We start from the raw sequence: 57,671 nt of genomic DNA on the forward strand, positions 1-57,671 counted from the left end.
TTCGTGCACATGACGGCCCTGCACGACGCCGGCGAACTGCTCCGGCAGATGACCGGCTGATCCGCGGGACCGGCGTAGGCGCCCCGGAGAACGGTCCGGGGATTCCGCGCTCGGTCAGGGGCGAGCAGCCACGCACAGCGTGAGCGACATCCCACTCGGACCACCTGTCGCACAGCGAACCCAACGGCCCACTCGGGCCGCATGCTTCGAGAGGAAAACCGTGACCGTCACACTGATCACCGGAGCCAACAAAGGCATCGGCTTCGAGGCAGCCAAACAGCTTCAGGAATTGGGCCACGTCGTCTACATCGGCGCGCGCGACGTCGAGCGGGGCGAGAAGGCCGCGGCAGCGCTCGGCGCGCGATTCGTGCGCGTCATAGCGAGGAAGACTGCGCCTTGAGTCCGACGACTTTTAACCGGCCTGACACGGCGGCGAATCGAACACGCGGTCCCTGCCTCCGCACCGCAGGTCTCGATACGTGGAGTCCGTCGTCCACGTCCACCGACGGCACCCTCACGTCCGCGACCGATGGAACAACAGCTCCTCGGCGGTCAGGTTCGCGCGGCAGGTCTTGGCGACGGTGCGGGCCGTGGAGCCGTCGACCTCGGACCTGTCGATCGTGGCGGTCCCCAGGCTGACCAAACCCGTGTTGTCGGACGGCACCGAACTCCGGAAGCGTATCCGTCGAGAGTGTCGAGCGGCCGACGCCGGGTTTCAGAAATCAGCTGAGAAACGTCGGCCTCGCACTGATCACCGCTGGCGGGGCCGGTGCCAGTGACCATCCGGGCAGCGGATCGGTCTCGATCCGTTCCACGGTTCAGCCGCGTGCTGTCGGCTCGGTGGGGAGGCCGGCCAGGATGTCCTCCAACTGTCCGGAACATCGGCGAGGGGCCGGCTCGGGGAGGGGCCGATCCCAGGGTCAGGGGCGCTGTGTCGAAACGGCCTCCGGATCGGCCGGTAGAGGAACACCACCATCGCCAGGCCCCACCCGGCCCGGCCGGCACACGCGTTGTCGTGACGGAACGACAGGAGGATCCTGCGTGATTGCCGCCTCAAGGGCATGTCCCTGCCGGGCGATACCCGGCGTCACGACCCGGCCCTCGCCCGGCAGACCGCACCCTGACGCGGCTGTCTTCAGCCGTTCGCGTCCAGTGTCGCGAGTTCTTCGGCGGTGAGCGCCAGGTCGGGTGAGCGGAGAGAGTCACGGATACTCTCGGGGCGCGAGGCGCCGGGAATCGGGACGACCGCAGGGGACAGGGCGAGTTCCCACGCCAGGCAGACCTGCTGCGGGCTGGCGTCGTGCTGCTTCGCGATCTCGGCGAACGCCGCGTGGCGTTCGGCCAGCTCTCCCGCGTGGCGCATACCTCCGAGAGGGCTCCAGGGGAGGAACGCGATGCCCAGTTGGGCACAGAGTTCGAGCTCGGGTCGGCTGGACCGGAAGGCGGGGGAGAACTGGTTCTGCACAGACGCGAGACGGCCGCCGAGGACATCGTTGGCCTGCCGGATCTGCGTGGGGTCGGCGTTGGAGATACCGGCCATGCGGATGACGCCCTCGTCGATCAGTTCGCCCAATGCCCCGATCGAGTCCTCGTAGGGCACGTCAGGGTCCGGGCGGTGGAACTGGTAGAGACCGATGGTGTCGATGCCGAGCCGGGCGGCTGAAGCTTTCGCCGCCTGCTTGAGATGCTCGGGGCGGCCGTTGAGGATCCAGGTGCCGTCACCGGTGCGCAGGTGTCCTCCTTTGGTGGCGACGAGTACGTCGGAGGTGTCACCGCCCCATGAGGTGAGAGCTCGCCTGACGAGTGCCTCGTTGTGGCCGGTCTCGTCACGCCCGACGAGTTCAGCGCCAAGGTGATACGCGTCGGCGGTGTCGATGAGCGTCACTCCGGCGTCGAGAGCCGCGTGGATCGTGGCCATCGAGCGCTCTTCGTCCGGGCGACCTTCTACTGACATCAGCATGGCGCCGAGCCCGATGGCGCTGACATGAACATCTCCGATGGTGCGCTGTCGCATGAATGACATCCCTTCTCGTTGTCCGGTCGCTCTACGTGGCGCCGAGCGCCCCTGTGCGGCCATGGACGGGCAGATGTGCCGAAGCCCCGGTCCGCGGAAGTGAGGGGTGACGCGTTCGCCGAGGTTGGCCTGTGAGGCGCCCGCTCCCGAGGCGTGGGACCCAGCTCCGACGGGGCGGCACCGCCCCGGATACGGCGGCTGGTGCGGTGGGCGATGCGCGGGAGCCCTCCGTGACCGGCCGGACTGCGTTCACTGGACCTGATCCCGTACAGGCGCCAACGTTCGGAATCGATCGGTACTGAATGCGAGCGTACCACCCCGCGGACCGACCGGCGTGGATGCGATCCGTGGGAGCTGGACCCGTCATCACCCGCCGGGACCTGCCCGAACCACGTGAAGAATGCGGTGAGTTCCCGACCGATGCCGTCGGGGCGTTCCTCGGCGACACAGTGGTCCGCACGCCGGTTCAATGCGCGCCGATCACCTCCGGCGCGTCGTACGCGGCGGCGACCGTGACCAGGAGGACGGGCGGACCGGGCAGGTGTGGCTTCCGCCCTGGTTCGTCACTCTCCCCGTGGCGATGAAAGGCCTTCATGTGCACGACGGGCCTGTGGCGCACTCCCGCCGCAGCGGCGGCCGGGTGTGGGGGCGGGGCGGCGAGTGAGGTCTTCCGGTGTGTTGCCGACACAGTGGATGCGCGCGCGGGGAATCGCGTCCATGGCGCCGCCGCCCTGCTCGGCACCATCGTGACCTGCCGCCCCCTGCCCACGCGCAACGAGCACTAAGGGGCTCTGTGCGCGGTGGAGTACATGTTCCTGAACGGAGAGGGCATCGACGCACCCTTCGGCGAACTCATCAAGATCTGCACCGATCTGAACGCCGCCTCCGCGGACGTGTTCGACGTGGCCGACGCGGTGAGAGCCTGGCGCATCTGAAGCGGCGGAACCGACCCGCAGAAGGCGCGTCGCCACGCACGCGCGAACCACTATGACCCGGGGGATGCGGTCAGGTCGCGGATTCCGGTGTGGTGTGAGAGACCGGCCTGGCCCGTGAGGTCGGCGGCCGTTGGGACTGAGCCCCTCAACCCTCAGGTCCTGATGCTTCCCTGACGTTGCCCGCGGCCGGGCTCGAGGCGCGGAACGTGCGTCGGTACGTGGACGGGGCGACCCCCGCCTCCGCCGCCAGGTGCCGGCGCAGCGAGGTGGCGGTGGCGAAGCCGACCTCGTGGGCGACCCGTTCCACGGGCAGGTCGCTGGACTCCAGCAGGTGGCGTGCCCGTCGCAGCCGCTGCTGGGTCAGCCAGCGGCCGGGGCTCAGCCCGGTCTCCTCCCGGAAGTGCCGGGCGAAGGTACGGGGGCTCATCGCGGCGTGCGCGGCCAGCTCGGGCAGTGACAGGGGCAGTTGCAGCCGTTGCAGCGCCCAGTCGCGGGTCGGTCCGGTGCCGGTCCGGGTCGCAGGCGGAAGTGGCCGTTCGATGTACTGCGCCTGCCCGCCGTCCCGGTACGGCGGCACCACACAGCGGCGGGCGACGTGGTTGGCCAGCGCGCTGCCGTGGTCCTGGCGCACCAGGTGCAGGCAGACGTCGACGCCGCTGGCCGCCCCGGCAGAGGTCAGCACGTCCCCGTGGTCGACGAAGAGCACGGAGGCGTCGACCTCGACCTGGGGAAACAGCTCCTGGAAGTAGTCGGTGAGTGCCCAGTGGGTGGTGGCCCGGCGCCCGTTCAGGAGACCGGCGGCGGCCAGCAGGAAGGCGCCGGTGCAGATGGACACCAGGCGAGTGCCGGGGCGGACGCGCGCGAGGGCGGCGAGGGCCCGCGGGTCCGGGGCGGCGGCCGAGGCCGGGGAGATCGCGTATGGAGGGATGACCACGGTGTCCGCCCCGGCCAGCGCCTCCGGGCCGTGCCCGGGGGTGACGGTCAGGTCCGAGTCGGTACGCACGGGCTGCCCGTCCACGCTCGCGGTCAGCACCTCGTAGCGGCCGTCGGCGGACCCCAGGACCCGGTGGGGGATGCCGAGTTCGAAGGGGTAGACGCCGTCGAGGGCAAGGACGACGACCTTGTGGGCGTCGGGCCGCAGATCCGGGCGCAGCCGGCTGTCCAGCTCGGCGGCGCGGTCGGCGAGGTCACGGGCCCGGGACGGCGCGGCGGACGCGGGACGAGTGGCAGGGTCGAGGGGCATGGCAGGAATGTATCGGAAGATGACTTTCTTGCCATCGTTCCGGGCCGGACTGTACGGCCAGGATCGAGGCATGACTTCGACGGACACCTCTGAGAACCTCAACTCCCCGGCCCCGGCGGCAGCCACGGTCTCCCCGCCCGCCGCCCCAGAGGGCGCGCCCGTGATGCTCGCCCTGCACCAGACGGCGCTCGGCGGCCCCGAGGTCCTGCGACTGACCGAGCTTCCGCGGCCCTCGCCCGGCCCCGGCGAGATCCTGGTCGCCGTGCACGCGGCCGGACTCAACCCCACGGACTTCAAGCACCGCGCCCTGAGCATCTTCCTGCCGCCCCCGCCAATGACCCTCGGCTGGGACGTCTCCGGCACCGTGGCGGAGACCGGCTTCGGCGTCACGCTCTTCCGGCCCGGCGACGAGGTGTTCGGCATGCTGCCCTACCCGTACGGGGCCGGCTCCCACGCCGAGTACGTCACCGGCCCCACCCGCGCCTTCGCCGCCAAGCCCACCGGGATCGACCACATCCAGGCCGCGGCCCTGCCGCTGGCCGCGCTCACCGCCTGGCAGGCCCTCGTCGAGACCGCGGACCTCCGGGCCGGACAGCGGGTGCTGATCCACGCCGCGGCCGGCGGAGTCGGTCATCTCGCCGTACAGATCGCCAAGGAGCGCGGTGCGCACGTCACCGGGACGGCGAGCGCCCCCAAGCATGACTTCCTGCGCGAACTCGGCGCGGATGCCTGCGTCGACCACCGCACCGAGGACTTCACCGACACCGAGGAGCGATACGACGTCGTCCTTGACGCACTCGGCGGGGAGACCGCCACCCGCTCCGTGAGTGTGCTCCGCCCCGGCGGCGTCCTCGTCTCCCTGGTGCCGGGCGCCGATGACACCCGGGCCGCGGCGGAGAAGGCACAGGTCCGCGCCGTCGGCCTGATCGTCGAGCACGACCACGCCGGAATGCGCGCCGTCGCCGAACTCGTCGACCGGGGCAGGCTCCGCGCCCACGTCTCCGGCACCTTCCCCCTCGCCGAAGGCGCCCGGGCCCATGCCCTGGGGGAGACGGGCCGCACCACGGGCAAGCTCGTCATCACCGTGCGCTGAGGCGGGCCGGCCGCGGCACAGGCCGGTGGACGTCCGTGTGCGTGCTCCCGTCGGGGAGACCGCCGAGAACGCGGCGGCGGACAGCAGGGCCGGGCGGCATGCCCGAAGGCTGTTCGAGGCTGTGCATGCCCTGACCCGCATCGGCCGGAGCCACAGCTCGGTGGCTTCACCTCACCGCGCTGCTGTTCCGGGAGCGCCGATGATTCCACTGACGCGCGTGAGGTCGAGTTTGGTGGCATCCTCACTGCCCGGGACGGTGGTGTAGATAACGATCTTGATGTCGGTGTCCGCGTCGGTGAGGACGTCGCAGTCGACCGTGACGCTGCCGACGGCCGGATGCCTGATGGTCTTGCGGTCCTCCGAGTGGGTACCGACGGCGCCCTCCCGCCACAGCTGGGCGAAGCGCGGGTTCCCGTCGATGGTGCGACGCAAGAGGCGTGCCAGCCCCGGGTCGCCCGGATAGCGGGCGGAGGCCCGGCGCAGGTCCGCGATGATGGCGCGGTCCGATGCTTCGGGATCCTGCTCCGTGACCGGCCAGGTGACGAGGCGTCCGCTGTCTGTATTGACGGGGAAGCGGGCGCGCACGAGGCTCCGGTCGTCCGCGGGAACCGCGGCGGGATCACCCAGGAGTGAAGCCCAGCTGCGGTTCCACCACAGCAGTCGCCAGTCGGCGGCGAAGACCGCCACCGGTGTCTCTCCCACCCTCTGGATGACGCGCTGTATGCCGGGCGGGATGTGCTCGGTGATCGTGCCGTCGTTCGGCGGTCCCAAACCGGCAAGACGGTAGAGATGGTCGCGTTCGTCGCGGTTCAGGTGGAGCGCACGGGCGAGGGCCCCCGCGACCTGGGCCGACGGGGTCGTGGAACGGCCTTGTTCCAGACGCACGACGTAGTCGACGGACAGGTCGGCCAACTCGGCCAGTTCCTCCCGGCGCAGACCGGGGGCTCTGCGGGATCGCCTGGCGGGAAGCCCGACGGCCGCCGGGGTCAGCCGCTCGCGCCAGGAGCGGATCGTGGCTCCCAGACTGGTCACATCTGCGCTCATGAACTCATTGTGCGCGACAGCCGCCCGGCGAGGGTGGTACCCGTTTTCCTACGGTAGACCTCTCCCTGGATGCTCTGTCTCCGCGTGCGGATGCTGGGGCCCATGAACGTCACCTTCATCACCGGCGCCGACAAGAGACACGGATCCGAGACCGCCCCGCGCCTCATCGCCCGGACACACCGTGTTACTTGGCGCCCGCGGCCGTGAACGCGGTCGGGCCCCCGCCGGGGAACCAGACCCGCTCCGTACAGATCGACGTCACCGACTACGTGTCCGTCACCGCGGTGCCGTCGAGATCGCGGCACACGAAGCCGCGTCGGCACACAAACAGACGCTCACGGCGGGAACCGACGCGGTCGTGGTACTCGCGACGAGAGCCCGGCGGCCGGAAAGAGCCCTTTCGTCGGCCGCTTCGCCCCCGTCAACTCGTAAGGACACTCCATGACACTGATCAACAGCAGCGACGTCACTGTCCCGGTCACCGTGCAGATCCGCACCCCAACCCCCCCTCAGGAGGTGTTCGACGTCATCGTGCCCATCGATCTCTCCCTCGTCTTCACGGGGTGGGGGCCCTTCCCGGGCGTACGCGGGGCGAAGAATCAGACCGGGGCCTGGGACGCGGCGGGTCAATCGCGCAACCCGGACCTCAGTGACGGCTCCACCGCCGCCGAACGCCTGACGGAGTACACCGCCCCACACTCCTTCGCCTACGAACTCACCGACTTCACCGGCACGATGCGCCATCTGGTGAGCGGGGTACGCGGCGAGTGGACTTTCACTCCCGACGGAGAAGGAACCCTCATCCGCTGGACCTACGAGTTCAAGCCCTTGCCCGGACGCGGACTGCTTCTGCGCCGGGCCGTAGGACCTCTGTGGCGACGCTACATGCTCGACGGTGTGAACAAGTCCGCTCGCGAGGCCGAACGGCAGCGAGAGCAGGGACAGCGGCAGAGGTGACCTGTGGGACCGGACGGCCCGGCACGCTGCGCGTCGCGACGCGGGCCGCCTGCGACGAACACCAGCGGATACGCGCTGCGTGACCGGAACTTGTCGGTCCGTGTCCCTGACAGGCGCGGTGCGAAAAGGCCCGCGGCGTCCGGATTCTGACGTGGTTTCAGCGGTGTCGTGCAAGGTCAGATCGACCGTTTGTCGCAGGTGGTGCCGCATCCCGCACAGGGATGCGGCACCACCTCGTCGTTCCCGGCCCACCGGCCCGCTCGCCGACCGAAGCACGCCGGACGGTGCCACACCGCTCGGCCGCGAGCGCGGCGCCCAGTTCGATGTACCGGGTGCTGAGCACCGAGTCCTGGACACCTGCCCGTTGGTCGGGCCTCCGGCTCTCCGCTCGAATCCACCTTCAACTCGCGCGAACTGAACCAAGCACCGGCCAACCGACCAAGAACTGGGCAACGGTCACGGGCGATGCGTTCGATCAGGGTCTGCCGGCTGTTGCCGAGGAAGCGGCCGACGTCCGCCGCCGGGGGCGGGCTGTCCTCCGACATGGACAGGTACAGCAGCAGCGGGCCCTCCAGCGCGGCCGTGAGCTGGATCGAGAGGCCGTCCAGGCTGGACCTGGGCACCTCGGCCCGGCCGAGCGGCATGCGGATGTGGATCTGTGAGACCGGCGCATCGCCGCCCGGGACGGGCTGGTCGCGGTCGGGGGAGGCCCGGGCGATGGCGCCCGGAAGATGCCGGCCTGGGTTCCGAAGCGACGGAAGACGGCTCCTGCCCAGCCCGGCGCGCTCGGCAGGCCGTACATCGTCACCCTCCCCACGCCGTGCTCCGCGAGCATCTCGCGGGCCCTCTCCGGCAGGCGCTCGCGGTTGCGCACCGCGTCGGCACGCTCGCCGCCCGGCTTTCCCAGGGGCAACGAGAGACCGATCCACGTGCTCAATCCATCCCGGTGGAACATAAGCGGGGTGAAGTCCGTTTATGCTGGGGAGAGCCGTGACACCGGATGGCCCGCCACTGCTGCCTCCTGTCGTCGCGCCCGAACGTCATCACCCCATACCGCGAGGGAGCCACACCCATGAACCTGTTCCGTCTGGACGCCAGCATCTTTCCCGGCGTCTCCGCCAGTGCCGAGATCGCCGACCTCGCCGAGGCCGAGTGGGTCGCGGCGCACCCCGGCGCCACGGTGACCCGCCGCCACCTCGGCACCGAGCCGCTGCCCGCCGATGCCTGGGCCCTGGCCGTCACCGCCGGTTCCTTCTCCGAGACGGACCGCACCCCGGCCCAGCGCGAGGCCCTCTCCCTGGCCGCGGTAGTGGCCGACGAGGTGCAGAACGCCGACGCCGCGATCTTGGCCGTGCCGCTCTACAACTTCGGCGTCTCCCAGCACTTCAAGACCTGGGTGGACCTCGTCATGGCCGGCGCCGGTCCCACCGCCCCCTTGCTGAAGGGCAACCCCACCGTGCTGGTCACCACGCTCGGCGGCGGCTACGGCGTCGGCACGCCGCGTGAGGGCTGGGACCACTCCACCCCGTACCTGGAGCGCGTGGTCGGCGACATCTGGCAGGCCGACCTCACTCTCATCAAGCGGGAACTCACCCTCGCCGCCGTCACCCCCGGCATGGACGGCCTGCGGGGTCTCGCCGAGGAGCGGCACGCCGAGTCCCTGGTCGCCGCACGCGAGGCCGGCCGGGCACTCGCCGGAAACTGATCCCTTCCCCCGGCAGGGGTGCGGCATTCGTCCCGGGTGTCATCCCCACCAGCGCTCACACCGGCCCGGGGCGCTCGTGAGCCGTCGCCGCCGGGGCCGTTCGCGACCGAATCACGGATCAATCAACCGCCATGCCGCACCCGAAATCGTGCGCCATGACTGTCGAGAAAGCGAGTACTTCATGCCTACCCCCCGCACCTCGCAAGGCCCCGACCCCACCACCCCCGAGGAGTTGGGCTTCGACCCCGCCGAACTGCGTGCGCGCTACCGCGCCGAGCGGGATCGCCGCATCCGCCCCGACGGCACCGCCCAGTACCGGCGTACCGCTGGCAAGTTCGGCTACTTCGACAACGATCCCCACGCCGATCAGGAGTTCACCCGGGAGCCGCTGAACGACCGGGTCGAGGCGTTGATCATCGGCGGTGGGTTCGGCGGTCTGCTGGCCGGCGCCCGGCTGCGCCAGGCAGGCGTGAAGTCGATCCGCGTGATCGAGAAGGGCGCCGACTTCGGCGGCACCTGGTACTGGAACCGTTACCCCGGCCTCCACTGCGACATCGAGTCGTACGTCTACATGCCGCTCCTCGAAGAGGTCGGCTACGTACCGAAGTGGAAGTACGCGCCCGGAGACGAGATCTGGCAGCACGCACAGGCGATCGGACACCGCTTCGACCTTTACCACGACGCCTGCTTCCAGACGCGGGTGACCGAACTTCGCTGGGACGAAGCTGCGTCGGAGTGGATCGTCGCCACCGATCGGGGTGACCTCATCCGGGCGCGCTTCGTGGTGGTCGCCGGCGGAACGCTCACCCAGGCCAAGCTTCCCGGCATACCCGGTATCGAGACGTTCGAGGGCCCCGCGTTCCACACGAGCCGCTGGGACTACGCGTACACCGGCGGTGACATGCACGGCGGTCTGGACAAGCTCGCCGACAAGCGCGTGGCCCTCATCGGCACCGGAGCGAGTGCCATCCAGGTCGTGCCGCACCTCGGAGCCGACGCGCGGCACGTGTACGTGTTCCAGCGCACGCCGTCCACCGTCGACGTGCGCGGCAACCGGCCCACCGACCCGGAGTGGGCCAAGTCCCTGGTGGCCGGCTGGCAGCGGCGCCGTATGGAGAACTTCCTTGAGGTCATCTCCGGAGTTCAGACGGACGAAGACATGGTGGAGGACTCCTGGACCAGCAGCGCCCGGCTCCTGGAGAAGGTGATCCCGACGAACAGGGACGGGGACATTTCACCGGAAGACCGCGAACGTGCCTACGAGATAGCCGACTTCCAGAAGATGAACGAGCTGCGCGCACGCGTGGACGCGATCGTTCGGGACCCGGCGACGGCCGAGAAGCTCAAGCCGTGGTACCGCTACATGTGCAAGCGGCCCACAGTCAGTGACACATATCTCGAGGCCTTCAACCGGTCCAACGTCACCCTGGTGGACACCGCCGACACCCACGGCGTCGAGCGGATCACCAAGAATGCCGTCGTGGTCGGCGGAACGGAATACGAGGTCGACTGTCTCATCTTCGCGACCGGATTCGAGGTCGGTCTGTCGGCCGTCCTGACCGGAGAGCTCCCGGCGTACGGCAGGGGAGGCGTTTCCCTGAAGGAGTCGTGGAAGGACGGCGCGAAGTCGCTCCACGGGTTCTACAGCCACGGTTTCCCCAACCTCTTCCACCTCGGGCCCCTGCACAACGCTGTCGCCTCCAACTTCGTGCATCTCCTTGATGAGCAGGCCAGTCACGTCGCCCAGGTCGTGTCACAGGCACGCGAGCGCCGAGCCCGCTACGTGGAGCCGACGGCCGGGGCAGAGGCCGCCTGGGTGGCCACGATCAAGGAGAAGGCGGTGGACCTGTACTCGTTCCAGGCCGAGTGCACCCCCAGCTACTACAACAACGAGGGCGAACCGAGCAGGGAAAGCCTGACGTACGGCGAAGGGCCGGTCGCGTTCTTCGAACTCCTCCGGCGCTGGCGTGCCGACGGGGGAATGAAGGACGTCCTCGTGGAGGCCGAGTGAGAAACGGCCGTTCGCGAGGACGGTGAGACGTGAAGTCACCGGCGGGAAGGAGGCAGGCGCGCGAGCCGGAAGCGCGCCGAAGCGCGGACCGGCCGTGGTGGCTGTGACCTGCGTGTGAGGTGTCAGGGGTTCGTGCCGGTTGATCAGGGTGAGAACAACCGGAATTCCGAGGTCCGGCACAGCTGCTGGGTGGCCCGCACCCTCGTCCCCGTTCGGCGCCTCGAACGGGGACGAGGGCCCACGCGCCGGACAGACGAGGCGCACGGGGCGCCGACCGCACCGCGATCCCGCCGCAGACGGGGCTTGGGGTCGACCGCGTTCCGGAAGAACCAGCAGGCATGAGACGGATGCGTATTCTGATGAGCCTTCTGAGCATTGGAACGGTCGTCAGCCCTTCGTACGATCACGTACATGGAGAATCCGAACGAGAATGTACAGACCATGCGGCTGGGTGACGTGGAGGTCATCCGGATCGTCGAGTGGCACGAACCCTTCCTGCCCACCACCGACATGTTCCCCACCGCCACCGCCGACCTCTGGAAGGGGAACGAACACTGGTTGGCACCGGACCACTGGGAGCCGGAGCACGACCGGACGGTGATCGCACTGCAGTCGTGGGTACTGCGCAGCGCCGGGCGGACAGTCCTCATCGACACTGGGGCGGGCCGCGGGCGGGAGCGGCCCGGGATGGGGCCGTTCCACCAGAGCCGGAGCGACCTCCTCGGCCTCCTGGCCGGAGCCGGTGTACGCCCCCAGGACGTCGACGTTGTGGTCAACACCCACCTGCACGTCGATCATGTCGGCTGGAACACCGTCGACGAGGGCGGGGAATGGGTACCGAGCTTCCCCAACGCCGACTATCTCATTCCAGCCGCCGACGATTTCCATTACGGCCCCGAGAACGCGTACGGGAATGGTCTGCAGGTCGTTGACCGCCTGATCTACGAAGACAGCATCGCGCCCATACACCGGACCGGCCGGTCCGTGCTCTGGGACGGTCATCACCGTATCGACGAACACCTCACCCTGGAGTCCGCGCCCGGACACACGCCCGGCTCTTCCGTGGTGCGGCTCGCTTCGGGAAGCGACCGGGCCGCCTTCGTCGGAGATCTGCTGCACAGCCCGGTGCAGATCCTGGAGCCCTGCTGCAACAGCAGTGCCTGCCTGGCTCCGGAACAAGCGGTGGCCAGCCGCCGTCGGGTACTCGGACGCGCGGCCGACGAGCGGGAGTTGCTCATCCCCGCGCACTTCGGCGGTACGGGTGCTCTGGAAGTCCGGCGGACGGATGGCGGATTCGGCCTCGGACCATGGGCAGCGGCCGGCCCGAAGCCCGCTTAGGCCGCGCTTAGGCCGTGTTTTAGAAGTCCCGCCTGGCCCGCGACGCCCGGCACGCACGCTCTCCCCCGTAGCCCTTCGGGCACGGGAGGTGCCTCCTGCGTTGTCGGAGTCGCCCAAGTACGGCCGGTCCATCCACAACGCCGATCCTCCGCCTTGCGATTGCACGCACCGGACGCCGCGGGCCCCGCCCTTCGGGCGGACGGCGCTACTTCTAAAACACGGCATAGCCGACGGAAGGTCATCGCGCCGCGGTGGTGGGGGTGCATCTCATCGCTGCGGGCAGGGCCGGCCCGCAGCGATGGGTCGCCCGACGGTGCACCGGAACGCTGACACCGGTACCCCGACCCGGCGGTACCCCGACCTTCCTCGTTGCCAGAGGCCCAACCTGTCCGCCGACGAACCGGGGACCTCGTCGGCGGACAGGTCTGGCCCTCTGGCCCGACCCGTTCGAACTCACGGTTACCTCCGCGCGTAACCACCCGCTCCCCGGTCTGGAGACCGTCCCTCATGACACACACGTCGACCGGCCGGCCCACGGCCGGACCCGGTAAGGCCGTCGTCCCGGTGCTCGCCTTCACAGGGATCGTGGTCTCGGCGATGCAGACCCTGCTCGTCCCGGTGATCAAGGACCTGCCGCGACTGCTGGGCACCGGGCCGGGCGACGCGACCTGGGTCATCACCGCGACCCTGCTCTCCGGCGCCGTCGCCACCCCGATCATGGGCCGCCTGGGCGACCTCCACGGCAAGCGCCGGATGATGATCCTCAGCCTCGCGGTGATGGTCGTCGGTGCTCTGGTCAGCGCCCTCACCAGCGATCTGCTCACGATGATCGCGGGCCGGGCCCTCCAGGGCTTCGCAATGAGCGCGATACCCCTAGGCATCGGCCTGATGCGCGACATACTCCCCCGCGAGAAGCTCGGCTCGGCGATGGCCCTGATGAGCTCCTCCATGGGCGTCGGCAGCAGCCTCGCCATTCCCGCCGCGGCCCTGGTGGCCCAGTACACCGACTGGCACGCCCTCTTCTACGGCACCGCCGGCCTCGGCGCGCTGTGCACCGGCCTGGTTGTGCTCGTCGTCCCCGAGTCCCCGACCCGCGCGCAGGGCACCTTCGACGTCCTCGGCGCGATCGGGCTCTCCGCCGGTCTCGTCCTGTTCCTGCTGCCGGTCTCCAAGGGTGGCGACTGGGGCTGGACCTCCGGCACCATCCTCGGACTGTTCGCCGCGGCGGCGGTCGTCCTCACCCTGTGGGCCGGGATGGAGCTGCGTCTGGCGGCACCGCTGGTGGACCTGCGCACCATGGCCCGCCCCGCGGTGCTCCTCACCAACCTCGCCTCGATCATGGTCGGCGCCTCCTTCCTGGTCGTGACACTGGTCCTTCCGCAACTGCTCCAGTTGCCGAGGACCACCGGCTACGGCCTGGGCCAGTCGATGGTGGTCGCGGGCCTGCTCATGCTGCCGCTCGGCCTGACCATGATGGCGACAGCCCCCGTCCACGCCCGGCTGTCGGCGCGGTACGGCCCCAAGGCCACCCTGATCCTCGGCATGGTGATCATCGCGATCGGCTACGCCGCCGGCCTCGGCCTGATGAACGCCCCCTGGCAGAGCCTCGTCATCGCGGTGATCCTGGGCCCGGGCATCGGGCTGGCGTACTCCTCGCCGCCGGCCCTGATCGTCGACGCGGTTCCTGCCTCGCAGACGGGTGCGGCCACCGGCCTCAACACCCTCATGCGCTCGATCGGTGCCGCTATCTCCAGCGCCGTCATCGGTGTGGTCCTCGCCAACACCGCGAACAACATCGGGGGCGTCACCGTCCCGACCATGCACGGCTTCCGCACCGCCTTCCTCATCGCGACGATCGCCATGGGGATCGGCCTGCTCGTCGCTCTCTTCCTTCCACGCGCGCACCCCTCCAGCCGCGTCCAGCGGCGAACTCCGCGTCCGGAAGGCGCCCCGGGACCTGGCGACGCCTGTCCCCAGCGGGATCCGGAGGTGCGTGTACGGCCCTGACGCCGAGCGCCTGACGCGGTGGAGGGGGGCCGGTGCCGACAGGCAGCCTCACCATTTCGCTCACGGGGGAATCAACGTCCCGGCAGCCCTACCGTTCCCCATCGGCGGAGCCTGGGCGGCGTGGTCGAAGGGCCACACCTCGCAGCGGGCTTCGGAGGGTGAGGTCTTGTGCCCTGCCAGCCGCGGGTGGGGCCGAAACAACGTGTCAGCGTCAGGTTGACGCCTCTCCTCCCCCGGGCACCGTCACAACCTCGGTTGGACCGACTTCAGCGCCGGAGTGGGACCAATTGAAGGTGCCACAAACAGCCGCGAGGCGGGCGAACGGGCCGACCCGGGCTTCATGATCCCGCAGGAGGCCCTCGGCCAGGTCCTCCGGGACGAGGGTGCGCCCAGACGCCGCGATCACGCCCTCCGGCAGGGCGGTGATGCCGCGGCCGACACAAGCAGGGTGTGGCGCGGGTCTGCGTAGGGCGCTGAAGAGACTGTCGCGGATGCGGGCGCCCGCTCGTCGGCATGCTGGCTCCAGGGGCACGGTCGGTTCCATTGAACTGGCTTGCTCGGCCGGAAGGCAATGATTTCCGAACGGGCCTGCCTGTGCGGGAGTTGTCGTGTTCGCATGAGGGTGGTGGTGATAGTGACTAGGGTCACGGTGGAGGATCGGCTGCGGGGGAGGGCGTGTGAGGGCGCGGCTGTGGCACGCGGTACGGGTGGTGTTGGCAGTGCTGGGGAATTTGGCGGGCAACGCCGCGACGGGGACCTCGCGTTTGCCTGGTGTGCTGGACGCGAGCGCAACGCCTCCCACCGCAAGGTCCGGGCCCGCGTCGAGCACGTCTTCGCGCGGATGAAGGCATGGAGGATCCTTCGTGACTGTCATCTGAAAGGCGACGGTGTTCACACCGCCATGCTCGGCATCGCCCGGCTGCACAACCTCGCCCTCACGGGGTAACTCCCGCCTCATACGAGACCGGAAAGGCCCAAGGGAGGCGCCTCCCCACCTCCACGGCTCGGAGAGTGCTCAGTCGATACAAAATTCGTTTCCCTCGATGTTCAGCATTGGGATGCACGACTCGTTTTCCTCATCGGCATACAGCGGTTGCACGTGAGTGGCGCCGAGAGCGACCAGTCGTGCCAGAAGTGAGCCTCTCGCTGCTGGGACAGGAGTTCGCCACCCAGGGCACCGGGATGTGATCGAGTTCCGCTTCTAGTTGAGAGGTTGTCACTGCGAGTCCCCCAAGTGAATCAGTGAACGGGAGCGTTCACTGAAGCTGCCGTCTGAATCTTTGCCTGATGGAGAACTGCTGATGGTTACTTCACGCTCGGCGGCCACCGCTCGGCCGCGGACGGTGGTGCCCCGACGTCGCGGAGCGGTGCTGGAACGCGCGATCCTCGACGCCACGCTGGAGCAATTGAGCACGGTCGGCTGGAACGGCCTGACGATGGAAGGCGTCGCCGCAGGGGCGCAGACCGGCAAGGCCGCGGTCTACCGGCGCTGGCCTTCCAAGGAGGATCTCGTCGCCGACGCGCTGGCGGCGGGGCTGCCCCCGCTCGACGACGCGCCCGATCTCGGCGGAATCCGAGAAGATCTCTACGAGTTGACCCGGCTGGTCCGGAACGCGATGTACTCCCGGCCCGGTTGGGCGCTCCGTGCGGTGCTTCATGAATGCGACAACTCGGCCTCGGAGCGCTTCCAGGCGCTGATCATGAGCGGTGTGATCGAGCCGTCGGTCAATCTGTTCGGGGACGTCGTGCACCGGGGGATCAGCCGTGGTGACGTACGGCCCGACGCCACCGGCTCGCTCATCTTCGACGTCATCCCGGCCGTGCTGATGTACCGGTCGAAGGTGCGCGGCAGTGAATGGCCCGACGAGGAGATCGCGGACCTCATCGACCAGGTCATGCTGCCGATGCTTCGGTCGCGGTCGGGCTGAGGCCGGGCGTACGGCCTTGCGGCGAGGGCGTGTTGGGGCGTACGGCGCGGCGCGGCGACGGCCGGTCGTCGGTGGTCGTGTACGGCCGGGGGGTCCGGGGTGTCGCGCGGTCGAGCGGCGGCGTAACCTTGGCTGTGTCATGCCGTACGAACCACCCACCCACACCGTGGAGCGATCGCTCCGCGCCACCACCGGCGCCAAGATCATCGCTGGTGTCGACGAGGTCGGACGCGGTGCGTGGGCGGGGCCGGTGACGGTCTGCGCGGCCGTCACGGGTCTGCGCAGGGCCCCCGTCGGCCTCACCGACTCCAAGCTGATCACGCCCAAACGCCGTGCCGAGATGGCGCGGGAGCTTGAGTCGTGGGTGACCTCGCATGCCATAGGACACGCCTCGCCGGAGGAGATCGACGACCTCGGGATGACCGCGGCGCTTCGGCTCGCCGCCGAACGGGCCCTGGGCGCACTGCCCGTGCGGCCCGATGCCGTGATCCTCGACGGCAAGCACGACTACCTCGGCAAGCCCTGGCGGGTCCGGACGGTCATCAAGGGCGACGTCTCCTGTGTCTCGGTGGCCGCCGCGTCGGTGCTCGCAAAGGTGCGCAGGGACGCGATGATGGCCGAACTGGGCGCCACGTCCGAGGAATGCGACGGTTTCGCCTTCCACGCCAACGCCGGATATCCCTCTCCGGTGCACAAGGCGGCGCTGGCGGAACGGGGGCCGACCTCGCACCACCGGCTCACCTGGTCCTATCTCGACGCGCTGCCCCGGTGGCGCCATCTCAAGAAGGTCCGTATCTCCGCCGAGGCGGAGCTGCTGGAGAGCGAGGGCCAGCTCGGCTTCGACTTCTGACCGAACGACCCGACCGGGCGTTTCTGACGATCCCGCCCGAAAGAACTGATGTGACCGGCATGGCCGGTTCTGGCGGATACGGCCCGTGCACCGCCCCGGCCGTACTCGGCAAGCGAAACCAATAGCACAGATGTGCCCACCCGCCGGTGACTTACACGGCGGCGTTTGATAGACATCCACCCATGCCTCTCATCCCCGAGGAGCCTCAGATTCACGAGAGCGCCCAGGGTCCCCGCGCCACTCCGGCCACCGGCCGCACCGCGTCGACCCCTCGTCCCGTACCCGGTCCGCGTCCCCGTCCCGTTCCCGGGCCGAGGTCCGCGGCCACACCGCGTCCCGGACAACCGGGTCGCGGTCCCGCGAGGCCCGCGCCGCCGGAGCGCTCGCAGGTCCCCGCCGAACGGCCCGCCGCCGTCCCGCAGGAGACCCGTTCCGTCCCTCAGATCCAGCTGATCCCCGCCTCGGTGGACGGCGCGGTGGACGCCGCCGAGGAGGCGGTCGACCTGCTGCTGGACTCCGGTCGCGCGCCGGGCGACATCCTCGTGCTCACCACGGGCGAACAGCACCCGTGGGCCACGCATGAACTGTCCTTCGGCGAGAATTCCTACTGGGAGCAGCACGACACGGGCGAGGACGTGTTCTTCGCGGACGCCTCCGGCGCGGACCGCGCGAAGGCGCGCCCCGTAGTCGTCGTCGCGCTCAACGGGGGTGGTGACGACACCGTCGCGCGCGTGCTGCCGACGGCGCGGGAGCGGGCCCTCGCGCTGCTCGTCGTGTGCGGCGACCCGCAGCGGGTCAACTCCGTGCTCGGCGCGGGCGTCTGACCCGGTCCTTCACCGAATGGTGGGTCGGCAAGGGCTCGTCGGTCCTGGTCCCGGCCACTCAGGTCCCGGCTGCCCGCGTGGGTGGCCGGGCTGAAATCCACGGAGGCGCCGGTTCAGCGGGCGGCCGTGCGCCGCATCGCCTCCACCGCGCCGCCTCCGGAACGCAGCCGTGCGGGAGCGGATTCGGAAACCGTCTCGGCGAGACTCTCCGGCACGGACTCGGAGTTGGGCCGACGGCCGCCCCGGCCCTCACCCAGTACCTGCCAGCCGCCACGTGTCAAGGTGATGTACGCGCCGCAGCGCAGGCCGTGCAGGGTGCAGGCGTCCCGCAGCCCCCACATCCAGGCCCCGTCCTCCTCCGTCCAGCGCTCGTCGCCGTCCCGGCAGTAGAGGAGCACGGCGGTGCGCACCGGCGTGCGGCGGCGCAGATCGTGCGGGATGACCCGGCGCAGGTGTGCCAGCAGGGCGTTTCGGAACTCCCAGCCGTCGACCGGCGCCGCCCGCGGGGCGAACGAGGCGCTGGCGGCGAGACGTTCCTCGTGGTCCAGGACGGCGACGACGGCGGTCGCCGGGGTCGGTCGGTGCCTTGAGTGCAGACCGCTGACGACCTCGCGCGGGTTACGGAGCAGGGGTATGCCGGCCGCCGCCCATTCGGCGGGCTCAAGCATCCTGGCGAGGTGGGTGACGGAATCGGCTGTCGTGATCGATGAGGCTGCGGACGGAGCGAATCCGAAGGTCACGTTCCTCCCTTCGCATACGCGCCCACAGTGCGGGCAGGGTCGGGTGAGGCGCGCCGGGGCACAGTCCGTCCGGACCGCGAACGGTCCGACCGTGCGGGGGGCATCTCCAATTCTTGCGGGCACTTGGGCGGGCGGCAACGAGCAATTGGTGCCGCTGACCGGAATGTGAGGGAATGGTGCTCATATCCCTGACGTGATCCTGCCCATTCGAGGCCCCTCCGATACGTGGTCACGTCTGAACGGCCAGGACCAGCGGGAACACTCCCTCGGCTCCTGCCCTGCGCAGCAGCCGTGTGGCCACGGCCAATGTCCAGCCGGTGTCCGAGAGGTCGTCGACGAGCAGGACGGGACCCGCCGCCGAAGTCAGGGCCCGGGCCAACTCCGGTGACACGGTGAACGCTTCGTGAAGAGCACGTACCCGCTGGGCGCTGTTGGTGCGGGAGATATGGGCTCCCTCGGCGCCCGGCGCGTACTCGACCGTGCCCAGCAGCGGCAGCCGGCCCACCTCCGAGATCCGGCCGCCCAGTGATCCCACAAGCTGCGGCTTGCTCCGTGAGGCGACGGTCACGACACCCACCGGGCGCGGTGGCGCGTCGTCCAGCCCCGACGCCCAACCGCCGGGCCCCTTCGCCCAGTCGGCGAGGACGCTCACCACGGCGTTCACCACGTCGTCGGGCACGGGGCCGTCCGGTGACCCCGGCGCCAGCATCGGGCGCAACCTGTTGCCCCATCCGATGTCCGAGAGCCGGCCGAGCGCACGGCCCGGGAGGCTGCGCTCACCGGCGGGAACACGCCCCTTCAGGTCGATGCCCACGGCGGTCAGGCCGGTCGGCCACATCTTGCGCGGCTCCACGTCCACGCCGGGCCTGCCCAACTCGCCGCGGGCGGCGTCCAGGGCACCGCCGGAGACCTTGTCCGTGAACCGCGCCCCCGCGCAGTTGTCACACCGTCCGCACGGTGCGGCCTCCTCGTCGTCCAGCTGGAGGCGCAGGAACTCCATCCGGCAGGCCGTCGTCGTCGCGTAGTCCCGCATGGCCTGCTGTTCGCTCTGCCGCTGGCGGGCCACCCACGCGTACCGCTCCGCGTCGTACACCCAGGGCTGTCCGGTGCTGGTCCAGCCGCCCTTGACCCGGTGCACCGCGCCGTCCACATCGAGCACCTTGAGCATCGTCTCCAGCCGCGTGCGCCGCAGCTCGACCAGCGGTTCGAGGGCGGGCAGTGAGAGGGGCCGGTCCGCGTGCGCCAGGACGTCGAGCGTGCGCCGGACCAGCTCCTCGGGCGGGAAGGCGACCGACGCGAAGTACTGCCAGATGGCTTCGTCCTCCCTGCCGGGCAGCAGCAGCACCTCGGCGTGCTCGACTCCGCGCCCGGCGCGGCCCACCTGCTGGTAGTAGGCGATGGGGGAGGAGGGGGATCCGAGATGGACGACAAAGCCGAGGTCGGGCTTGTCGAACCCCATGCCCAGCGCGGACGTGGCGACCAGCGCCTTGACGCGGTTGGCCAGCAGATCCTCCTCGGCCTGCTGCCGGTCCGCGTTCTCCGTACGGCCGGTGTACGACGTGACGGTGTGACCGCACTGGCGCAGATAGGCCGTGACTTCCTCGGCCGCCGCAACGGTCAGGGTGTAGATGATCCCGGAGCCCGGAAGGTCGACCAGATGATCGGCGAGCCAGGCCAGCCGGTGCGCGGCGTCCGGGAGCCTGAGCACATTGAGACTCAGACTCTCCCTGTCCAGCGCGCCGCGCAGCACGAGCGCGTCCGTGCCGGCTCCCGTGCCCAACTGCTCGGCGACGTCGGCCGTCACCCGCGCGTTGGCCGTGGCGGTGGTGGCCAGCACGGGGACGCCGGACGGCAGTTCGGCGAGCATCGTACGCAGCCGGCGGTAGTCGGGGCGGAAGTCGTGGCCCCAGTCGGAGATGCAGTGGGCCTCGTCCACCACCAGCAGACCGGTGGCCGCCGACAGGGCGGGCAGGACCTGGTCGCGGAAGTCGGGATTGTTGAGCCGCTCGGGGCTGACCAGAAGGACGTCGATTTCGCCGGCCGCCACCTCGGCCTGAATCGTCTCCCACTCCTCGGAGTTGGACGAATTGATCGTGCGCGCGCTGATCCCGGCGCGGGCCGCCGCCTCCACCTGGTTGCGCATCAGTGCCAGCAGCGGGGAGACGATCACGGTCGGGCCGCTGCCCTGCCCACGGAGCAGGGACGTCGCGACGAAATACACGGCGGACTTGCCCCACCCCGTCCGCTGCACGACCAGCGCTCTGCGCTTGTCGGCGACGAGCGCCTCGATGGCCCGCCACTGGTCCTCGCGCAGGCGGGCAGCGCCGGTGGCGTCACCGACAAGGCGGGCGAGGACGGAGTCGGCCGAGGCCCGGAGAGCTGCGCGTTCTGCGTGGGTCATGTCCCCATGCAACCTGATGCCCCGGACAAAGCGCGAATGCCGGAGCCAACCTGTGGACAACCTGCGCCCACAGCCCCGCACGGCGGGTTCTCGCGCCTTCGAGGCGCTACGTGCCGTCGCCACCGAGGCGGGCGGGCCGAAACCGTCGCGCTGCTCCCGGATCTCGCCGCCGCCGACGGTTAGTTTGTGGGCAACGCTGTCTCACCGATCATCCGGGGCCGCCGCCCGGTGGAGCGGACACCCGTCGCCACCGCTCCATGAGGTCGCGTGGATCCGGAGGTTGTCATGCCTGTACGACGCGTCGGACTGGTCGTCCACCAGGGGCGCCACGCCGCCCTGGACGTCGCCCGCGCGGTGCACGCCTGGTGCGAGGCGCACCGCATCCGCTGCACCGAGATCGATGTCTGGGCGAAGGACCAGCACCGTCGCGGCAGCCGTGAGGAAGCCGAAGCCGCCGGCGATCCGGACCTCGTGGTGACGCTCGGCGGGGACGGCACCTTTCTCCGCGGGGCGCGGATCGCGGTCAACAGTGGTGCGCGGGTTCTTGGCGTGGACCTGGGCAAGGTCGGCTTCCTCACCGAGGTGCCCGCAGACGATGTGACGCGGGCGCTGGAGGCAGTCCACCGCGGAGATGCGGTCGTCGAGGAACGAATGACGCTGACCATGCGCGCCTCGCGGGCTCTGGAGATCCCGGAGGAGATGGAGGCCCTGCTCCGCTACGGCTGGGGCCCCGCCCTGCCCTCACCACGGATCAGACCCGCGACGACCGAAGGGGAGGGCTGGGGCCTGGCCCTGGACGTGATCGCCCTGAACGACATCGTCCTGGAGAAACTCGCCCGCGACCATCAAGTCGCCGTCGGCGTCTACCTGGCGGGAAGTCTGCTCGCCTCCTACGCGGCCGACGCCCTCGCCGTGGCCACCCCCACCGGGTCCACCGCCTACAGCTTCGCGGCCGGCGGGCCCGTCCTCTCCCCGCACATGGACGCGGTCGTCTTCACCCCGATCGCCCCGCACATGCCCTTCAACCGCAGCGTCGTGGCGGCGCCGGACGAACCCGTCGCCCTGCGCGTGCTTCCGCACTCGGGCCAGGCAGCGGTCAGTATCGACGGCCAGTTGAGCGGGGTCCTCGATCCTGGGGACTGGATCGGCGTCTTCCGCGCTCCGCACCGGGTGCGGCTCATCCGTCTGCACCCGACCGACTTCTATGGCCGGTTGCGTGACCGTTTCCGTCTCGCCGACGCACCCGCCACCGCGACCGACGGAGAAGCCGCGCCGTTCTTCCGCCCCGACACCCCCATTCCGCCCGACCTGGCGGAGATGCGTCTGCCACCCCCTTCGGCGGCCCGTTGAACCCCCGCCCCGGTACCCCGCGCCGAAATCCTCCGGAACCCGCGGCTGGTCCCGGTCGATTCAGCGCGCACTGGCCGGAAATGACCTGTGGATAACGTTATCCACAGGGGTCGCGGGATTTTTGATTCCACGGGACCGTCGAGGCATGAACAAGCACAGCGAACCGACCCGTTCCGCCGACGCTCAGCAGGTCACCCTGCGCAGCCCCGCCGAACTCGCCGATGCCCTGCCCTTTCTGATGGGCTTCCATCCTTCCGACTCGGTGGTGCTCGTCGCGCTGCACGGCGACGAGGGCCGCTTCGGCGGGCGGCTGAGGCTCGGCATCCCGCGCTCGCCACGTGAATGGGAGCCCGTCTCCGTGCAGTTGGCCGCGTGCCTGGTGGAGGGGAGCGAGCGGCGCGGATCCCGTCCGGAGGGGATCGTCGCCTTCCTCTGCCAGGATCCGGGGGACGGTGCCACGGGCCGCGGTGTACGTGACCGCCTGCAGCCGCTCGCGCAGCTGATCCGCACGGGGTTCGGCCGCCTCGACATTCCCGTGCACGAGGTGCTCTGCATTTCCGACGGCCGTTTCTGGTCCTACTGCTGCCCGGACACGCGCTGCTGCCCGCCCGAAGGCACTCCGCTGGCCCTGCCCGGTACCTCCGTGATGGCTGCGGCTTCCGCCTACGCGGGGATCCAAGTGCGTGGATCCCTGCGGGAGATGGAGGCACGGCTGGAGCCCTGGCATGGTTCCGCCGAGCGGGCGGCCAAGCAGGAACAGGCGCTGGACGAGGCGGCGGGGGCGCTGGTGCCGAGGATTCTGGGCGGGGGTAATCGCGAGCAGGTCGGTGTGTCGACGCTTCGCGCCGCCCGCGATCTGATGGACCGTCTGGCACAGGCGGCGCCCGCGCCGCCGCGCCGGGAGGAGGGCGGGTGGGGCATCGAAGGGGCCGACGGCGGCACCGACGCCGCAGACGACCGGCTCATCGCCGACGAAGAGGCGGCGGCGGTCATCATCGGCCTGCAGGACCGGGAGACCCGCGACCGGGCGGCACAGTGGATGGAAGGCCCCGACGCCGAGCCGGCGCTACGGCTCTGGCGGGCCCTGGCCCGTCGCTGCGTCGGTTCCTACGCCGAGCACGCGGTCGCCCCGCTCACCCTGGCCGGCTGGGTCGCCTGGTCCTCCGGAGACGAACCGACGGCCCGGGTCGCGCTGGGACTGGCCCTGCGTCTGGACCCCACGTACACCTTCGCCCAACTCCTCCACCAGGCATTCAACGAGGGGCTGGACCCGGAGACCCTTCGGCGCTGTATGCGCGGCGAGAGGGTCGCCGCCGGGAGGCAACAGCCGTGCCAGGTGCGGCAGTCCACGGCGAAGCAGACCAAGAAGTCGATGAGGAAGTCGATGAGGAAGAGGGTGGTGAGGAAAGCGACGATCAAGAAGGCGACGCCCAGGACGGTGCCGTCACCGAGGCTCCGTCCCGGTCCGCCCGCGACGCGGGGTCGGGCCACGGGCCGTAGTGGGCAACGGGGGACCAAGAGCGGCAAGTGAGAGGGGCGCGGCCCGTGCAGGCCGAGGGGGCGTGACAGCGTGCCTCACCCACCGGCGGGCCGTGCGGTGGTGGCTCCCGCGCCCTTCCGGCAGCCGAATGGCCGAGTGGGCGGCCACCAGGTTCGAGCACGGTGGGGACCGGGAAACGGGGTGGCGAAGATGTCGGCGGACCTGAGCGGAACGGCTGTTTATCGTCAGGCAGACGACTAAGATCACCGGCATGTCGCCCTACGACCCGTCGGCTTACCCCGCGTTCGCTGTCACCGTCGACCTGGTCGTGCTCACCGTGCGCCGCCACGCCCTGTGCGCGCTGGTCGTGCGGCGCGGTGAGGCTCCCTTCCAGGGGCGCTGGGCGCTGCCCGGCGGCTTCGTCAAGGGCGACGAGGATCTTGGTGCGGCGGCGGCGCGCGAGCTGGTCGAGGAGACGGGGCTGTGCGCGCACGACCCGGCGTCGCCCGCCACCGCGAACGGTGCCCATCTCGAACAGCTCGCGACGTACGGCGACCCCGCACGGGACCCGCGGATGAGGGTCGTCAGCGTGGCTCATCTCGCCCTCGCGCCCGATCTCCCCGCGCCCCGCGCGGGCGGTGACGCCCACAGCGCCCGCTGGGCCCCGGTGGACGCGCTGCTCGACTACGAGGGCGGCTTCGGCCGGGACGGTGAACAGCCCGCGCCGCTCGCGTTCGACCACGCGCGCATCCTCGGGGACGGGGTGGAGCGGGCCCGTTCCAAGATCGAGTACTCGTCCCTGGCCACGGCCTTCTGCCCGCCGGAGTTCACGGTCGGCGAGCTGCGCCGGGTGTACGAGGCGGTGTGGGGCGTCGCGCTCGACCCCCGCAACTTCCACCGCAAGGTCACCGGCACCCCTGGCTTCCTCGTGCCGTCCGGCGGCACCACGACACGGCAGGGCGGCCGGCCGGCCCAGTTGTTCCGGGCGGGCGGGGCCACGATCCTCAACCCGCCGATGCTGCGCCCCGAGGTATAGGCCCTGTCCGCCGCCCAGACACCCGTCATCACAGCCCTACGCCACAAGCCGGACATGTCGCGTTATCTTGCTGCGGTACTCATACTGCCGCCGAGCGGTCTCACCTCCCCGCGAGAGAAGCGATGCTCCAGGCCATCGGACTCACCAGCAACCCCCACCGCGATCTCCCGCCCGCCGTGGACGATCTGACCTTCGAGGCCCGGACCGGCGGCGTCACCGCGCTGCTCGGTGCCGAGGGTGCCGGCAAGAGCACCGCCCTGAGGCTGATGCTCGAACTCGAATCCGGCCGGGGAATCGCCTACTTCCGCGGCCGGCCGCTGCACCGCATCGCCCACCCCGCCCGCGAGGTGGGCGTCCTGCTCGGCGATGTGCCGGGGCACCCCGCGCGTACCGCCAGGGGACAGCTCCGCATGCTCTGCGCCGCCGCGGGCGTGCCCGCCGCGCGTGCCGACGCCCTGCTCGACCTGGTCGGCATCGGCGCCCTGCGCGACGAACCGCTCGGCACCCTCTCCCGCGGCATGGACCGCAGACTCGGCCTCGCCGCCGCCCTGTTGGGCGACCCGCACACCCTCGTGCTCGACGAACCCGCCGCCGGACTCTCGCCCCACGAGAACACCTGGCTCCACGGACTGCTCCGGGCACACGCGGCGCACGGCGGCACTGTTCTCTACACCACCAGTGATCCCAAAGAGGCGGCCCGCAACGCCGATCGCGTCGTCAGCGTCCATGAGGGCCGCCTCGTCGCGGACCAGGACGCCGCCGACTTCGCTCGTACCCGGCTGCGCCCGCGCGTCGTCATCCGCACCCCGCACGCGGCCCGCCTCGCCGACGCCGTGAACCGCGAGGCGCGCGCGGAGCGCCGCTCCGTCGAGGTCGTCACCGAGGCGGGCGGGCGGCTGACCGTCTTCGGCAGCAGCTGCGCCGAGTTGGGCGAGACGGCCTTCCGGCACGGCATCCTCGTCCACCAACTCGCCGACGAGACCGGAGACACCGGCCCGACGCCCCCCGTGGCCCCGTCACCGCCCTCCGCGGCACGACAGGCACCCGCGGCACCCGACGCCGACCTCCTGCCGCCTCCGCTGCCCGTGCGGCCCGTGCGCAGCCCCCTGCGCCCGTTCCGCTACGAGCTCCGCCGTTTCCTCGGTGTACGGACCCCCTGGCTGGTCGCCGTCTCCGTCCTGGTCGCCTCCGTCGCCCTGACCCTGCCGCTCGCCCGTACCGGCAACACCCCGCTGCCCGGCCTCCTCGCGGCCTGGCCCGGATTCCTCCCGCTGCCGCCCGCCGCTCTCGGTGCCGGTCTGCTGGGCGCTTGCGCTTTCGGCGACGAGTACCGCTACCCCGCGCTCGCCGCCGGCCGGGGCACCGTCCCGCGCCGAATCGGCCTGCTGCTGGCCAAACTCACCGTCACCGGCGCGGCGGCCCTGCTCCTCGCGGCCCTCACCGTCGCCGCCGACTCGCTGGCGATGAGACTGGTCTACGGCGGCGGAACGGACGCGGTGCCCCCGGACTGGCCCGCGCTCGTGGTCAGTTGGGCGGGACTGACCGTCGGCTGCGCCTGGGCGGGCCTGTTGGGCGCCGGTATCTTCCGGGTCACCGGCGCCGGGGTCGCCGCCGTACTCGCCGTACCGGTCGTCGTCGTCCCCCTCCTGCAGAAGGGGCTCGCTGTTCCGTCCGCGCGTTCGATCGTCGGACTGCCGGCCAGATTGCGCGAACTGGCCTGGCCGCAATGGCCGGAGGCCGCCGACCGCTGGCTGGTGGCGACGGGTCGGGTCCTCGCGCAGCCCGTCGGGGCGGCGCTGACGCTGTCGTTGTCCGCCCTGCTCTGCGCGTATCTGTTCACGAGCCTTCGCCGCAGGGCCCGTTGGTGATCGCCGGGCGACCGCTGCTGTCGCACATGCCCATAACTCCCTGATTGCGCCCGCTTCCTTACGATAAGTCGTCAATCGAAGGGCGGGCGCCGATCACCCTTTCGTGTGCTTTTCACCAAAGACCTCAAGGGGCCGACGAGGGGAGCCGACAAAGGATGCGTGAGTACCCTTGCGCACACCATGATGACCGCCGCCCGCTCCGTCGACTCCGGCCTCGCGGCCCCGGGCGGAATCGACCGCTACCCCTACACGGAAGCACCCGGCGCCGACCGCATTCCCGCACCCGCCTGGGACGGCGCGGACAACGAGTTGGGCCGGGTTGGCCGGCGCTCGGCGGGCAGCCGGGGCCGTGGACTGCACGGCCAACTCGTCCAGCAGCTCGGCCAGATGATCGTCTCCGGCGACCTGGGCGCCGACCGGCCGCTCGTACCGGAGGAGATCGGACAGCGTTTCGAGGTCTCCCGCACGGTGGTCCGCGAGTCGCTGCGCGTCCTTGAGGCCAAGGGCCTCGTCAGCGCCCGCCCCAATGTCGGCACCCGCGTCCGGCCGGTCAGCGACTGGAATCTGCTGGACGCCGACATCATCGAATGGCGGGCGTTCGGCCCGCAACGTGACGACCAGCGCCGCGAGCTGACCGAGCTGCGCTGGACGATCGAACCCCTCGCCGCGCGCCTCGCCGTCGGTCACGGCCGTGAGGACGTCCAGCAGCGGCTGGCCGACATGGTCGAGATCATGGGGCACGCCATCGCCCAGGGCGACTCGATCACGTTCTCCCGCGCCGACGCCGAATTCCACTCCCTGCTGATCCAGCTCGCCGGCAACCGGATGCTGGAGCACCTTTCGGGGATCGTCTCGGCGGCCCTCCAGGTCTCCGGCGGCCCCGTCACCGGCTGTGACCGTCCCACCGACGCCTCGCTGGCGCACCACGCGCGGATCGTCGAGGCCCTGGCGGCCGGCGACGCGCAGGCCGCCGAATCCGCCATGCGGCAGCTTCTGATGGCCCACCCGGAAGTAGAACGGGTCGTTCCGGCGCCCCGCGAGCACTGAGGGCGCCACCGGGGTACAGACCCCCGGTCCCGCGGTGCCGAGCAGGAAAGACGAAGGTCAGGGACGGACGGGGCGTACGCGTCACGTGCCGCCGGACCCCAGGGCCCGGCGGCACGAATGCGCGATAAAAACCTTCCGCCCGCTTTGCCGCAAATGAGGTGTGACTCGGGCCACGTGGATTGGGCGTAACACTCCACGAGGCAGGGCGATGACCTAAGAGGTGACAGCCACGGAGGGAATAGCGCCACAAGGAGTGGCGCTGTATCGAGCTCCGAGGTCAAGCCCGCGCCGTCGGCACATCCCCAGTCGACGGTCGTCGGTTCCGCCCCGATCCTGGGGGGAGCCGGAAGCCGTTTCCATCGTTCCGAGAGGTTGTTCGTGTCGGCCAGCACATCCCGTACGCTCCCGCCGGAGATCGCCGAGTCCGAGTCTGTGATGGCGCTCATCGAGCGGGGAAAGGCTGATGGGCAGATCGCCGGCGACGACGTGCGTCGGGCCTTCGAGGCTGACCAGATTCCGCCAACCCAGTGGAAGAATGTTCTGCGCAGCCTCAATCAGATCCTTGAGGAAGAGGGTGTGACGCTGATGGTCAGTGCTGCGGAGTCGCCGAAGCGCGCCCGCAAGAGCGTCGCTGCGAAGAGCCCGGCGAAGCGCACCGCCACCAAGACAGTCGCCGCCAAGACCGTTCATACGAAGACCGTCGCGGCCACCGCCGCCCCGGCCGCCGAGACCGTCGAGACTCCCGCCGACGAGACGGCGGCGCCCGCCAAGAAGACGGCGGCGAAGAAGACCGTGGCCAAGAAGGCGGCGGCCAAGAAGACCGCCGTCAAGAAGGTCGCCGCGAAGAAGACCGCCGGCAAGAAGGACGCCGACGAGGCCGCCGAGGGCGAGGAGGCGGCCGAGGAGGTCCAAGCCGGCAAGGGCGAGGAGGAGGAGACCGAGGGCGAGAACAAGGGCTTCGTCCTCTCCGACGACGACGAGGACGACGCGCCGGCCCAGCAGGTCGCCGTCGCGGGTGCCACCGCCGACCCGGTCAAGGACTACCTCAAGCAGATCGGCAAGGTCCCGCTCCTCAACGCCGAGCAGGAGGTCGAACTCGCCAAGCGCATCGAGGCCGGCTTGTTCGCCGAGGACAAGCTCGCCAACGCCGACAAGCTCGCCCCCAAGCTCAAGCGCGAGCTGGAGATCATCGCCGAGGACGGGCGCCGCGCCAAGAACCACCTGCTGGAGGCCAACCTCCGCCTGGTGGTCTCGCTGGCCAAGCGCTACACCGGCCGCGGCATGCTCTTCCTGGACCTGATCCAGGAGGGCAACCTCGGTCTGATCCGCGCGGTCGAGAAGTTCGACTACACCAAGGGCTACAAGTTCTCCACGTACGCCACGTGGTGGATCCGTCAGGCGATCACCCGCGCCATGGCCGACCAGGCCCGCACCATCCGTATCCCGGTGCACATGGTCGAGGTCATCAACAAGCTCGCGCGCGTGCAGCGCCAGATGCTCCAGGACCTGGGCCGTGAGCCCACCCCGGAGGAGCTGGCCAAGGAGCTCGACATGACCCCTGAGAAGGTCATCGAGGTCCAGAAGTACGGTCGCGAGCCGATTTCGCTGCACACCCCGCTGGGCGAGGACGGGGACAGCGAGTTCGGTGACCTCATCGAGGACTCCGAGGCGGTCGTCCCGGCCGACGCGGTCAGCTTCACGCTTCTCCAGGAGCAGCTGCACTCGGTGCTCGACACGCTCTCCGAGCGCGAGGCCGGCGTCGTCTCCATGCGCTTCGGTCTCACCGACGGCCAGCCCAAGACGCTGGACGAGATCGGCAAGGTGTACGGCGTGACGCGCGAGCGCATTCGTCAGATCGAGTCCAAGACGATGTCCAAGCTCCGCCACCCGTCGCGTTCGCAGGTTCTGCGCGACTACCTGGACTAGACCGGATCCCCGTCCACGGCACAGCCCCTCCTGAGGGCCCGCGATCCCGACCGGGATGCGGGCCCTCAGGCGTTGCGGGGATGCGTTTGTCGGCTCAATGGGTGACTCTGGGTCAGTAGGAGTCACCGGAGAGTCAGGAGCCAGTTATGCGTCGCCCTATTGCCCGAGTGCTCATGGGAGGACTGGCCACGATCGCCACGGGGGCGGTGCTGCCGCTCGTGTCCCCCGTGCCGGCGGCCGCGGACCGGGTGGTCGTCGGCGGGGAGCCGGCGCCGGCCGCGGAGAGTCCCTGGGTCGTGGCCCTCTCCAGTCGTGAGCGCTTCGGGGACACCCGCGCGGGTCAGTTCTGCGGCGGCGTGGTCGTGGCACCGACCAAGGTGCTCACGGCCGCGCACTGCATGGGCCGCGACGTACTCGGGGTGAAACCCGAGGACGTGACCGATCTGCGCGTCATCACGGGCCGGGAGGAGCTGCGCGGGAAGGGCGGCAAGGAGGTCCGGGTCGGTTCCGTACGGATCGATCCGGCGTACGAGCCGACGACCCACGCCTCCGACCTCGCGGTGCTGACGCTGGCGCAGGCGCTGCCCGCGCGGTACGCCATCCGGCCGGCCGATCCCGGCACCGAGGCCCTGGCTCCGGGCACCGCGGCGAAGGTGTACGGCTGGGGCGACACCACCGGCCAGGGCAAGTACGCCTCCTCGCTGCGCTCAGCCCCTGTGACGGTCCTGGCGGACTCCGAGTGCGAGCGGGCCTATCCGGGGGGCTCAGGGGGCCGCTACGCGGCTTCCACGATGCTCTGCGCCGGCGACCCCGACGGTGGGCACGACGCCTGCCAGGGCGACAGCGGCGGGCCGCTGGTGGCCCGTGGGCGGCTCATCGGGCTGGTCTCGTGGGGCAGTGGCTGCGGGCGTGCCGGGAGTCCGGGGGTCTATACGCGGATCACGTCGGCGGTCGAGCAGGTGGCCGCGGCCACCGAGACGCGCAGCACGGGCTGAGAAGGCCGCGCGGGCCGTAAGGCACGCGGACAACGAGAACGGGCCGCCTCCCCGATTGCTGGGGTGGCGGCCCGTCGGCCGGTCCTGGATCGGCCCTTGGCTCGTCGTGGATGCGAGGTATCAGCGTTCCTCTTCACCGGCGCCGGCCGGTACGGCCGTCAGTCGGTCGGTCTCATCCTGTATTTCCGCGGCGATCTTCTTGAGTTCCGGCTCGAACTTGCGTCCGTGGTGGGCGCAGAAGAGCAGTTCACCACCGCTGGTCAGGACGACGCGCAGATATGCCTGGGCGCCGCAGCGGTCGCAGCGGTCAGCGGCCGTCAGCGGGCTCGCGGGGGTCAGAACAGTAGTCACGTCGCCTCTTCTCTAGCTCGACGAGCTGTCGTACCAGGGTCAACATCCAACCAGGCCGAAAACGTTCCCGCTCGCGGCCTTTCCTCGAAACTTCTTCCCGAGGTGGCTGTCTGCTGCCGGTTGGCGGCGAATGAGCCGTATTGCTTCGCTTTACGGTTTCGCGTTGCTTGTCAGGGTCGATCCTCCCCGGCCGGCTTGCCGGTTGTTGATGAGGACGTGCCCGGAGCCTAAATGGTTCATGCCTGGAAGGGAACGTGATGTGTGCTTCACTCCATCGAGGGATCGAACACCCATGCGAGCCTCGGTTAGCATGAGAATTCAATAGGGTGGCGCTACAACGGCTCTACCAGGCCTCTGTACCCTCTGAGCGGCGACCGATGCCGGGCCCTTACCCACCGGGCCAGATTTCAAATTCAGCGAGGAGCGAACCGCGTGACCGCCGATACGTCCGTGCCGTCCAGTGCGCTGCTGACAGCAGACCGTGACGGTTCCAACTACACCGCGCGGCACCTGCTCGTCCTTGAGGGGCTCGAAGCGGTCCGGAAACGACCCGGCATGTACATCGGGTCGACCGACAGCCGCGGCCTGATGCACTGCCTCTGGGAGATCATCGACAACTCCGTCGACGAGGCCCTGGGCGGTTACTGCGACCGGATCGACGTCACCCTCCACGAGGACGGCTCGGTCGAGGTCAAGGACAACGGCCGGGGCATCCCCGTCGACGTCGAGCCCAAGACCGGCCTCTCCGGCATCGAGGTCGTGATGACGAAGCTGCACGCGGGCGGAAAGTTCGGCGGCGGCTCGTACGCGGCCTCCGGCGGTCTGCACGGCGTGGGCGCCTCCGTCGTCAACGCGCTCTCCTCCCGGCTGGACATCGAGGTCGACCGCAACAGCGCCACGCACACGATCAGCTTCCGCCGCGGCGTCCCCGGCATCTTCACGGAATCGGGCCCCGACGCCCCCTTCGACCCGGCGAACGGCCTGCTCAAGGGCAAGCGGGTGCCCAAGACGCGCACCGGCACCCGGACCCGCTACTGGGCCGACCGGCAGATCTTCCTCAAGGACGCCAGGCTGTCGCTGGAGACGCTGCACCAGCGGGCCCGCCAGACCGCCTTCCTCGTCCCCGGCCTGACCATCGTCGTGCGCGACGAGCGGGGAGCCGGCGAGAGCGAGGGCGACGGCACGGTCGAGGAGACGTTCCGGTACGACGGCGGGATCAGCGAGTACTGCGAGTACCTGGCGCAGGACAAGGCCGTCTGCGACGTGCTGCGGCTGACGGGGCAGGGCGTCTTCAAGGAGACCGTGCCCGTCCTGGACGACCGCGGGCACATGACCCCCACCGAGGTCACCCGCGAGCTGGGCGTCGACATCGCGCTGCGCTGGGGCACCGGGTACGACACCACGATGCGCTCCTACGTCAACATCATCGCCACCCCCAAGGGCGGCACGCACATGACCGGCTTCGAGCGGGCGGTGACCAAGACGGTCAACGAGGCGCTGCGCTCGGCGAAGCTCCTGCGCGTCGCCGAGGACGACGTCGTCAAGGACGACGCCCTGGAAGGGCTCACGGCCGTGGTCACCGTCCGTCTCGCCGAGCCGCAGTTCGAGGGGCAGACCAAGGAGATCCTGGGGACGTCGGCGGCCAACCGGATCGTCGCGAACGTCGTCTCCAAGGAACTCAAGGAGTTCCTGACGTCGACCAAGCGCGACGCCAAGGCGCAGGCCCGCGCGGTGCTGGAGAAGGCCGTCGCCGCGGCCCGTACACGTATCGCCGCCCGTCAGCACAAGGAGGCGCAGCGCAGGAAGACGGCGCTGGAGACCTCCTCGCTGCCCGCCAAGCTCGCCGACTGCCGCAGTGACGACGTGGAGCGCAGCGAGCTGTTCATCGTCGAGGGCGACTCCGCGCTCGGTACGGCCAAGCTCGCCCGCAACAGCGAGTTCCAGGCGCTTCTGCCGATCCGAGGCAAGATCCTCAACGTCCAGAAGTCGTCCGTCTCGGACATGCTGAAGAACGCCGAGTGCGGTGCGATCATCCAGGTCATAGGGGCTGGTTCGGGCCGGACGTTCGACATCGACACCGCCCGCTACGGCAAGATCGTGCTGCTGGTCGACGCCGATGTCGACGGGGCCCACATCCGCTGTCTGCTGCTGACGCTGTTCCAGCGCTACATGCGCCCGATGGTGGAGGCGGGCCGGGTCTTCGCCGCGGTCCCGCCGCTGCACCGGGTGGAGCTGGTGCAGCCCAAGAAGGGCCAGGACAAGTACGTCTACACGTACTCGGACAACGAACTGCGGCAGACACTCCTGGAGTTCCAGCGCAAGAACGTGCGCTACAAGGACTCCATCCAGCGCTACAAGGGCCTCGGCGAGATGGACGCCGACCAGCTCGCCGAGACCACGATGGACCCGCGCCACCGCACACTGCGGCGGATCAACATCGGGGACCTCGAATCGTCCGAGCAGGTCTTCGATCTGCTCATGGGCAACGAGGTCGCGCCGCGCAAGGAGTTCATCACCAGCTCGGCTGCCACGCTGGACCGCGCCAGGATCGACGTCTGACCGAGGCCCGACCGGAGCCGAAAAGGTCCACCGGGCTCCACCCATGGGTGGAGCCCGGCGCCGTACGACGCTCCACCCCGGAGAGGATTCCGCAGGCCGTCGCGCTCCGTAGCATTCGAAGCCGAGAGAGAGGGCTTCGAATGCCGATCGGTGCGGGGACCGCGTGGCCCAGCAAAGAGGCGCTGACGCGGGTGGGGGTGCCGCCCGTCAGGATGTTGCTGGACGTCGCGCTGTGGAGCGGGCTGGCCGTCGCGCTCCTCATGACCGCCTACCACGCGAAGGTCTTCCAAGGCTGGTGGACGGCACTGCCCGTACTGGGCCTCCTCTGCTTCGCGGCGGCCCTGGCGGCCTTCCGGCGATGGACCGTGCAGCGGCGGCTGCTTCCCTCGCTGGGGCTGCTCCTCGCGACCGCGCTGCTGGGAGGCGGCGCGTACGCGGCGGGGGCCGAGGCGACGGCCGTGCTGCTCTGGGTCCTGACCGCCGTCGTCGCCCTGGACAGACTGCCGCTGGCGCCGGCCGCCGGTGTCTGGGCGGTGCTGTTCGTGGTCACCTTGCTGTCGGACATCGGGAAGCCCCTGGACACGGTGGTGACCATGGGCGCCGTCCTGCTCGGCGGCTACACGCTGCGGCTCGACGCCCAGTCGCGCGGCGCCGGGTTCCGGCTGCTCGCGCAGGAGCGCGCCGCGCGGGCCGCCGAGACCGAGTCGGCGGCGCTGGCCGAGCGCGCCAGGATCGCCCGCGAGATCCATGACGTCCTGGCCCACAGCCTCTCGGCCCAGCTCGTGCACCTGGAGGCGGCCAGACTCCAGATCGAGGGCGGCTACGACCCCGACCAGGTGCTGCGCCGCGTGGTGGAGGCGCGGAGCATGGCGCGCCAGGGCCTGGCCGAGACGCGGCAGGCGCTCTACGCGCTCCGGGGCCAACTGGCGCCCGTCGAGGACTATCTGCGGGAGCTGGCGGTCGACGGGGTGCGGACCGAGGTCGTGGGGGAGCCGCGGCTGCTGCCCGTCGACGCCTCTCAGGCGGTACGGCGCGTGGCGCAGGAGGCGGTCACGAACGCCCGCAAGCACGCGCCCGGCGCGGCCGTGACGATGCGACTGGAGTACGGGGAGGACGCGGTGACCCTGGAGGTTCGGGACGAGGGCGCGGACGCGCCCGGCACCGAACTCGGCGCCTCCGGCTCCGGGTACGGTCTCCTGGGGATGCGGGAGCGCGCCGAACTGCTCGGCGGCACCTTGGAGGCCGGGCCGGCGGCCTCCGTGGAAGGCGGCGCCGGGGCGGACGGGAGTCCGTACGGCGGCGGACCGCGGGACCGGTCCGAGGGGAAGGGCTTCACCGTGCGCCTGCGAGTGCCCGCATGACGGCCCCCGTACCCGCGACGGCGCGCGTGATCGTGGCCGACGACCAGGCCGTGGTCCGCGAGGGCATCGTCATGCTGCTCGGGCTGCTGCCCGGCATCGAGGTCGTCGGCGCCGCGAGGGACGGCGAGGAGGCCGTGGCCCTCGTCGGTGAACTCGCCCCCGATGTCGTCCTGATGGACCTGCGCATGCCGCGCTGCGACGGGGTCGAGGCGACCCGCCGTATCCGCGAGCGGTATCCGGCGACCCAGGTCGTGGTGCTCACCACCTACGCCGACGACGACTCGCTGTTCCCCGCCCTGCGGGCGGGTGCGCGCGGCTATCTGACCAAGGACGCGGGCGGTGACGAGATCGTCAGGGCCGTCCAGGACGTGATGGCCGGGGACGCCGGACTCGCCCCCTCGGTGCAGCGGCGGCTGCTGGAACGGGTCAGCGCGGTCGCCGCCGTACCGGAGCGCGAGGCGGTTCCCGACGGGCTCACCGCCCGTGAGACCGAGGTGCTGTCCCTGGTCGCCGAAGGGCTCTCCAACCACGAGATCGCCCGGCGCCTGCACATCGGGGCGGCCACGGTGAAGACCCACATCAACAACATCTTCGCCAAGTCCGGAGTGCGCGACCGGGCGCAGGCGGTGCGCTACGCCTATCAGCACGGCCTCATCCAGCCACCCGGCACAAACATCACCTGATGGGGTGAAGTCGAGAGGGAGAAGAGTCCGGGATCTCCCCGTTCCGCCCATCCTTGGGGCAGCCGCCGAAAGGGCCCGCTGACAAGGAGAGTTGACCGGTGGAGAAGCAGGACGGGCGCGATGCCGCGGCAGTGCGGACCGACGACCCCTGGTACGACGCCCTGGCCTCCGGCTGGGGCGAACTGGACGGTACGGGCACACCGACGACACCCGTCGCACCCGCCACGGTCGCCGCCGGCGCCACGGCCGCGACCCCCGCCGGGGTCGGCGCGGCCACGGAGGACGGAGCGCTGCCCGGCGCGGCCGACATCTATCTGGAGGTCCGGCAAAGCGCCGCCTTCCAGGAAGTACGCCGCCGCTACCGCCGGTTCGTCGTCCCGGCCACCCTCGCCTTCCTGCTCTGGTATCTCGCGTACGTCGTCGCCGCGACCACCGCGCCCGGTCTGATGGCCCGCCCGGTGGCGGGGGCCGTGAACGTGGCGATGGTCGCCGGGCTCGGCCAGTTCCTCAGCACCTTCCTGCTGACCTGGGCGTACGCGCGCCATGCTCGGTTGCACCGGGACCGGGACGCGCTCGATCTGCGCTGGAGCGTCTTCGACCGGACGCGTACGCGGACACTTACGCGGGCAGGGGAGCGGCGGCGATGAGCGGCGATCATCAGACCCTGGCGCTACTGCTGTTCAGCGCGTTCGTCGCCGTCACCCTCGGCATGACCACCTGGGTGAGCCGCCACCGGCACGGCTCGGCGGAGGAGTTCTACACGGGCGGGCGCCTCTTCTCGCCCATGGAGAACGGTTTCGCCATCGCCGGCGACTACATGTCGGCCGCCTCCTTCCTCGGTATCTCCGGCCTCATCGCCCTCTTCGGCTACGACGGCATGCTCTACTCCGTCGGCTTCCTCGTCGCCTGGCTCGTCGTCCTGCTCCTGGTGGCCGAACTCGTCCGCAACTGCGGCCGGTTCACCCTGGCCGACGTCGTCGCCGCGCGGATGCGGGAGCGCCCCGTCAGGATCGCGGCGGGAACGTCCTCGGTCGCCGTGTCCGTTTTCTATCTGGTGGCGCAGATGGTCGGGGCGGGCAGTCTGGTCGCCCTGCTGCTGGGCGGCACGAGCGAGGCGGCGCGCTCGTGGACGGTGATCGGCGTCGGCGCGCTCATGGTCGTATATGTGACGCTCGGCGGGATGCGGGCCACCACCTGGATCCAGATCGTCAAGGCCGTGCTGCTGATGGCCGGTACGGTCGCGCTGACCGTGCTCGTACTGCTCCGTTTCCACGGCGACCTGGGCGCGCTGCTCACGACCGCGGCCGAACGCAGCGGCCACGGCAAGGAGTTCCTGTCGCCCGGTCTCGCCTACGGCGGGGGCTGGACCGCGCGCTTCGACTTCATCAGCCTGGGGCTCGCCCTGGTGCTCGGTACGGCCGGACTCCCGCACATCCTCTCCCGCTTCTACACCGTGCCGACCGCCCGCGCGGCCCGCCGCTCGGTCGTCTGGTCCATCGGGCTGATCGGCGGCTTCTACCTGATGACGATCGTGCTCGGCTTCGGCGCCGCGGCCGTCGTCGGCACCGACGAGGTGCGCGCGTCGAGCGCGGCGGGGAACACGGCGGTGCCGCTGCTCGCGCTCGATCTGGGCGGCGGCGCGGGTTCCACCGGTGGAACGGTTCTCTTCGCCGTCGTCGCGGCGGTCGCCTTCGCGACGATCCTCGCCGTCGTCGCCGGCATCACCCTCGCCTCGTCGGCCGCCGTCGCCCACGACCTCTACGCCTCGCTCAAGCGGCCCCGTACCAGACCACGCGCCAAGCAGCACGCCAAGCCGCGCGGCGAGGTCGCCGTGGCCAGGCTCGCGGCGGCCGGTATCGGCGCCGTGGCCATCGTGCTCGGGCTGCTCGCCCGCGATCTCAACGTGGCCTTCCTGGTCGGTCTCGCGTTCGCCGTCGCCGCGTCGGCCAATCTGCCGGTGCTGCTCTACTCGCTGTTCTGGCGGAACTTCACCACGCGCGGAGCGGTCTGGTCCGTGTACGGAGGGCTGGTGCCGGCCGTCCTGCTGGTGGTGTTCTCACCGGTCGTCTCCGGAAGCCCCGAAGCGATCTTCCCGAGCCTGGACTTCCAGGTCTTCCCACTCCAGAATCCGGGCCTGGTCTCCATCCCGCTCGGCTTCCTGGCGGGCTGGATCGGTACGGTCCTGTCCGGCGAACGCGCGGACGAGGCCAAGCACGCGGAGTGCGAGGTGCGTTCACTCACCGGAGCGGGCGCGGTCTGAGCGGGAGTTCGGCTCAGCCGCTCGTCGCCCACGCGTACCGGTGCTCGGGGCGGCCCGTCTCGCCGTACCGGAGGCTGAGCCGTACCCGCCCCGCCCGCTCCAGCAGTTTGAGATAGCGCTGCGCCGTCTGCCGGCTCATGCCCGCGCTCTCGGCGATCTCGTTCGCGGAGAGGGGCCCTTCGGCGCCGAGCAGCACCTGCCGTACCACCTCGGCCGTGCTCGGCGAGTGACCCTTGGGCAGCTGGGGCGGCGTGGCCGACGCCGACAGCGCGCCGAACATCCGGTCCACGTCGGCCTGTTCGGCCTCGCCGCCGCTCTCCAGCGTGCGGCGCAGCGTCGCGTACGCCTCCAGCTTGGTGCGCAGCCCGGCGAAGCTGAACGGCTTGACCAGGTACTGGAGTGCCCCGTGGCGCATCGCCGACTGGACGGTGGCCACGTCGCGCGCGGCGGTCACCATGATCACGTCGGTCCGGTGGCCGAGCCCGCGCAGTTCCCGTACCACCGAGAGCCCGTTGCGGTCGGGCAGATAGTGGTCGAGAAGGATCAGGTCGACGGGCCGCTCGGTGAGCAGGGTCAGCGCCTCCGCCCCCGAGTGCGCCTTGGCGACGACCCGGAAGCCGGCCACCTTCGCCACATACGCGGTGTTGATGTCGGCGACCCGGATGTCGTCGTCCACGACCAGTACGTCGATCATCGTGCCTCTCCTGTGCTGACAGGCCCCGCCGGATCACGCATGAGACCGTCCGGCGGCGCTGAGCCCGCCGCCCCACCTGCCGCCGCGTCGGCTGCTTCGTCCGCCCCCGCCCCCGCCCCCGCGTCCGCCGTCTCGGCCAGCGCCTCGGGCAGTACGACGGTGAACTCCGCGCCCCCGTCGGGGGATTCGGCGACGCGCGCACTGCCACCCTGACGCTCGGCGAGCCTGCGCACCAACGCGAGGCCCAGTCCGCGTCTGCCGTGGGCGGGCAGGTCCTTTGTCGTCCAGCCCTCGGTGAAGACCAGTTCGCGTTGTTCGGCCGGGACTCCGGGGCCGCTGTCGGAGATCCGCAGGACGACCGTACGGCCCTCGGCCCGTACCTCCACCTCGATGCGCGGGTCCTCGGAGCCGGCCGCCGCGTCCAGCGCGTTGTCCACGAGATTGCCGAGCACCGTGACCAGCCCCTGCGGGTCGACGAGCCGGTCGGGCAGCAGAGTGGCGGGGGAGATACGCAGCGAGACGCCGCGCTCGGCGGCGACGGTGGCCTTGCCGACCAGCAGGGCGGCCGGCAGCGGGTCGTGGATCCGCTCGGTGACCTGCTCGGCGGTGGCCCGGTGCACCCCGACGACCTCGGTCACGAACTCCACCGCCTCCTCGTGCATCTCCAGCTCCAGCAGCCCCATCAGCGTGTGCATCCGGTTGGCGTGCTCATGGTCCTGTGCGCGGAGCGCGTCGATGAGTCCGCGGGTGGCGTCCAGCTCCCGGCCCAGCTGTTCCAGCTCCGTACGGTCACGGAGTGTGGCGACCGCGCCGCCGTCGTCGGTCGGCATCCGGTTGGCGATCAGCACCCGGCCTCCGCTCACGGCCAGCAGATCGTCGCCTGCCACCCGGCCCGCCAGCACGTCGGTGGTACGGCCGGGGCCCAGCACCACGTCGAGCGGTTGCCCTGTGGCCTCGGGCCCGAGGCCGAGCAGCCGCTGCGCCTCGTCGTTCATCAACCGGATCCGCCCTGCTCCGTCGAGGGCGATCACTCCCTCGCGCAGGCTGTGCAGCATCGCCTCACGCTCCGCGAGCAGCGCCGAGATGTCGGAGAACGCCAGGTCGTGGGTCTGGCGCTGGAGACGTCTGGAGATCACATACGCGGCCAGCGCGCCGACGGCCAGTGCGCCGCCCGCGTACGCGAGCAGTCCGGGGATCGTCCCCAGCAGGCGCTCGCGGACGCTGTCGTACGCGATGCCCACCGAGACGGCGCCGATGATCTTCCCCGAGGTGTCACGCAGCGGTACCTTGCCGCGCGCCGAGCGGCCGAGGGTGCCGCTGTCGATCTCCATGACGTCCTTGCCGGCGATGGCCGCGCTGGGGTCGGTGGAGACGACTCTGCCGATCTCGTCGGTGTCGGTGTGCGACCAGCGGACCCCACGTCTGTCCATGATCACGACATACTCGGCGCCGGTGGCCCGCCTGATGCGTTCGGCCTCCTTCTGCACCGGTCCGTCGACCGAGGGCCGCGACGCCAGCAGCGAGCGGGCCACCGGCTCGGACGCGGTCGTCTCGGCGATCGCGAGCGCCCTGCGCATCGCCTGGTCGTCGAGCTGGTCGCTCAGCGGCCGGAGGAACAGTCCGGTGGCGAGCACGGCGGTGCCCGCGGCGATCGCCAGCTGCATCAGCAGCACCTGGGAGAAGACGCGCCGTGGCCAGCCGAATCGCCGTCGTCGATGGAGGGTCGTCGATCCGGCGCTCATGTGTACGAACGGTAGACGGCGCCAATGCCTTTCTGAAATTTCCAGAATTACGCAAATGGTTTACGTGATTTGCGAGCGACTTGCGGTGTCGCGGCAGGCCACCGGAAAGCTGACCGCTAGCGGGCTGTGGGCCCGGCTTGAGTGTTTTCGAGCCAGAGAACGGCCGACCTTGTTCTGTCCGACCAGTGGACGCTCTGGCATTTCTCTGCAACTCTCTGACCGCACAACGCAAAAGACCCTGTTCAGCAGTGCAGAAAATGCTTGTCGCCCCATCCATGCAGACAGAGCCGCGCCTCGCCGCCCCCGCGCCGAGGCCGAAGATCGGGGATACATGAGATCTCACCGCTGGAGATGGCGGGTGCTCTCCGCCGCCGTCACCACCAGTCTCCTGATGGTCGGCTGGCCGTCGCTCACCGCTTCGGCGGCCGACGGTCCCAACATCGCCGCGGGCGCCGCCGCGGCGGCGAGCAGCGCGAAGCGCGACCACTCCGCCCGGATGGTCGCGGACGGCGACCGGTCGACGTACTGGCAGGGCTCCGGCAAGAGCCTTCCCCAGTGGGTCCAGACCGATCTGGGCTCCGCCGCCCGGATCGACCAGGTCACGCTGAAGCTCCCCGCGGAGTGGGAGACCAGACGGCAGACCCTCGCCGTCCAGGGCAGCGCCGACGGCAGCAGTTTCAGCACCCTGAAGACCTCCGCCTCGTACACCTTCAGTCCGGGCGAGGCCAACGAGGTCACCATCTCGTTCCCCGCCACCCGGACGCGCTACGTCCGCGTGCACATCACGAAGAACTCCGTCGCCTCCGCCGGCCAGCTCGCCGAACTCCAGGTCCACAAGGCCGCCGCCGCGTCGGTGAACCTCGCCGCCGGCCGGACGCTCACCGAGAGCAGCCACACCGAGGTGTACGCGGCGGCCAACGCCAACGACGGCAACAAGGGCAGCTACTGGGAGAGCCGCAACGGCGCCTTCCCGCAGTGGCTCCAGGCCGATCTCGGCTCGTCCGTCCGCGTCAACAGCGTCGTACTGAAACTGCCCGACGGCTGGGAGGCCCGGAGCCAGACCCTCAAGATCCAGGGCAGCACCGACGGCACGGCCTTCACCGACCTGACCGCGTCCGAGGCGTACCAGTTCGCGCCCGGATCCGGTAACACGGTGACGATCCCCTTCGACGCCGCCACCACCCGCTACGTACGGGTCCTGGTCACCGCCAACTCCGGGCAGCCCGGCGCCCAGGTCTCCGAGCTGGAGATCTACGGCCCCGAGACGGGCGACACCCAGGCCCCGACGGCGCCCACCGAACTCGCGTACACCGAGCCCGCCTCCGGCCAGATCAAGCTGACCTGGAAGGCGTCGACCGACGACACGGCGGTCACCGGCTACGACATCTACGCCAACAACGTGCTGCGCACGAGCGTCGCCGGCAACGTCACGACCTTCACCGACACCCAGCCCGGCAACGCCGACGTCTCGTACTACGTACGAGCCAAGGACGCGGCAGGCAACACGTCGGGCAACAGCAACACCGTCACCCGCAAAGCACCGGGCGGCGACACCCAGGCCCCGACCGCGCCCACCGGCCTCACCCACACCACGCCCTCACCGACCCAGGTCAAGCTCAACTGGCAGGCGTCCAGCGACAACACGGCGGTGACCGGCTACGACATCTACGCCAACAACGTGCTGCGCGACAGCGTCGCCGGGAACGTCCTGACCTTCACCGACACCCAGCCGGCAAGCACTTCGGTCTCGTACTTCGTACGGGCCGAGGACGCGGCGGGCAACCAGTCGGGCAACAGCAACACGGTCGTACGCACCGGCAGCACCGGCTCGGTCTCCAACCTCGCCGTCGGCAAGCCGATCAGCGCCTCCTCCGTGATCCACACGTTCGTCGCGGCCAACGCCAACGACAACTCGACGTCCACCTACTGGGAAGGCGCCGGGGGCAGTTACCCGAACACGCTGACCGTCAAGCTGGGCGCCAACGCCTCCACCGAGAGCGTCGTCGTCAAACTCAACCCGGACAGCAGCTGGGGACCGCGCACCCAGAACATCCAGGTGCTGGGGCGCGAGCAGAGCGCCACGGGCTTCACCAGCCTGGCCGCCGCGAAGGACTACGCGTTCAGCCCGGCCTCCGGGAACCAGGTGACCATCCCGGTCTCCGGGAACGTCGCCGACGTCCAGCTCAAGTTCACCTCCAACACCGGCGCCGGAGCGGGCCAGGTGGCCGAGTTCCAGGTGCTCGGCGAGCCGGCGCCCAACCCCGACCTCCAGGTCACGGCGGTGACCGCGGTTCCCGCCGAGCCGGTCGAGTCGAACCCGATCACCCTGTCGGCGACGGTACGCAACAACGGCACGGTCGCCGCGGCGGCCAGCTCCCTCGAATTCCGCCTAGGAGACTCCAAGGTCGGCACGGCGGCGGTGGGCACCCTCGCCCCCGGCGCGTCGGCAAACGTCAGCGCCGCGATCGGACCGCGCGACGCCGGAAGCTACGAACTCAGCGCGGTCGCCGACGTGGCGGACGCGGTGATCGAGCAGAACGAGACCAACAACACCTTCACCGCATCCGCCCCGCTGGTGGTGAAGCCGGTCGCCAGCTCCGACCTCGTCGCGACCCTCGGCACCTCTCCGTCCGCCCCGGCGGCCGGAGACACGGTCGACTTCTCCGTCTCGGTCAAGAACCAGGGCACCGTCGCCTCCGCGGGCGGCAGCCACGGCATCACCCTGACCGTGCTCAACTCCGACGGCGCCACGGTGAAGACCCTCACCGGCGCGCACAGCGGAGTCATCGCGGCGGGCGCCACCACGGCGCCGGTCGCGCTGGGCACCTGGGCCGCCGCCAACGGCTCGTACACCGTCAAGGTGGTGCTCGCCGACGACGCGAACGAGGTACCGGTCAAGCGCGAGAACAACACCAGCACCCAGTCGCTGTTCGTCGGCCGCGGCGCGAACATGCCGTTCGACATGTACGAGGCCGAGGACGGCACGGCCGGCGGCGGCGCGACGAAGGTCGGTCCCAACAGGACCGTCGGCGACATCGCGGGCGAGGCCTCCGGCCGCAGGGCCGTCAACCTCGACGCCACCGGCGAGTACGTCGAGTTCACCACCAGGGCCAGCACCAACACCCTGGTGACCCGCTTCTCCATCCCCGACTCAGCGGGCGGCGGTGGCAGGAACTCCACGCTCAACGTCTATGTGGACGGCGTCTTCCTCAAGGCGATCGACCTCACGTCCAAGTACGCCTGGCTGTACGGCGCCGAGGCGGGCCCCGGCAATTCGCCGGGCCAGGGCGCGCCCCGTCACATCTACGACGAGGCGAACATGATGCTGGGCAGGACCGTCCCGGCGGGCAGCAAGATCAAGCTGCAGAAGGACGCGGCCAACGACACCACCTACGCGATCGACTTCATCAACCTGGAGCAGGTCGCGCCGGTCGCCAACCCGGACCCCGCCACGTACACCGTCCCGGCCGGATTCACCCACCAGGACGTGCAGAACGCCCTGGACCGGGTCCGGATGGACAACACCGGGACCCTGAAGGGTGTCTACCTGCCCGCCGGTGACTACCAGACGGCCAGCAAGTTCCAGGTGTACGGCAAGGCGGTGCAGGTGGTCGGCGCCGGTCCCTGGTACACCAGGTTCCACGCCCCGTCGACGCAGGACAACACCGACATCGGCTTCCGGGCCGAGGCCGCCGCCGCGGGTTCGTCGTTCAAGAACTTCGCGTACTTCGGCAACTACACCTCGCGCATCGACGGTCCGGGCAAGGTGTTCGACTTCTCGAATGTGCGCGACATCGAGATCGACAACATCTGGAACGAGCACATGGTGTGCCTCTACTGGGGTGCGAACACCGATGACATGACCATCAAGAACTCCCGTATCCGCAACATGTTCGCCGACGGCATCAACATGACCAACGGCAGCACCGGGAACCTCGTGACCAACAACGAGGCTCGCGCCACGGGAGACGACAGTTTCGCGCTCTTCTCGGCGATCGACGCCGGCGGCGCGGACATGAAGGACAACGTCTACGAGAACCTGACATCGATCCTGACCTGGCGTGCGGCGGGTGTGGCCGTCTACGGCGGCTTCAACAACACCTTCCGCAACATCCATATCGCGGACACGCTCGTGTACTCGGGCATCACGGTCAGCTCGCTGGACTTCGGCTACCCGATGAACGGCTTCGGGACCGAGCCCACGACGATCGAGAATGTGTCGATCGTCAGAGCCGGCGGTCATTTCTGGGGCGCGCAGACCTTCCCCGGTATCTGGCTGTTCTCCGCGTCCAAGGTGTTCCAGGGCATCCGGATCAACAACGTGGACATCGTCGACCCGACGTACAGCGGGGTCATGTTCCAGACCAACTACGTGGGAGGACAACCGCAGTTCCCGATCAAGGACACGATCCTCAGCGACATCTCGATCACCGGTGCGAAGAAGAGCGGTGACGCCTACGATGCCAAGTCGGGCTTCGGGCTGTGGGCGAACGAGCTGCCGGAGGACGGGCAGGGTCCCGCGGTCGGTGAGGTCACGTTCAACGGTCTGAGGATGAGCGGCAACGCTCTGGACGTGAAGAACACCACGCCCAACTTCAAGATCCATATCAACCCGTAGAGGCAGGGCAGGCCTCGGTGGTGCCGTCCGGGGCTTTCCGGACGGCACCACCGTTGTGCAGGCGCTTTACGCTGAGAAGTAAGTAGCTTGCATTCCTTGCGCTAGTCTTGCGTGTATGACGCGACGACTTGCTCAGGTGGCTAAGAAGGTTGGGGTCAGCGAGGCCACGGTCAGCCGGGTGCTCAACGGCAAGCCGGGAGTCTCCGAGGCCACGCGGCAGTCCGTGCTGACAGCCCTGGACGTGCTGGGCTACGAGCGGCCGACGCAACTGCGCGGCGAGCGCGCCAGACTGGTCGGCCTGGTCCTGCCCGAGCTGCAGAACCCGATCTTTCCGGCCCTGGCCGAGGTGATCGGCGGCGCGCTGGCGCAGCAGGGGCTCACCCCCGTCCTGTGCACCCAGACCAAGGGCGGCGTCTCCGAGGCGGACTACGTCGCACTGCTGCTCCAGCAGCAGGTGTCCGGAGTCGTGTTCGCCGGCGGCCTGTTCGCCCAGGCCGACGCGCCCCACGAGCACTACCGGCAGCTGCACGAGCGCAGGATCCCGGTCGTGCTCATCAACGCGCCCATAGAGAATCTGGACTTCCCGACCATCGCCTGCGACGACGGCGTCGCCGTGGAGCAGGCGTGGAGGCATCTGGAGTCGCTGGGGCACCGGCGCATCGGCCTCGTGCTCGGCCCGGCCGACCACGTACCGTCACGGCGCAAGCTCGCCGCCGCGCTCGCGATCGTGAAGGCGGCGGGGGAGTCCCTGCCCGACGAGCACGTCGAGCGGTCGATGTTCTCCTTGGAAGGCGGCCAGGCCGCCGCGACGCGGCTGCTGGACCGCGGCGTCACCGGCATCATCTGCGCGAGTGACCCGCTGGCCCTCGGAGCCGTACGGGCCGCCCGCCGGCGCGGACTCGGCGTCCCCGGCGAGGTCTCCGTCGTCGGGTACGACGACTCCGCCTTCATGAACTGCACAGAGCCGCCGCTGACGACCGTCCGTCAGCCCATCGAGGCGATGGGGCGCGCCGCGGTGGAGTTGCTGTGCGCCCAGATCCAGGGCGGCGCCGTGCCGCCCGGTGAGCTGCTGTTCGAGCCGGAACTGGTCGTACGGGGCTCGACGGCGCAGGCGCAGTCCCGGCGTTAGGGCGGTCCGGGCCGCCGGCTCCGGTGTCCCTCGCAAACTCCTCAGGGCCCCCTCGGGGGCCCTGTGCTCGTCCTGCGGGTCCTGTCAGACAAATCCCGCCCTGTCCAACTCCCGTCCCCGGTGCTGGTCATGGTCGACGCGAAGGGCTGTCAAACTTTTACGAAATCGGCGCGAGATCTTGCGGTCTCCTGTCGGCGGTGGTTGAGTGTGCCGCGCCCCGGCAGAGTTCAGCCGCGGGCCTTCCACGCTCATGCCCGAAGGGGACCATCGATGAGAAGTGCTGGGTTCCGCCGTATTCGCCGTACCGACCGCACCGCCGTGGCCGCCGTCGTCACCGTGCTCGCCCTGACTCTCGCCGCCTGCGGCACGAGCAGCAGTAGCGACGACGACGGCGATTCCGGCGGCGGGTCGTCCGACCCGTCAGCGCCGTTGGACCCGAAGGCCGAGGTGACGCTCTCGATCGACTGCATGCCGCCCGCCGCCAAGGCGGCGGAGCTGAAGGAGTGGAACGAGGACGTCAAGGAGTTCAACAAGACGTACCCGAACGTCAAGATCAACGGGAAGTCCACACCCGGCCAGTGCCTGGAGCCGCCGCGCTTCACCGCGATGCTCAAGGCCAAGTCCCAGCCCGACGTGTACTACACCTACTTCACCGACCTGCAGCAGGTGCTGGACAACGACGGCGCCGAGGACATCTCGGCGTACGTCAACGACACGTCGGTGCCCGCGCTGAAGGACATCGACCCGAACGTCCTGGACGTGCTTAAGCAGGACGGCAAGCTCTACGGGCTGCCCACCAGCAACTACACCATGGGCCTGCTGATCAACCGCAAGCTCTTCGAGCAGGCCGGACTGGACCCCAACTCGCCCCCCACCACATGGGAAGAGGTCCGTACGGCCTCGAAGAAGATCTCCGGGATCGGCGGCGGCGTCTCCGGCTTCGGCGAGTACAGCGCTGGCAACAACGGCGGCTGGCACTTCACGGCATCGATCTACGGTCTCGGCGGCGAGGTCGTCGACTCCACAGGCAAGAAGGCCGCGTTCAACACCGACCTGGGCAAGCAGGTCCTTGAGAACCTGCGCACCATGCGGTGGGACGACGACAGCATGGGCAAGACCCAGCTCCTCAAGTGGGGTGACCTGCAGAAGCAGATAGCCACCGACAAGCTGGGCATGTTCCTCGCGGCGCCCGACGACATCACGTACATGGTCCAGCAACTCGGCGCGAAGTACGAGAACTTCGGCATGGGACCGATCCCCGGCGCCGAGGCGACCCTCTTCGGCGGCAACAACTACATGATCAAGAAGGGCAGTTCGCCCGACAAGATCAAGGCCGCCATCGCCTGGCAGAACTTCAAGTTCCTCTCTCCCGGCAAGGGACAGTTCGACTGGGAGCGCAGCAAGGCCGACAAGCTCCCCGTCGGGCTGCCGCAGCCGAACTTCTGGCTCGGTGAGTCCAAGGCCAAGGACGACGCGCTGCGCGGCGAGCACGCCACGATGCCGGTCGAGAACTTCAAGCCCTTCATGGACAACCCGGTCAAGGGCAAGGCCGAGCCGCCGAAGGCGCAGGAGATCTACAAGATCCTCGACGTCGCGATGTCGGGTGTGCTGACCAACAAGGACGCGGACGTCGACAAGCTCCTGTCGGCCGCCGAGAAGCAGGTCAACCAGGTCCTGGCGACTCAGTAAGGGACGCGCGGTCACGGACGCGCGGGACCGGGTCACGTCATCCGGTCCCGCCCCGGCCCAGGCCCGGCCCCGCCCTGGTCCCGCCCCGGCCCCGAGTCAACGAGTCTGCGCACCCGGCACCGAGGAGAGACCATGTCGGCCCCCACCCTGTCCAAGAGCGAGGCGAGAGAGCCGAGCCCCGGACGACGCCCCGGCTCCAGCAGGACGGACTCCGCCCGCGAGGAGTTCCTGCGCTCCGTGCGCCGCAATCTCTCGGCGCACGGGTTCCTGATCGGAGCCGTACTCTGCTTCTCGTTCTTCTCCTGGTATCCGATGGTCAGGGAATTCGTCCTGGCCTTCCAGAAGAACGAGAACGGAGAGACCACCTGGGCCGGCTGGTCCAACCTCACCTACATCTTCAACGACCCCGCCTTCTGGCAGGCGTGGCGCAACACACTGCTGTTCACCGCACTCGCCCTGCTGCTGGGATTCGTCGTCCCTTTCCTCATCGCCGTCGTCATCAACGAGTTCCGGCACGGCCAGGGATATCTGCGACTGCTCGTCTATCTCCCGGTCATGCTTCCGCCGGTCGCCTCGGTGCTGCTCTTCAAATACTTCTACGACCCCGGATACGGCCTGTTCAACCGCATCCTGGAAGCCTTCGGACTCCCCGCCCAACAGTGGCTCCAGGACACCGACACCGCCATGCTCTCCGTGGTCATCGCCGCGACCTGGATGAACATGGGCGGCGCGACCCTGATCTATCTCGCCGCGCTCCAGTCGATTCCCGGTGAGCTGTACGAGGCGGCCGAACTCGACGGCGCGGGAATCCTCCGCAAGGTCTGGCACGTCACCATCCCGCAGACCAGGCTCATTCTCTCGCTGATGCTGCTCATGCAGATCATCGCGACGATGCAGGTATTCACCGAGCCGTTCCTGCTCACCAACGGGGCCGGGCCGGAAGGGTCGACGACGACGGTCGTCTATCTCATCTACCAGTACGCGTTCAACTTCAACAACTACGGCAGTGCGGCGGCACTCGGACTCGTCCTGCTCGTACTCCTCGCGGGCTTCTCCGCGGTGTACGTGCGGCTCAGCCGCGGCAGCGAAGACGAGTGAGGGGAGAGAAGGCATGACAGCGAACACACTCATACCCCGGCGCAAGCGAGCCGCCACCGTCGAAGTCGCCCGCCCGCGGACCTTGATCTCACCTGCCCAACTGGGCAGATCCCGCGGCAGGGCCGTCTACTGGATCGTCTTCGCCCTGGTGGTACTCCTCTTCACGCTGGTCTTCCTCGGGCCGCTCTACTGGATGGTCACCGGCGGTCTCAAGACCACCCAGGAAGTGGTGCAGAGCCCGCCGACGGCCTTCCCCACCTCCGTACACCCGGAGAACTACGAGCAGGCCTGGAAGGTCATGGACCTGGCCAAGCTGCTGTTCAACACCTTGTACTACGCGTTCGGCGCGCTCGCCTTCCAGCTCGTCTTCGACGTGGCCGCCGCCTACTCGCTCTCCAAGCTGCGGCCGGTCTTCGGCAAGGCCATCCTCGGCCTGATGCTGATGACGCTGATGATCCCGGCGACCGTCCTCGTCGTACCGCAGTACCTGACCGTGCTCGACGTACCGATCGTCGAACGGAACCTGCTCAACTCGCCCTGGGTGATCTGGCTTCCGTCCGTCACCAACGCCTTCAACATCTTCCTGCTCAAGAGATTCTTCGACTCGATCCCACGGGAGCTGCTGGACGCGGCGGCCATCGACGGCGCATCGGCGACGCGCACCCTGAGATCCGTGGTGCTGCCGATCTCCCGGCCGATCCTCGGAGTCGTGTCGATCTTCGCGGTCGTGGGCGTCTGGAAGGACTTCCTCTGGCCGATGCTGACCCTGCCCGATCCGGCCAGACAGACCCTGAACGTGGGCATCTACTCGCTCGCGAGCGGGGTACCGGAGAACGTCCTGATCGCCGCGCTCACCATCGCGTCCGTCCCGACGCTGCTCATCTTCCTGCTCTTCCAGCGCAACATCATGAGCGGTCTGACCGCGGGCGGCCTCAAGGGCTGATCGTCCTTCCCGCTCGTACGACGACCCGCTCCCCACCATCACTCCGCCGCCGGCCCACCCACCAGCGCGCCCCGTCGTCCGGGGGGCCGGCGGCGGAGTACCACCTGCCCGAAAGGAACGTCACGTGGCAGCCAACCAGCCGGCCGAGGCCACCGTCGAATGGTGGCGCGACGCCGCCATCTACCAGGTCTATGTACGCAGCTTCGCCGACGGCGACGGCGACGGCACCGGCGATCTCGCCGGCGTGCGCGCCAGGCTGCCGTATCTCGTGGAACTGGGCGTGGACGCACTGTGGTTCACCCCCTGGTATCTTTCGCCCCTCGCCGACGGCGGGTACGACGTGGCCGACTACCGGACCATCGACCCGGCCTTCGGCACCCTCGCCGAGGCGGAGAAACTGATCGCCGAGGCCCGTGAGCTGGGCATCCGCACGATCGTCGACATCGTGCCCAACCATGTGTCCGACCAGCACGTCTGGTTCAAGGCGGCGCTGGCGGCCGGACCGGGCAGCCCCGAGCGCGAACTGTTCCACTTCCGTCCGGGGCGCGGGGCCGACGGCGAACTGCCCCCGAACAACTGGGTGTCCGAGTTCGGCGGCGTCCCGTGGACCCGACTGGCGGACGGCGACTGGTATCTGCATCTGTTCGCCACCGGACAGCCCGACCTCAACTGGGCCCACCCGGCGGTCCGCCGGGAGCACGAGGACGTGCTGCGCTTCTGGTTCGACCGGGGCGTGGCCGGTGTACGGATCGACTCGGCCGTCCTGCCCGCCAAGGACCCCGGCCTGCCCGACTTCACCCCCGGCGCCGACGCCCACCCCTTCGTGGACCGCGACGAACTCCACGACATCTACCGCTCGTGGCGCACCATCGCCGACGAGTACGGCGGCATCTTCGTCGGCGAGGTCTGGCTCCCCGACGCCGAACGCTTCGCCCGCTATCTGCGCCCCGACGAACTGCACACCGCCTTCAACCTCGGCTTCATGTCCTGCCCTTGGGACGCGGACCTGCTGCGGACCGCCGTCGACGACACGCTCGCCGAGCACGCGCCGGTCGGCGCCCCCGCCACCTGGGTGCTCGCCAACCACGACGTCACCCGCACCGTGACCCGCTACGGGCGCGAGGACACCGGCTTCAACTTCGCGGCGAAGGCCTTCGGCACCCCGACCGACCTGGAGCTGGGCACCGGACGGGCGCGCGCCGCCGCGCTGCTCTCGCTGGCGCTTCCCGGCGCCGTGTACATCTACCAGGGAGAGGAACTGGGCCTGCCCGAGGCCGACATACCGCGCGACCGCATCGAGGACCCGATGCACTTCCGCTCCGGCGGTACGGATCCGGGCCGGGACGGCTGCCGCGTACCGCTGCCCTGGACGGCCGACGCGCCGTACGCCGGCTTCGGCGCGGACAGCGAGCCGTGGCTGCCGCAGCCGGAGAACTGGGCGAAGTACGCCGCCGACCTCCAGGCGGACGATCCGCGGTCGATGCTCAGCCTCTACCGGCAGGCCCTGCGGCTGCGCCGTACGGAGCCGGGATTCGCCGTGGTCCGCGCGCCGGGGGACGGTGCTTCCGAGGGCGCTGCCGTCGAGCCGCAGCTGACCTGGCTGCCGTCCGGTCCCGGCGTGCTGTCCTTCACCCGTACCGACGGCCTGATCTGCGTCGTCAACCTCGCCGGGCCTCCCGCTGAGCTGCCCGGCCACAGCAGCGTTCTGCTGACCAGCGGCCCGCTCGACGACGAGGGGAGGCTGCCGCAGGACACCGCGGCCTGGCTGCGGAGCTGAAACCCGCGGGGCGGGCGGGACAGCGGACGGACCCGCCGAGGTGGTGCGCCCGTCCGCTCCTATCCTGGAGCGGGCAGGTGCACGGACCTGTCCGCCCTCGGGAAAAGGGAGCACGGTCTTGGATCCGAGCACGGCCGGCCGACAGATTCCGGTGGTCGTCCTCGCGGGCTTCCTCGGCTCGGGCAAGACGACGCTGCTCAACCATCTGCTGCGGCGCCGGGCCGGCAACCGTATCGCCGTCGTCGTCAACGACTTCGGGGCGGTCGAGATCGACGCCATGACCGTCGCGGGCCAGGTCGGCTCCACGGTCTCCCTCGGCAACGGCTGCCTGTGCTGTGCCGTCGACGCGAGCGAACTGGACGGCTATCTGGAGCGGTTGAGCCGCCCCGCCGCACGGATCGACATCATCGTCATCGAGGCGAGCGGCCTCGCCGAGCCGCAGGAACTCGTCCGGATGATCCTCGCCGGCGACAATCCGCGCACGGTGTACGGAGGGCTCGTCCAGGTCGTGGACGCGGCCGAGTTCGACGCCACCCGCGCGCGCCACCCCGAGACCGACCGGCACCTCGCCATCGCGGACCTGGTCGTCCTGAACAAGACCGACCGCGTGACACCGGCCGAACACGAGCGCGTCCGCCGGGAGACCGGGGCGCTCGCGCCGGAAGCGGCGGTGGTCTCCGCGTCGTACGGGAGGATCGATCCCGGCCTGCTCTTCGACCCCGCCACACGCCCCGCCGAGGACGAGAAGGCCCGCCAGCTCTCCTTCGAGGACCTGACGGCCGACGACGGGCACGAGCATGCGCACCACCCGCACACCGCGTACGAGAGCCTGTCGTTCGACGAACCGGCCGCCATGGACCCGCGCCGGCTCATGGCCTTCCTCGACTCACGGCCGGAGGGGCTCTACCGGATCAAGGGCTTCGTGGACTTCGGCGCGGCCGACCCCGGCAACCGGTACGCCGTACACGCCGTCGGCCGCTTCCTGCGCTTCTACCCGCAGCCGTGGCCACGAGGCGCCGAGCGCCGCACCCAGCTCGTGCTCATCGGCTCCGGCATCGACCGCGACGCCCTGGAGAAGGAGCTGGCGGTCTGCGCCGTCACCGGGGCGGACGCCGCCCGCGGCGCGGAGGAGTCCGCCATGTGGGGCGTCCTTCGGTACGTTCGGTCCGGGCCGGCGGCCGAGGAGGCCGCCGACCCGGTCTGAGCGCGACGGTGAGGCGGTACGTCAGCTCGCCGGACCCGCCAGGACGGCGACGACCGACGGCGGCGGCGTACCCGAACCGTCCCTGCGCGGATCCAGCTCCGGCAGCTTCGCCGGAGACCCGTTCTTCTGCGCGGCCCGCGCCGGGGCCGCGCCCGCCCAGGCGAAGATCAGCAGATCCTCGCCCTTGAGGAAGCGCTGGCAGCGCACCCCGCCGGTGGCCCGCCCCTTGCGCGGATACTGGTCGAACGGCGTGAGCTTCGCCGTCGTCTCCGAGTCGTCCAGCGTGCCGTGCGAGCCCGCGACCGTGTAGACCACCCCGTCGCCCGCCGGGTCGACCGCCGTGAAGGAGATCACCGAGGCCCCGTCGGCCAGCTTGATGCCCGCCATGCCCGCGGCGGGCCGGCCCTGCGGCCGGACCTGCGAGGCCTGGTAGCGCAGCAGTTGGGCGTCGGACGTGATGAAGACCAGATCCTCCTCGCCCGTACGCAGCTCGGCCGCGCCCACCACCCGGTCACCCTCCTTGAGACCGATGACCTCCAACTCGTCCTTGTTGGACGGGTAGTCGGGGACGACCCGCTTGACGACGCCCTGGAGCGTGCCCAGCGCCAGACCGGGCGAGGACTCGTCCAGCGTCGTCAGACAGACCAGGTCCTCGTCGGGCTCCAGCGTCAGGAACTCCGCGAGCGGCGCCCCGCCCGACAGGTTCGGCGCCGAGGCGGTGTCGGGCAGTTGTGGCAGGTCGATGACGGAGATCCGCAGCAGCCGACCCGTCGAGGTGACCGCTCCGACCTCGCCGCGCGCGGTGGCGGGCACCGCCGAGACGATCACGTCGTGCTTCACCCGCTTGCCGTCGCCGGGGCCCAGCGGCCCGCCGTTGGCCGTACGCGCCAGCAGCCCGGTGGAGGACATCAGCACCCGGCACGGGTCGTCGGCCACCTCCAGCGGCACCGCGGCGACCGGCGAGCTGCCCGACTCCAGCAGCACCGTGCGCCGGTCCGTACCGAACTTCTTCGCCACCGTGGCCAGTTCGGCCGAGACGAGCTTGCGCAGCTCGGCGTCCGACTCCAGGATCCCGGTCAGCTCGTCGATCTCGCCGTTGAGCCGGTCGCGCTCGCTCTCCAGCTCGATCCGGTCGAACCGGGTGAGCCGGCGCAGCGGCGTGTCCAGGATGTACTGCGTCTGGATGTCGCTCAGCGAGAAGCGCTCGATCAGCCGCTCCTTGGCCTGCGCCGAGTTGTCGCTCGACCGGATGAGACGGATGACCTCGTCGATGTCGACGAGCGCGACGAGCAGCCCCTCGACCAGATGCAGCCGGTCGCGCCGCTTGGTCCGGCGGAACTCGCTGCGCCTGCGCACTACCGTGAAACGGTGGTCGAGATAGACCTCCAGCAGCTCCTTGAGGCCCAGCGTCAGCGGCTGGCCGTCCACCAGCGCCACGTTGTTGATGCCGAAGGTCTCCTCCATCGGCGTCAGCTTGTAGAGCTGCTCCAGCACGGCCTCGGGGATGAAGCCGTTCTTGATCTCGATGACCAGGCGCAGCCCGTGCTGCCGGTCGGTGAGGTCCTTGACGTCGGCGATGCCCATCAGCTTCTTCGCCGAGACGAGGTCCTTGATCTTGGCGATCACCTTCTCCGGGCCGACGGTGAAGGGCAGTTCGGTGACGACGAGGCCCTTGCGGCGCGCGGTGACGTCCTCCACGGTGACGGTGGCGCGGATCTTGAACGTTCCGCGCCCGTTCTCGTAGGCGTCCCTGATGCCCTGGAGCCCCACGATCCGGCCACCGGTGGGCAGATCGGGCCCCGGCACGTACCGCATCAGCGTGTCCAGGTCGGCGCCCGGGTGCTTGATCAGATGCCGGGCCGCGGCGATGACCTCGCCCAGATTGTGCGGCGCCATGTTCGTCGCCATACCGACGGCGATCCCGGAGGCGCCGTTGACCAGCAGATTCGGATACGCGGCGGGCAGCGTGACCGGTTCCTGCTCCTGGCCGTCGTAATTCGACTGGAAATCGACGGTGTCCTCGTCGATCGACTCCGTCATGAGTGACGTGGCGTCAGCCATCCGGCACTCCGTGTACCGCATGGCGGCCGGCGGGTCGTCGTTGCCGAGGGAGCCGAAGTTGCCGTGCCCGTCGACCAGCGGCAGCCGCATCGAGAACGGCTGTGCCATCCGGACGAGGGCGTCGTAGATCGACGCGTCCCCGTGCGGGTGCAGCTTGCCCATCACCTCGCCGACGACGCGGGCGCACTTCACATAGCCGCGGTCGGGTCGCAGGCCCATCTCGTTCATCTGGTACACGATGCGGCGGTGCACCGGCTTCATGCCGTCCCGCGCGTCCGGCAGGGCGCGCGAGTAGATCACCGAATACGCGTACTCAAGGAAGGAGCCCTGCATTTCATCGACCACGTCGATGTCGAGGATCTTCTCCTCGAAGTCCTCGGGCGGCGGGGTCTTCGTGCTGCGGCGGGCCATCGCTGCTGCGGCTCCTTCACAGGTCTGTGCGGGTCTGGACGGTCAACGTGCGGACAACTCGGGGAACTGACGCCGACCATTGTGGCCCGCCGCACCGACAACGCCGACCTCGACCCGTCGTTGAACGGCCCGAGGCGCCGTTTCCGGCGGCCGTGCGCGGCCCCGCGGCCGACTCACACGGAGCCCACGCCGGGCCGACGGAGCACCGATGTCAAGCCGATGGCGAGTGGACGCCGCTTGGCTCGACACGGGAACTTCGCCAGGCGTCGGCACGCTTGCATACAGTGGCAGGACTTCTCCATATCGCGATCGAAGGGACGTACATGCCCATGGGTCACACGGCCACAGCGCAGGCCGGTTCCGGCGGCCTGACAGCGACCGAGCACCGGCTCGCCAACGGACTGCGCGTGGTGCTCTCCGAGGACCACCTGACCCCGGTCGCCGCGGTCTGCCTCTGGTACGACGTCGGCTCACGCCACGAGGTCAAGGGCCGTACGGGCCTGGCCCACCTCTTCGAGCACCTGATGTTCCAGGGCTCGAAGCAGGTGAAGGGCAACGGTCACTTCGAACTGGTGCAGGGCGCCGGCGGCTCGCTCAACGGCACCACCAGCTTCGAGCGCACCAACTACTTCGAGACCATGCCCACCCACCAGCTGGAGCTGGCCCTCTGGCTGGAGGCCGACCGTATGGGCTCGCTGCTCTCCGCCCTGGACGACGAGGGGATGGAGAACCAGCGCGACGTCGTGAAGAACGAACGCCGCCAGCGTTACGACAACGTGCCCTACGGCACCGCCTTCGAGCGCCTGACCGCGCTCTCCTACCCCGAGGGCCACCCGTACCACCACACCCCGATCGGCTCGATGGCCGACCTGGACGCGGCGACGCTCGAAGACGCCCGGCAGTTCTTCCGTACGTACTACGCGCCGAACAACGCGGTGCTCTCGGTCGTCGGCGACATCGACCCCGAGCAGACACTCGCCTGGGTCGAGAAGTACTTCGGCTCGATCCCCGGTCACGACGGGAAGCAGGCGCCGCGCGACGGCGCGCTGCCCGAGGTCATCGGCGAGCAGCTGCGCGAGGAGATCCACGAGGACGTCCCGGCGCGCGCGCTGATGGCCGCCTACCGGCTGCCGCAGGACGGCACCCGCGAGGCCGACGCCGCCGACCTGGCGCTCACCGTCCTCGGCGGCGGCGAGTCCTCCCGCCTCCACAACCGCCTGGTGCGCCACGACCGTACGGCCGTCGCCGCCGGATTCGGGCTGCTGCGCCTGGCCGGTGCGCCCTCGCTCGGCTGGCTGGACGTGAAGACGTCCAGCGGTGTCGAGGTGCCGCAGATCGAGGCCGCGGTCGACGAGGAGCTGGCCCGGTTCGCGGCCGAGGGCCCCACGGCCGAGGAAATGGAGCGCGCCCAGGCCCAGTTGGAGCGCGAATGGCTGGACCGGCTCGGTACGGTCGCGGGCCGCGCGGACGAACTGTGCCGGTACACGGTGCTGTTCGGCGACCCGCAGCTGGCGCTGACCGCCGTCCAGCGGGTGCTCGACGTCACGGCCGACGAGGTGCGCGCGGTGGCCGCGGCCCGGCTGCGTCCGGACAACAGGGCGGTGCTGGTCTACGAGCCCACGACCGCCGAGGACGACGACGCCGCCTCCGACGAGAGCACCGACGAGACCCCCGACCAGCGCGAAAAGGCGGACCAGTGACCGACGCTGCCGTGACCATGACGATGGAGTTCCACCCGCAGCCGACGGCCGGCGAGGCCAGGCCCTGGGCGTTCCCCGCACCCGAGCGGGGCGCACTGCCCAACGGCCTGACGGTCCTGCGCTGCCACCGCCCCGGCCAGCAGGTGGTGGCCGTCGAGATCTCCCTCGCGGCCCCGCTGGAGGCGGAGCCCGAGGGCCTGGACGGCGTCGCCACGATCATGGCCCGCGCGCTGTCCGAGGGCACCGACAAGCACACCGCCGAGGAGTTCGCCGCCGAGCTGGAGCGCTGCGGCGCCACCCTCGACGCGCACGCCGACCACCCCGGCGTCCGGGTCTCCCTGGAAGTCCCCGTCTCCCGGCTGCCCAAGGCGCTCGGCCTGCTCTCCGACGCCCTGCGCGCGCCGCTGTTCTCGGAGAGCGAGGTCGGCCGGCTCGTCACGAACCGGCTGGACGAGATCCCGCACGAGCAGGCCAATCCGGCCCGCCGCGCGGCGAAGCAGCTCTCCAAGGAGCTGTTCCCGGCCACCTCGCGCATGTCGCGCCCCCGCCAGGGCACCGAGGAGACCGTCGGACGCATCGACGCGAAGGGCGTCCGCGCC

The 57,671-nt window shown here is 70.0% G+C and carries 43 protein-coding genes and 3 pseudogenes (2 of these 46 cut by a window edge); 35 read left to right on the forward strand and 11 right to left on the reverse strand.

The features are described from left to right. Both ACIBLA_RS28500 and ACIBLA_RS28505 read left to right on the forward strand, forming a co-directional pair. Positions 1-60, forward strand: the end of a protein-coding gene (locus tag ACIBLA_RS28500) for a hypothetical protein (RefSeq protein WP_399200318.1). The gene continues 75 nt to the left of window position 1, outside the view; only the last 60 of its 135 coding nucleotides appear in the window; its start codon lies off the left edge, out of view; it ends in the stop codon at positions 58-60. A gap of 160 nt (positions 61-220) precedes the next feature. Further along, positions 221-376, forward strand: a pseudogene (locus ACIBLA_RS28505) (SDR family NAD(P)-dependent oxidoreductase); the annotation flags it as partial. Positions 377-514: 138 nt separating this feature from the next. Here ACIBLA_RS28505 and ACIBLA_RS28510 read toward each other — a convergent pair. Together ACIBLA_RS28510 and ACIBLA_RS28515 are read right to left on the reverse strand one after the other, a co-directional pair. Next, positions 515-664, reverse strand: coding sequence for a hypothetical protein (locus tag ACIBLA_RS28510; protein WP_399200296.1), 150 nt, complete (start codon positions 662-664; stop codon positions 515-517). A 471-nt stretch (positions 665-1,135) separates the two neighbouring features. Then, positions 1,136-2,014, reverse strand: coding sequence for an aldo/keto reductase (locus ACIBLA_RS28515; RefSeq protein ID WP_363243595.1), 879 nt, complete (start codon positions 2,012-2,014; stop codon positions 1,136-1,138). Positions 2,015-2,483: 469 nt separating this feature from the next. Here ACIBLA_RS28515 and ACIBLA_RS28520 point away from each other — a divergent pair, with 469 nt between their 5' ends. Then, positions 2,484-2,678: a hypothetical protein gene (locus ACIBLA_RS28520; protein ID WP_363243594.1), complete on the forward strand. Its 195-nt coding sequence runs from the start codon at positions 2,484-2,486 to the stop codon at positions 2,676-2,678. Positions 2,679-2,823: 145 nt separating this feature from the next. Continuing rightward, complete coding sequence (locus ACIBLA_RS28525) at positions 2,824-2,949, forward strand: hypothetical protein (protein ID WP_363243593.1); 126 nt, start codon at positions 2,824-2,826, stop codon at positions 2,947-2,949. Between the two features lie 145 nt (positions 2,950-3,094). Here the strand turns inward: ACIBLA_RS28525 and ACIBLA_RS28530 are convergent, their stop codons facing one another. Further along, positions 3,095-4,192 carry a GlxA family transcriptional regulator gene (locus tag ACIBLA_RS28530; protein WP_399200297.1) on the reverse strand — a complete coding sequence of 366 codons (1,098 nt, stop codon included), beginning with the start codon at positions 4,190-4,192 and terminating at the stop codon, positions 3,095-3,097. 70 nt (positions 4,193-4,262) lie between these two features. On the opposite strand from ACIBLA_RS28530, the gene ACIBLA_RS28535 reads away from it, so the two are divergent. Then, entirely contained in the window at positions 4,263-5,285 is a 1,023-nt protein-coding gene (locus tag ACIBLA_RS28535) for an NADP-dependent oxidoreductase (protein ID WP_363243591.1), read from the forward strand. Positions 5,286-5,456: 171 nt separating this feature from the next. Here ACIBLA_RS28535 and ACIBLA_RS28540 read toward each other — a convergent pair whose 3' ends face one another. Next, a complete protein-coding gene (locus tag ACIBLA_RS28540) occupies positions 5,457-6,329 on the reverse strand; it encodes a helix-turn-helix transcriptional regulator (protein WP_399200298.1) in 873 nt (290 codons plus the stop codon). Between the two features lie 441 nt (positions 6,330-6,770). Here ACIBLA_RS28540 and ACIBLA_RS28545 point away from each other — a divergent pair, with 441 nt between their 5' ends. The 6 genes and pseudogenes from ACIBLA_RS28545 to ACIBLA_RS28570 all read left to right on the forward strand — a co-directional run. Next, positions 6,771-7,286: an SRPBCC family protein gene (locus ACIBLA_RS28545; protein ID WP_399200299.1), complete on the forward strand. Its 516-nt coding sequence runs from the start codon at positions 6,771-6,773 to the stop codon at positions 7,284-7,286. Between the two features lie 1,072 nt (positions 7,287-8,358). Next, a complete protein-coding gene (locus ACIBLA_RS28550; RefSeq protein ID WP_363243587.1) occupies positions 8,359-8,991 on the forward strand; it encodes an NAD(P)H-dependent oxidoreductase in 633 nt (210 codons plus the stop codon). Positions 8,992-9,172: 181 nt separating this feature from the next. Next, positions 9,173-11,002, forward strand: a complete 1,830-nt coding sequence (locus tag ACIBLA_RS28555) for an NAD(P)/FAD-dependent oxidoreductase (protein WP_363243586.1) — start codon at positions 9,173-9,175, stop codon at positions 11,000-11,002. Between the two features lie 411 nt (positions 11,003-11,413). Beyond that, positions 11,414-12,340 (forward strand): MBL fold metallo-hydrolase, encoded by a 927-nt coding sequence (locus ACIBLA_RS28560; RefSeq protein WP_363243585.1) that lies wholly within the window; start codon positions 11,414-11,416, stop codon positions 12,338-12,340. 507 nt (positions 12,341-12,847) lie between these two features. Further along, positions 12,848-14,347, forward strand: a complete 1,500-nt coding sequence (locus ACIBLA_RS28565; RefSeq protein WP_363243584.1) for an MFS transporter — start codon at positions 12,848-12,850, stop codon at positions 14,345-14,347. A 784-nt stretch (positions 14,348-15,131) separates the two neighbouring features. Beyond that, a pseudogene (locus tag ACIBLA_RS28570) lies at positions 15,132-15,293 on the forward strand (transposase); the annotation flags it as partial. 69 nt (positions 15,294-15,362) lie between these two features. Here ACIBLA_RS28570 and ACIBLA_RS28575 read toward each other — a convergent pair. After that, positions 15,363-15,479, reverse strand: a pseudogene (locus tag ACIBLA_RS28575) (VOC family protein); the annotation flags it as partial. A 169-nt stretch (positions 15,480-15,648) separates the two neighbouring features. Between ACIBLA_RS28575 and ACIBLA_RS28580 the strand changes: the two are divergent. From ACIBLA_RS28580 to ACIBLA_RS28590, 3 genes are all read left to right on the forward strand, one after another. Continuing rightward, on the forward strand, positions 15,649-16,275 hold the full coding sequence (locus ACIBLA_RS28580; RefSeq protein ID WP_399200300.1) for a TetR/AcrR family transcriptional regulator: 627 nt from the start codon (positions 15,649-15,651) through the stop codon (positions 16,273-16,275). A 139-nt stretch (positions 16,276-16,414) separates the two neighbouring features. Then, positions 16,415-17,125 (forward strand): ribonuclease HII, encoded by a 711-nt coding sequence (locus tag ACIBLA_RS28585; protein ID WP_399200301.1) that lies wholly within the window; start codon positions 16,415-16,417, stop codon positions 17,123-17,125. A 182-nt stretch (positions 17,126-17,307) separates the two neighbouring features. After that, positions 17,308-17,949 (forward strand): hypothetical protein, encoded by a 642-nt coding sequence (locus ACIBLA_RS28590; protein WP_363243582.1) that lies wholly within the window; start codon positions 17,308-17,310, stop codon positions 17,947-17,949. A 113-nt stretch (positions 17,950-18,062) separates the two neighbouring features. Here the strand turns inward: ACIBLA_RS28590 and ACIBLA_RS28595 are convergent, their stop codons facing one another. Together ACIBLA_RS28595 and ACIBLA_RS28600 are read right to left on the reverse strand one after the other, a co-directional pair. Then, positions 18,063-18,689: a hypothetical protein gene (locus ACIBLA_RS28595; protein WP_363243581.1), complete on the reverse strand. Its 627-nt coding sequence runs from the start codon at positions 18,687-18,689 to the stop codon at positions 18,063-18,065. Between the two features lie 229 nt (positions 18,690-18,918). Then, complete coding sequence (locus ACIBLA_RS28600; protein ID WP_399200302.1) at positions 18,919-21,090, reverse strand: RecQ family ATP-dependent DNA helicase; 2,172 nt, start codon at positions 21,088-21,090, stop codon at positions 18,919-18,921. 285 nt (positions 21,091-21,375) lie between these two features. Between ACIBLA_RS28600 and ACIBLA_RS28605 the strand changes: the two genes are divergently transcribed. The 7 genes from ACIBLA_RS28605 to ACIBLA_RS28635 all read left to right on the forward strand — a co-directional run bounded on the left by ACIBLA_RS28605 (position 21,376) and on the right by ACIBLA_RS28635 (position 30,792). After that, a complete protein-coding gene (locus tag ACIBLA_RS28605; protein WP_363243579.1) occupies positions 21,376-22,440 on the forward strand; it encodes an NAD(+)/NADH kinase in 1,065 nt (354 codons plus the stop codon). 145 nt (positions 22,441-22,585) lie between these two features. Next, the gene (locus ACIBLA_RS28610) at positions 22,586-23,971 is read left to right on the forward strand and encodes a DUF4192 domain-containing protein (RefSeq protein ID WP_399200303.1); all 1,386 of its coding nucleotides are present in this window, start codon (positions 22,586-22,588) and stop codon (positions 23,969-23,971) included. 220 nt (positions 23,972-24,191) lie between these two features. Beyond that, the gene (locus ACIBLA_RS28615; RefSeq protein ID WP_363243577.1) at positions 24,192-24,956 is read left to right on the forward strand and encodes an NUDIX domain-containing protein; all 765 of its coding nucleotides are present in this window, start codon (positions 24,192-24,194) and stop codon (positions 24,954-24,956) included. Between the two features lie 122 nt (positions 24,957-25,078). Continuing rightward, positions 25,079-26,824, forward strand: coding sequence for an ATP-binding cassette domain-containing protein (locus tag ACIBLA_RS28620; RefSeq protein WP_399200304.1), 1,746 nt, complete (start codon positions 25,079-25,081; stop codon positions 26,822-26,824). A gap of 159 nt (positions 26,825-26,983) precedes the next feature. Beyond that, the gene (locus ACIBLA_RS28625; protein WP_399200305.1) at positions 26,984-27,871 is read left to right on the forward strand and encodes a FadR/GntR family transcriptional regulator; all 888 of its coding nucleotides are present in this window, start codon (positions 26,984-26,986) and stop codon (positions 27,869-27,871) included. A gap of 378 nt (positions 27,872-28,249) precedes the next feature. Further along, positions 28,250-29,797 (forward strand): RNA polymerase sigma factor, encoded by a 1,548-nt coding sequence (locus tag ACIBLA_RS28630; protein ID WP_363243574.1) that lies wholly within the window; start codon positions 28,250-28,252, stop codon positions 29,795-29,797. Between the two features lie 146 nt (positions 29,798-29,943). Beyond that, entirely contained in the window at positions 29,944-30,792 is an 849-nt protein-coding gene (locus tag ACIBLA_RS28635; protein WP_399200306.1) for a S1 family peptidase, read from the forward strand. 120 nt (positions 30,793-30,912) lie between these two features. Here the strand turns inward: ACIBLA_RS28635 and ACIBLA_RS28640 are convergent, their stop codons facing one another. Continuing rightward, complete coding sequence (locus ACIBLA_RS28640; protein WP_363243571.1) at positions 30,913-31,143, reverse strand: hypothetical protein; 231 nt, start codon at positions 31,141-31,143, stop codon at positions 30,913-30,915. A gap of 432 nt (positions 31,144-31,575) precedes the next feature. On the opposite strand from ACIBLA_RS28640, the gene ACIBLA_RS28645 reads away from it, so the two are divergent. The 5 genes from ACIBLA_RS28645 to ACIBLA_RS28665 all read left to right on the forward strand — a co-directional run bounded on the left by ACIBLA_RS28645 (position 31,576) and on the right by ACIBLA_RS28665 (position 38,006). Continuing rightward, positions 31,576-33,702: a DNA topoisomerase IV subunit B gene (locus ACIBLA_RS28645; RefSeq protein ID WP_363243570.1), complete on the forward strand. Its 2,127-nt coding sequence runs from the start codon at positions 31,576-31,578 to the stop codon at positions 33,700-33,702. A 140-nt stretch (positions 33,703-33,842) separates the two neighbouring features. Beyond that, positions 33,843-35,063: a sensor histidine kinase gene (locus ACIBLA_RS28650; protein ID WP_399200307.1), complete on the forward strand. Its 1,221-nt coding sequence runs from the start codon at positions 33,843-33,845 to the stop codon at positions 35,061-35,063. Next, the gene (locus ACIBLA_RS28655) at positions 35,060-35,746 is read left to right on the forward strand and encodes a response regulator transcription factor (protein ID WP_363243568.1); all 687 of its coding nucleotides are present in this window, start codon (positions 35,060-35,062) and stop codon (positions 35,744-35,746) included. The genes ACIBLA_RS28650 and ACIBLA_RS28655 overlap by 4 nt, the downstream gene beginning before the upstream one ends. A gap of 98 nt (positions 35,747-35,844) precedes the next feature. Further along, positions 35,845-36,393, forward strand: a complete 549-nt coding sequence (locus ACIBLA_RS28660) for a DUF485 domain-containing protein (protein WP_363243567.1) — start codon at positions 35,845-35,847, stop codon at positions 36,391-36,393. Continuing rightward, entirely contained in the window at positions 36,390-38,006 is a 1,617-nt protein-coding gene (locus ACIBLA_RS28665) for a cation acetate symporter (protein WP_399200308.1), read from the forward strand. Before ACIBLA_RS28660 ends, ACIBLA_RS28665 begins: the two co-directional genes overlap by 4 nt. A gap of 13 nt (positions 38,007-38,019) precedes the next feature. Here the strand turns inward: ACIBLA_RS28665 and ACIBLA_RS28670 are convergent, their stop codons facing one another. Both ACIBLA_RS28670 and ACIBLA_RS28675 read right to left on the reverse strand, forming a co-directional pair. Then, on the reverse strand, positions 38,020-38,700 hold the full coding sequence (locus ACIBLA_RS28670; RefSeq protein ID WP_363243565.1) for a response regulator: 681 nt from the start codon (positions 38,698-38,700) through the stop codon (positions 38,020-38,022). Further along, positions 38,697-40,442, reverse strand: coding sequence for an ATP-binding protein (locus ACIBLA_RS28675; protein ID WP_399200310.1), 1,746 nt, complete (start codon positions 40,440-40,442; stop codon positions 38,697-38,699). Before ACIBLA_RS28675 ends, ACIBLA_RS28670 begins: the two co-directional genes overlap by 4 nt. Before the next feature lie 331 nt (positions 40,443-40,773). Between ACIBLA_RS28675 and ACIBLA_RS28680 the strand changes: the two genes are divergently transcribed. From ACIBLA_RS28680 to ACIBLA_RS28710, 7 genes are all read left to right on the forward strand, one after another. Next, positions 40,774-45,060: a discoidin domain-containing protein gene (locus ACIBLA_RS28680; RefSeq protein ID WP_399200311.1), complete on the forward strand. Its 4,287-nt coding sequence runs from the start codon at positions 40,774-40,776 to the stop codon at positions 45,058-45,060. 115 nt (positions 45,061-45,175) lie between these two features. Continuing rightward, entirely contained in the window at positions 45,176-46,189 is a 1,014-nt protein-coding gene (locus ACIBLA_RS28685) for a LacI family DNA-binding transcriptional regulator (RefSeq protein WP_363245144.1), read from the forward strand. A 270-nt stretch (positions 46,190-46,459) separates the two neighbouring features. Continuing rightward, a complete protein-coding gene (locus ACIBLA_RS28690) occupies positions 46,460-47,878 on the forward strand; it encodes an extracellular solute-binding protein (RefSeq protein ID WP_399200312.1) in 1,419 nt (472 codons plus the stop codon). Positions 47,879-48,010: 132 nt separating this feature from the next. Further along, a complete protein-coding gene (locus tag ACIBLA_RS28695) occupies positions 48,011-48,976 on the forward strand; it encodes a sugar ABC transporter permease (RefSeq protein WP_363245142.1) in 966 nt (321 codons plus the stop codon). Between the two features lie 13 nt (positions 48,977-48,989). Continuing rightward, positions 48,990-49,919: a carbohydrate ABC transporter permease gene (locus ACIBLA_RS28700; RefSeq protein WP_363245141.1), complete on the forward strand. Its 930-nt coding sequence runs from the start codon at positions 48,990-48,992 to the stop codon at positions 49,917-49,919. A gap of 124 nt (positions 49,920-50,043) precedes the next feature. Then, complete coding sequence (locus ACIBLA_RS28705) at positions 50,044-51,696, forward strand: alpha-amylase family glycosyl hydrolase (protein WP_363245140.1); 1,653 nt, start codon at positions 50,044-50,046, stop codon at positions 51,694-51,696. 118 nt (positions 51,697-51,814) lie between these two features. Next, positions 51,815-52,900 (forward strand): CobW family GTP-binding protein, encoded by a 1,086-nt coding sequence (locus tag ACIBLA_RS28710; RefSeq protein ID WP_399200313.1) that lies wholly within the window; start codon positions 51,815-51,817, stop codon positions 52,898-52,900. Between the two features lie 21 nt (positions 52,901-52,921). Here the strand turns inward: ACIBLA_RS28710 and ACIBLA_RS28715 are convergent, their stop codons facing one another. Beyond that, on the reverse strand, positions 52,922-55,372 hold the full coding sequence (locus ACIBLA_RS28715; protein WP_399200314.1) for a DNA topoisomerase (ATP-hydrolyzing) subunit A: 2,451 nt from the start codon (positions 55,370-55,372) through the stop codon (positions 52,922-52,924). Positions 55,373-55,695: 323 nt separating this feature from the next. On the opposite strand from ACIBLA_RS28715, the gene ACIBLA_RS28720 reads away from it, so the two are divergent. Together ACIBLA_RS28720 and ACIBLA_RS28725 are read left to right on the forward strand one after the other, a co-directional pair. After that, positions 55,696-57,072, forward strand: a complete 1,377-nt coding sequence (locus ACIBLA_RS28720; protein WP_363245150.1) for a pitrilysin family protein — start codon at positions 55,696-55,698, stop codon at positions 57,070-57,072. A gap of 23 nt (positions 57,073-57,095) precedes the next feature. Continuing rightward, positions 57,096-57,671, forward strand: the 5' portion of a protein-coding gene (locus tag ACIBLA_RS28725; RefSeq protein ID WP_363245149.1) for a pitrilysin family protein. Its footprint extends 792 nt past the window's final position; only the first 576 of its 1,368 coding nucleotides appear in the window; it begins with the start codon at positions 57,096-57,098; its stop codon lies beyond the right edge, outside the window.

The sequence above is a fragment of the Streptomyces sp. NPDC050433 genome, assembly GCF_044458565.1.
In the GTDB taxonomy this organism is placed as follows: Bacteria; Actinomycetota; Actinomycetes; order Streptomycetales; family Streptomycetaceae; genus Streptomyces.

Bases quoted from the DNA above. Each gene is read 5' to 3' on its own strand.
- ACIBLA_RS28715 (WP_399200314.1), bottom strand. From the start codon at position 55,372: ATGGCCCGCCGCAGCACGAAGACCCCGCCGCCCGAGGACTTCGAGGAG.
- ACIBLA_RS28670 (WP_363243565.1), bottom strand. From the start codon at position 38,700: ATGATCGACGTACTGGTCGTGGACGACGACATCCGGGTCGCCGACATC.
- ACIBLA_RS28620 (WP_399200304.1), top strand. From the start codon at position 25,079: ATGCTCCAGGCCATCGGACTCACCAGCAACCCCCACCGCGATCTCCCG.
- ACIBLA_RS28615 (WP_363243577.1), top strand. From the start codon at position 24,192: ATGTCGCCCTACGACCCGTCGGCTTACCCCGCGTTCGCTGTCACCGTC.
- ACIBLA_RS28685 (WP_363245144.1), top strand. From the start codon at position 45,176: ATGACGCGACGACTTGCTCAGGTGGCTAAGAAGGTTGGGGTCAGCGAG.
- ACIBLA_RS28565 (WP_363243584.1), top strand. From the start codon at position 12,848: ATGACACACACGTCGACCGGCCGGCCCACGGCCGGACCCGGTAAGGCC.
- ACIBLA_RS28650 (WP_399200307.1), top strand. From the start codon at position 33,843: ATGCCGATCGGTGCGGGGACCGCGTGGCCCAGCAAAGAGGCGCTGACG.
- ACIBLA_RS28665 (WP_399200308.1), top strand. From the start codon at position 36,390: ATGAGCGGCGATCATCAGACCCTGGCGCTACTGCTGTTCAGCGCGTTC.
- ACIBLA_RS28515 (WP_363243595.1), bottom strand. From the start codon at position 2,014: ATGCGACAGCGCACCATCGGAGATGTTCATGTCAGCGCCATCGGGCTC.
- ACIBLA_RS28555 (WP_363243586.1), top strand. From the start codon at position 9,173: ATGCCTACCCCCCGCACCTCGCAAGGCCCCGACCCCACCACCCCCGAG.
- ACIBLA_RS28540 (WP_399200298.1), bottom strand. From the start codon at position 6,329: ATGAGCGCAGATGTGACCAGTCTGGGAGCCACGATCCGCTCCTGGCGC.
- ACIBLA_RS28520 (WP_363243594.1), top strand. From the start codon at position 2,484: ATGCGCGCCGATCACCTCCGGCGCGTCGTACGCGGCGGCGACCGTGAC.
- ACIBLA_RS28695 (WP_363245142.1), top strand. From the start codon at position 48,011: ATGTCGGCCCCCACCCTGTCCAAGAGCGAGGCGAGAGAGCCGAGCCCC.
- ACIBLA_RS28580 (WP_399200300.1), top strand. From the start codon at position 15,649: ATGGTTACTTCACGCTCGGCGGCCACCGCTCGGCCGCGGACGGTGGTG.
- ACIBLA_RS28700 (WP_363245141.1), top strand. From the start codon at position 48,990: ATGACAGCGAACACACTCATACCCCGGCGCAAGCGAGCCGCCACCGTC.
- ACIBLA_RS28525 (WP_363243593.1), top strand. From the start codon at position 2,824: ATGTTCCTGAACGGAGAGGGCATCGACGCACCCTTCGGCGAACTCATC.
- ACIBLA_RS28720 (WP_363245150.1), top strand. From the start codon at position 55,696: ATGCCCATGGGTCACACGGCCACAGCGCAGGCCGGTTCCGGCGGCCTG.
- ACIBLA_RS28535 (WP_363243591.1), top strand. From the start codon at position 4,263: ATGACTTCGACGGACACCTCTGAGAACCTCAACTCCCCGGCCCCGGCG.
- ACIBLA_RS28590 (WP_363243582.1), top strand. From the start codon at position 17,308: ATGCCTCTCATCCCCGAGGAGCCTCAGATTCACGAGAGCGCCCAGGGT.
- ACIBLA_RS28545 (WP_399200299.1), top strand. From the start codon at position 6,771: ATGACACTGATCAACAGCAGCGACGTCACTGTCCCGGTCACCGTGCAG.
- ACIBLA_RS28655 (WP_363243568.1), top strand. From the start codon at position 35,060: ATGACGGCCCCCGTACCCGCGACGGCGCGCGTGATCGTGGCCGACGAC.
- ACIBLA_RS28560 (WP_363243585.1), top strand. From the start codon at position 11,414: ATGGAGAATCCGAACGAGAATGTACAGACCATGCGGCTGGGTGACGTG.
- ACIBLA_RS28635 (WP_399200306.1), top strand. From the start codon at position 29,944: ATGCGTCGCCCTATTGCCCGAGTGCTCATGGGAGGACTGGCCACGATC.
- ACIBLA_RS28585 (WP_399200301.1), top strand. From the start codon at position 16,415: ATGCCGTACGAACCACCCACCCACACCGTGGAGCGATCGCTCCGCGCC.
- ACIBLA_RS28610 (WP_399200303.1), top strand. From the start codon at position 22,586: ATGAACAAGCACAGCGAACCGACCCGTTCCGCCGACGCTCAGCAGGTC.
- ACIBLA_RS28550 (WP_363243587.1), top strand. From the start codon at position 8,359: ATGAACCTGTTCCGTCTGGACGCCAGCATCTTTCCCGGCGTCTCCGCC.
- ACIBLA_RS28675 (WP_399200310.1), bottom strand. From the start codon at position 40,442: ATGAGCGCCGGATCGACGACCCTCCATCGACGACGGCGATTCGGCTGG.
- ACIBLA_RS28600 (WP_399200302.1), bottom strand. From the start codon at position 21,090: ATGACCCACGCAGAACGCGCAGCTCTCCGGGCCTCGGCCGACTCCGTC.
- ACIBLA_RS28530 (WP_399200297.1), bottom strand. From the start codon at position 4,192: ATGCCCCTCGACCCTGCCACTCGTCCCGCGTCCGCCGCGCCGTCCCGG.
- ACIBLA_RS28690 (WP_399200312.1), top strand. From the start codon at position 46,460: ATGAGAAGTGCTGGGTTCCGCCGTATTCGCCGTACCGACCGCACCGCC.
- ACIBLA_RS28680 (WP_399200311.1), top strand. From the start codon at position 40,774: ATGAGATCTCACCGCTGGAGATGGCGGGTGCTCTCCGCCGCCGTCACC.
- ACIBLA_RS28605 (WP_363243579.1), top strand. From the start codon at position 21,376: ATGCCTGTACGACGCGTCGGACTGGTCGTCCACCAGGGGCGCCACGCC.